Below are 57,671 nucleotides of genomic sequence, written 5' to 3'. Positions count from 1 at the left end.
TCACAGCATGGTATTTCAATACCCCACTCATGCCGCTCTGGGAGCTGCGGAGCTTGTATCGCACAAGTGACAGAAGGCGTCGTGACGATGAACCATCATGACGCGCTGAGTAAAGCGGAGATCGATGCAGGCTTAGTGTTAACTTGCCAAGCGCGCGCGCAAAGCCCATCAATAAGTCTTCGGGTCGCGCGGCAGGCAAGCAGCGAGCAGAAAGGCACTCAAGACATGCCTAAGCAGAAGAGCTTTAAACCCAATTAAGCCTTAGCAAGCGATGCAGAAAAATCCAGCATACGCTGCAACGGGCGGCGAGCATCTTCGATTAGGGCTTCATCAACCAGTACTTCACCTTCACCCGTTTCAAGTGCTGAGATGATGTTATCTAAGCCATTCATAGCCATCCAAGGGCAGTGAGCACAGCTACGGCACGTCGCGCCACTGCCGCCAGTTGGCGCTTCGATAAACTGTTTACCTGGTGCGGCTTGCTGCATTTTGTAGAAAATACCGCGATCTGTTGCCACGATCAGTTGTTCATTCGGTAGGTCGCTAGCTGCCTGAATAAGCTGCGTTGTGGAACCTACAGCATCAGCGATCTCGACTACAGAGTCTGGAGACTCAGGGTGCACCAGCACCGCAGCATCTGGGTAGACCTTCTTGAGATCTAAGATACCTTTGGCTTTGAACTCCTCGTGCACGATGCAAGCACCATCCCACATCAGCATCTCAATACCGGTTTGCTTTTGCACGTAACCGCCAAGATGCTTATCAGGCGCCCAGATAATTTTCTTACCTTGCTCTTCAAGATGCTCAGCAACCTTTAAAGCAATGCTGGACGTGACCACCCAATCAGCACGCGCTTTGACAGCGGCGGATGTATTGGCATAGACAACGACTTCGTGATCTGGATGAGCATCACAAAATGCAGAGAACTCTTCGATAGGGCAGCCAATATCGAGCGAACAGGTCGCTTCTAATGTCGGCATCAAGATGCGCTTTTCTGGGCTAAGAATCTTAGCGGTCTCACCCATAAAACGAACCCCAGCAACCACCAATGTTTGCTCTGGGCGTGTTGTGCCAAACCGGGCCATCTCCAGTGAGTCAGAGATACAGCCGCCTGTTTCTTCCGCAATCTCTTGAACAATCGCATCGGTGTAATAGTGCGCGACCAAGCAGGCATCTTTCTCTTTGAGAAGCTGTTTGATGCGTGCTTTGTACTGCTCAACCTGCTCTTGAGTCATCTCGCCTGGGAGGTGCTCTTTAGCAAAGTGTTCTTGCACGAGGATACGATCATTAATGTCTTGCTGGCTCAACATAACTCTGGACTTACGTAGTTCGAGGAAAGATAAGATTATACCATGACGCTCCAGCGGAGATCATGGTATTTGTGGCTAGGCGAAATAGCGAGTTGGATCAGGGACGCCGGCGTCTTCAAAGCCTTTAGCGCGCAATCGGCAGCTATCACATACACGGCATGCTTCGCCATTATCGTTAGCTTGATAACAAGAGACTGTATCCGCGTAATTAAGACCGAGGCGCTGCCCTTCACGGATAATATCCGACTTCGTCAAGCGCATCAGGGGCGTGTGAATCGCTACGCCTTGGCCTTCAACCCCTGCACGTGTGGCAAGGTTCGCCATCTTCTCGAACGCATCAATAAACTCAGGACGGCAGTCAGGGTAACCCGAATAGTCAACGGCATTCACACCGATGAAAATCGCACTGGCTTCTAACACTTCAGCCCAACCGAGCGCTAGGGACAAAAACACAGTGTTGCGCGCCGGAACGTAGGTAACGGGAATACCCTCTTCTTCCTGCTCAGGAACATCGATATCGTGATCGGTGAGTGCCGACCCTCCGAAGTCCTCCAAGTGTAAGCGTACAGTTCTATGCTCGCTTACACCGAGTTGTTCAACAACTTTACGCGCTGCATTTAGCTCAGTTAGTGAGCGTTGGCCGTAATCAAAGCTCAACACATAACAATCAAAGCCTTGGTCCTTTGCAATAGCCAAGGCGGTTGCCGAATCAAGGCCACCAGATAATAAAACGACAGCCTTAGGTGACGGCTTATTCATATAACACGATTTCCTAAAATTATTGACTCAATGCACTTTCGGCGAGTCGTGCAGCAGAGGTATCAGGATACATTTCTACGACCTTCGCCATATAGGCCGTGTATTTTTCTAGATTTCCCTGCTGTTTGTAAAGGATTCCGAGTTTATACATTGCATCGGGCGCTTTGCGAGAGTCGCCGAACTGTTCAACAACCTGCGTGAAAGCTTGTTCCGATGGCGCATGTTTACCCTGCGCTAGGTAGATCTCACCTAACCAATAGTGCGCATTGGGCAGACGCGGGCTGTCAGCATACGTGCTCAAGAACGACTCAAACTGCTGCGCAGCTTCGTTGAACTTACGCTCACGCACTAGCGCAAAGGCATCTTGATAAGCTTGTTTATCCGTTATCTGTGCAGCTTCGTTAGCCTCGCTCGCTTGGGGCTGCGAAGACGTAGGCGGCGTCGGCACTTCTGCTGCAACCGGTGCTGGCTGTTCAGTCTCAGGGGTTTGCAAAGGTGCTTGTACAGTATCATCAGATTCTGTTGGCGCTGCTGGCGCAAGCGTATCTAACTCGGCCTGCTGCTGTTTCATCTGTTCTTGTACAAGCAAACTGATACGCCGATCTAAATCGCGGTACCGTGTTTTTTGCTTGGCTTCCATTCGCTCCAGCTGATATTGCTGCGACTCCACTTGCCCTCGTAAACGGCGCACTTCATCTTGGAGCTGCTGAATCGTCCATAGAAGCTCGCTATTTTGCGAAGGAGCCCTGCCTTGAACAGCACTACCGTTACCCGTATTAACCTGAATAACAGGTACGTCCTGTGCAAATGCAGCCGCGGCGGGCAAGCCCACCGCTACGCAAACACAAGAGATTTTCTTTGCAATTGTTTTCATTAGCGTGAGGTATATTTGAGTTCAACGCGACGGTTTTGGCCCAAGGAGCCCTCATCGGAGCCCAACATAGCCGGCTTTTCTTCACCATAGCTGATCGTTTCAACGCGAGACATATCAACACCGTTAATCGCTAGAAAACGCTCTACAGCTTTCGCACGACGCTCACCCAGTGCCATATTGTACTCACGCGTGCCACGCTCATCAGCGTGACCTTCCAAGCGCACGACAGCCGCAGGGTTGGTCGCCAGATACTGCGCATGTGCTTCAAGATCAGCAAGACTATCGCTGCGGACACTGAACTGATCGAAGTCAAAGTAGAACACTGTCTGTAGGTTTGCCACATCGACAGAACCACCAATTCCCGAACCAGAAATGCCGCCGCCAGTGTTAGCTCCCGTGCTGTTCGCACCGCCCGCCCCTGCTCCTGCGCCGCTACCAGTGGCATCAGTTACGTCCGGCGTTGTGCTAGGTGAGCTACAACCTGCTAGCCAAGCGACAGCGCAGGCTAGAGAAACCGCTTTTACAGTATTCGTTACGCGCATAAAAACTCCTGAATCCTTTGGTTTTGATATCTATTATTATATTAATTAATTACTTAAACACTATTGCAAGTAAGGCGACCAAGCAGGCTCTCGCACATCGCCAGAGCTACTTGGCATCGTGAAGCGTACATTGCCGTCCAATGATACGCCCGCCAATACGCCGCGACCGCCTTTCTTCGTCGCGTACAAGATAATACTGCCGTTCGGCGCGATCGTTGGCGACTCATCAAGGCGGCTATTGGTCAAAATATCAAGGCGACCATCTTTCAAGTCTTGGACAGCGATATGGAAACCCTCACTGTCTTGGTGAACCATCGTTAAGAAGCGTCCATCTTGAGTCATTCGACCACGGCTGTTAGAAACACCTTCAAACGTGAGGCGCTTTAAGTCACGCGACTGCAAATTCAGCGAGTAGATTTGCGGCCTTCCACCGCGGTCTGATGTAAAGACAAGTGACTGGCCATCAGGCGACCATGTTGGCTCTGTATCGATACCGTAGTGACGCGTCACACGGTCCAACTGCCCAGTAGCCAACGTCAATACATAGATCTCGGGGTTACCATCTTTTGACAAAACAACGGCAAGCTTATCGCCACTAGGTGACCATGCCGGAGCACCGTTCAGCCCCTTAAATGATTGAATTCGCTGACGCTGCCCGGTTGCAAGGTGTTGAATATAGATGGATGGGCGACCACTCTCGAATGATACATAAGCAAGCTTAGAGGCATCTCGCGACCACGATGGCGACAAGATTGGCTCTTTCGACTCTAAAATAGTACGCGGACGCGCACCGTCAGAGTCCGCCATCTGTAGGCGATAGCGGAAGCTTCCAGCACCCAGCGAGTCAGCCGTGACATAAACAATTCGCGTTGAAAATGCGCCCTTGATACCCGTCAGCTCTTCAAAAATCTGATCGGCCAAATAATGCGCCACATCACGCATATTTGCAGGCGTTCCGTTAACAACCTGCCCCCAGACGCGGCGCTCTTGCAGCACGTCAAACAGCTCAGCAGTCACACGAACTTGCCCGTCAGGCTGAGGCTCTAAACGCCCAATCACGAGGTAGTCGTTGCCGGAAATACGCCAATCACGGTAGAAGACCTGATCCTGACGGTAGGGATTGCTCAGCATATTTGCCCGCGGCATGGTTTTAAAAAAGCCGCTTCGCCCTAGATCATTGGAGATAATCTGCGCAACATCTTCGATCTCCGAGCCACCGTTCCACTCAAAAGGAACCACCGCAACCGGCGTCGGCTCAGTAACCCCTTGCGTGACCTCGACAACCAGTTCAGCTCTGGCAACGATTGCCACCAGCAGAAGCCAAGCGCCTAAAACAACTCTACTTACCATGACTCTTACCACCTTGCATCTTCTGGACGAAACTCAATCTTAATTCGTCGCAGCTCCCTTTCAAAAAAGATCGGATCAACTTCCGCTATCTTCGGGAAGCGTCCCACATTAACCACAGCCTGACGCGCTGACTTATCGAAGCTCGCGTCGCCGCTGCTGGAGACCACTGTAACATTGTCAACCTCACCGGAGGGAAACAAGTGTACTTGTAGCACCGTTTTCATACCCTTTCGCGCACTCGGAGGCCGACGCCACTTGCGCTGCAATAACCCTTGCATATAAGCCACAATCGATGCACGCATCTCGGCCGCTTGTTTCGCCGCAGCCTCAGCACGGCGTTTAGCTGCGGCTTTACGCTCAGCTTCGGCTTTTGCCGCGGCTTCTTGCGCCAAGCGCTGCTTCTCGGCGGCGGCTTTTTCAGCTTCGGCCTTACGCTTGGCCTCTTCAGCTTTGCGCTTTTTCTCAGCCGCTTGTTTGCGCTTACGCTCTTCCTCAGCCTTGCGCTTTTTTTCAGCGTCGGCTTTACGCTTTGCAGCTTCTGCGGCTTTGCGTTTATCTTCTTCTGCTTTACGCTTTTTCTCAGCCTCTGCCTTCGCCTTTAGCTCAGCCTTGCGCTTATCTTCTGCTGCTTTTTTTCGCTTAGCTTCTGCCTCAGCTTTACGCTTCTCCTCTTGCTGCTGACGCACCTTTTCTTGTTCGCGTTTTTGCTCTGCCTCGCGTTCACGTTGCGCTTGCTGTTCCGCCTCTTTCTGCGCAGCTAAGCGCTCGGCCTCCTGGCGCTGCTTTTCCGCCTGTAAACGCTGCTCTTCGGCTCTCTTTTTCTCTGCAGCTTCGCGCTTAGCAGCTTCTTCAGCTTGTAGCTTCTCAGCCTTCTTATTTGTGATCGCATCAAGGTCGATCATTTCCGCTTTGATATGGCGCGGCACCTTTTTGTACGGGTCCTCTTGCTGAAACCAGTGTGGAATCAGCAGTAAAACGAGCGCGCCATGTAGCAAGGTTGCCAGCAGAATAGGTACAAAATAACTCACGCAGCCGCCCTACTCGGTTACCAAGCCTAAAGACTCAGCACCAGCCCCTTTCAGTAGCGACATGAGCTGAATAACTCGGTCATAACTGACCTCTTTGTCACCACGCACCAACAGCAACTGCTTTGGATTACCTGCCAGCACTTTCTGGATCCGCTGCTCAAGTTCAGATTCAGCCACCGGCTCAAGAGGATCATCAGAGCCGATATCAATGTAAAACAGCCCCTCTTTATCAACGGTGACAACGATGGGTTCTTGGTTTTCAGTATCAACAGGTTCCGCAGACGCTTTGGGCAACTTAACATCAACGCCCTGAGTTAACATGGGTGCAGTGATCATAAAGATGACCAGTAGCACCATCATGACATCGATATAAGGAACAACATTGATATCTGCGTTGAGCTTACGCTTCTTCTTTTGCCGACGAATCATCTGGACTAACCTGGCGAGTGAATACGGCGATGCAGAATACTAGAGAACTCATCCGCGAACGTTTCGTAGTTGTTCATCAACCACTCAGTGCGAGCTGAGAAACGGTTATAGGCGATAACAGCCGGAATCGCGGCAAACAGGCCGATCGCTGTTGCAATCAGTGCCTCAGATATGCCCGGCGCAACAGATGCAAGCGTGGCTTGATGGACATTCGCAAGACCACGGAAGGAGTTCATAATCCCCCAGACGGTGCCGAACAAACCGATATAGGGGCTCGTCGAACCTACGGTTGCCAGAAACGGCAGGTGAGTTTCTAGCTTCTCCTCTTCGCGCGCCAATGCAACACGCATACTACGTTGCACACCATCCATCACGGCATCTGGATCAACATTCTTTTGCTGTGTTAAGCGCGTAAACTCTTTGATCCCTGCCACAAAAATGCTCTCGGCGCCTGATAACGTTCGCCCAGAGTCGTTGATATCGCGGTAGAGCTGGCCTAAATCCACACCAGACCAAAAGGTCTCTTCGAAACTGCGCAAAGCACTGCGCGCTTTCCGGTATACAGCAAACCGCTGAAAGATCATTACCCAAGAGATGAAAGAAGCTAATACCAAGATCAGCATAACGGCTTGTACAACGATGCTGGCGTTAAGTACCAAGCTCCAGATAGATAGGTCTTCGCCCACTTGTGGTTCTCCGAGATCAATCAGTAAACCCGTCAATTTGTGGTTTACCTAAAAATTTGGACATGCGACAAAGCAGGGAATACATTTGACGCCATCGTGAGATAACTGACACTGCAAAAAGTTCAGATCATAGATAGCGTAAGACGTTGCTGCGCTCGCTAGAGCGAGCACAATAGCAGGGATCTAGCAGGATAAAAAGGGCCACTTCCGCGGTAACTACAGGTTTTTAAACACCTTCTCAATGTCGTTAGATGGCCTGTTTCGCTACAACGACGAGACCTTCGCAACAGGATAATCACTCTCCAATTGCGCTTGGCAAGATAAGCAACGGGGCGACACCGGATTAGCCGCTAAACGGTTGAGCTCTACCTCCTCACCGCAGTCAACACAGATGCCATAGGTACCGTTTTCAAGTCTGGACAATGCCGCTTGGCACTCCCGAACCTCTTTTAGGTGTCGCGAGACATGGGCAAGATTTATGCCGGTTTCAAGGTCGGCAGCGGCCTCCTCGCCGTGATCATGCACTGATTGCCCCCAGTGCGCTGTGCGGGCATCAACCAGCTCGCTGCCGATTTCATCACGCAAGCTAGATAGCAATGACAGAATTTCAGCCTTAACTGCTTGTTTCTTCTGCGGGGTAAGTTTAATCGACATGACCTGACACTCGTGGTTGTGTTTTGAGTCATGCTAGACCGCCAATGGTGGGAGGGCTATGACAAACATCAGCGTCTCCCATCAATTCAGCGAATAGATCAATGTTTATTGATCTTTATCAGGCGCTGGTAAGCCAAAGTGCGTATATGCATGGTCTGTTACCACTCGCCCACGAGGGGTGCGCATAATAAAGCCTTGCTGTATTAGATAAGGCTCCAATACATCTTCGATGGTATCCCGCTCCTCACTGATGGCCGCCGAAAGGTTATCGATGCCAACTGGGCCGCCTCCGAACTTCTCTATCATGGCCAGCAGTAAACGGCGGTCCATATGATCGAAGCCGCGCACATCCACATTCAACATGTTGAGCGCCTTATCAGCGACCTCTTCAGTGATGTTACCATCGCCTTTTACCTCAGCATAATCTCGAGCACGGCGCAGCAGCCGGTTGGCGATCCTTGGCGTGCCACGGCTACGCTTAGCCACTTCACGCGCGCCAGTAGGTTCAATACTAGTGCCAGATAAACGCGCGGAGCGGATGACGATATCGGTAAGATCATCCACATTGTAAAACTCTAACCGCTGCACAATACCGAAACGATCTCTCAGTGGTGAGGTGAGTGAGCCTGCGCGCGTTGTCGCACCCACCAGCGTAAACGGGGGAAGGTCGAGTTTGATTGATCGCGCGGCAGGGCCCTCACCGATCATAATATCGAGCTGATAATCCTCCATCGCTGGATACAGCACCTCCTCAACATTCGGGCTTAAGCGATGGATTTCGTCGATAAACAGGATATCGCCTGCTTCAAGATTCGTGAGCAGTGCGGCTAAATCACCTGCTTTCTCAAGGGTTGGGCCTGAGGTGGTTTTGATGTCGCCTTCCATCTCATTGGCGATGATATTGGCCAGTGTTGTCTTACCAAGACCGGGGGGACCAAAGATTAATGTGTGATCAAGCGCTTCTCGGCGCGCTCTAGCAGCATGGATAAAGATCTCCATCTGCTCTTTAACGCTATCTTGACCCGTGTAATCCGCTAACGTCTTAGGGCGAATGGCGCGGTCTTGTTGCTCTTCAACCGGAGACGCCGCTGGGGCCACAAAACGATCTTGCTCTATCATCTATCAACCTGCCAACATCGCTTTTAATGCTGCTCGAATCAGCGCTTCGCTATCGCGCGCATCACCTAACTCACGCTCGGCACTCGCCACCGCTTTGCTTGCCTGCGCAGGTTTATAGCCCAGTGCAAGCAACGCGCTTTCTGCATCCTCACGCGCTTGCTTTTGATCATCTTGTGAAACAGGTAACGATTCACCAGAAAGCTGAAAATCTAGTGGATCTTCTGTCAACTCTTCCGCTGCTTGCAACTTGTCACGCAGCTCAACAATTAAGCGCTCCGCCGTTTTCTTGCCAACCCCCGGAATACGGGTCAGCGCGACGACGTCTTCTCTTTGCATACAGCTGGCCAGCTCCGAGGGCGTCATTCCAGAGAGGATCGCGAGCGCCATCTTCGGGCCAACGCCATTGACTTTAACTAGCAGGCGAAAAACAGAGCGCTCATATTTATCGGCAAAACCGTACAACAGCTGAGCGTCTTCACGAACGATAAATTGAGTGTAGATGGTGACTGGCGCACCTACGGGGGGTAGCTTGAAAAAGGTGCTCATGGAAACTTCGACTTCATAGCCCACCCCGTGAACGTCTACAACGAGTTGGGGTGGAGCTTTTTCTACAAGCTCCCCTTTTATGCGACTAATCAACAGACCACCTCATTCATGCTTAAGAAGATATGTATAAATATACAGCACAAATGAGGCGATACCTAATTAATTAGTCTCTTCATCGAACAGCGCCTCAACAAACTCCTGCGCTTGGAACGGCCGAAGGTCATCAACCTGCTCCCCCACGCCGATGAAGCGGATCGGCAAACCTAACTGTTTTGCGATAGCGAAGATGATGCCGCCTTTTGCTGTGCCGTCTAGCTTGGTTAGGGTGATCCCCGTGACGCCGACTGCATCGCCAAAAATCTTGGCCTGGCTCATCGCGTTCTGGCCCGTACCCGCGTCGAGTACCAGCATGACCTCGTGAGGCGCACTTGCGTCGATTTTACGCATCACGCGCACAACCTTCTCTAGTTCTTGCATCAGGTGGTCTTTGTTCTGCAAACGCCCCGCGGTATCTGCGATTAACACATCAACTTGCTTCGATTTAGCTGAGTTCAGTGCATCGAAAAGGACAGAGGCCGAGTCGGCACCGGTATGCTGGGCCACAACTGGCACGTTATTGCGTTCGCCCCAAACTTGCAGCTGCTCAACTGCTGCGGCACGGAACGTGTCACCTGCAGCCAGCATGACCGACTTACCTTCGCGCTGGAAACGCTTAGTTAATTTGCCAATCGTCGTGGTCTTACCAACACCATTAACACCCACCATCAAAATTACATATGGCGTGTGAGCCGTATCAATCTCAAGCGGCTGCTCCACGTTGTAAAGCAGCTCAGCTAATTCAGCCTTGAGCGCTTGGTGCAACGCTTGCGCATCAGCTAGCTGGTTGCGCTCAACTTTATCGGTTAAGCGCGAAACGATCTCGGTTGTTGCTTCAACACCCACGTCAGCGGTCAGCAACAAGGTTTCAATATCTTCGAGCAGTTCTTCATCAATCTCTTTCTTGCCTAAAAAGAGGTTACCCAACTGCTCTGTTAAATTGGCTTTAGTGCGCGTTAGACCCGCCTTTATACGCGCAAACATCCCCTTTTTGGGCGCTTCCGGCTCAGGCTCCGCAGTTGGTTGCGCAGGCGCTTCCACAACCTCGGGCTCTGCTGCAGGTTCTGACGATTCTAGCTCTTTGGCAACGCTAACCTCAGGGGCCGTGTCATCTTGAGCGGGGGCAGGCTCTGCTACAGGTTCTGCAACTGAGGCAGCTTGCTCAGCTTCTTGGGGAGCCTGTTCCGGTTGCGACACATCTTTTTGCGCATCATCGGAGGAGAAAATAGACTTGAGCTTCTTAAACATTCAGAACCCTAATACATTGTTTTGCATTATTTTATTAATGATCGCATGAAATAATATTCACGCCTATGCTTACAAACGCGATATCTTACCATAGTGTGTAACCCAACCAACCTGATGATGCCGAATCAATAATACAAATGGACTTTATCTGGATTTTATTTGCTTTCGTTTGTGGTTTGCTTGTTAAGCTGATCGCTCTACCACCATTAATAGGTTTCCTGATTGCAGGCTTCCTACTGCACTTTATTGGCGTAACGCCAGAAGCAAGCTTAGAAACCCTTGCTGACCTCGGCATTACTTTGATGCTCTTTACAATCGGCCTCAAGCTACATGTCAAAGACCTACTGAAAACCGAAGTCTGGGCCAGTACCCTATCTCATATGGGGCTTTGGACGCTGATATTTGGCTCAATTGCCATGATGGCGGCAACGCTCGCGGTGCCCTATTTCAGCGGCCTAGATCTGGTGACATCGGCTATTGTCGCGTTTGCACTGAGCTTTAGTAGCACCGTATGCATTATTAAACTGCTCGAAGAGAGCGGTGAGATGAAAACACGTCATGGGCAAATAGCGATCGGCGTGCTGGTGATGCAAGATATTGCGGCGGTTATTTTTCTCGCTTTCGCAACCGGAAAAGTCCCGTCCATCTGGGCGCTAGGTTTGTTTGGTCTGTTCCTCCTACGCCCATTCCTTGAAGCACTACTGAGCCGCACCGGCCACGGGGAGATGCTTCCTCTGTCCGGGTTCTTCCTAGCCCTTGGGGGTTATGAGCTGTTCTCTTTGGTGGGCGTAAAAGGCGATTTAGGCGCACTGATCTTTGGCGTATTACTCAGCAGCCACCCTAAAGCGACTGAGTTGAGTAAATCGCTAATGAGCTTTAAAGATATTTTCCTTATCGGCTTCTTTCTCTCCATCGGTTTCACCGCCCTGCCCACATGGTCGATGCTAGGCACAGCAGCACTTATTTGCGGCCTGATTCTGCTGAAGTTTGTTATGTTCTTCTTCATCTTTACACGGCTAAAACTGAGGGGGCGTACCGCCTTTCTCTCCTCGTTAGCTCTCAGTAATTTTAGCGAGTTTGGTCTCATTGTTGCCGCACTGAGTGTCGACTCCGGCTGGTTAGCGAAAGAGTGGCTAGTTATTCTGGCGCTCGCGGTATCCCTATCCTTTGTTTTAACGAGCGTGTTATACCGCTCGGCGCATACTCTTTACAAGTCAAATAGCCGCACAATTAAACGCTATGAACTACCAGTGCGCCTTAAGGAAGACATTTTTGTCCACCCCCCGAACGCAGATATTTTAGTTATCGGGCTAGGACGTGTGGGTAAGGGTGCCTTCAAAGCACTGCAAAACATGGTTGACCAGCGCGTTGCTGGCATGGATGCCAGCCGCCAACGCATTGTCGACTATCGCGCCAAAGGGATGAATGTATTTTTTGGCGATGGTGAAGATGCCGATCTTTGGGAAGCTCTCGACACCACTGATATCAAGCTTGTGCTATTAGCGCTACCGGCTATTGATGACTGCCGCAACATCACCCATCAGTTGCGGGACTCTGGCTATAACGGGCAAATTGCCGCAATCGCGCGCTACGCCGATGATCGCCAACGGCTACTCGATGCAGGTATCGATAATGTGTTTAACTTCTATGCTGAGGCAGGCCTTGGTTTTGCTGAGGAGAGTTTACTGCTCATCGGTGAAAAACCCCACTCACACGGATAAGCTCAGCATAAAAAACCCCGCCAGATGGCGGGGTGAAAAGAAGTAGCAATAGATTCTTCCTGATAGGTAGTTGAATCTACCACATCCCTACTTCGAACCTTCTAAGAGGGTAGACAGGTCGTTAAAATGTATCGCCGGGAATGCGAACATTACCTTCCATAATGACGCGCGCACTGCGGCTCATCACAGCTTTCTTAGCCGTCCAGTCGCCGTTAACTTCTTCAGCAGCAGCACCAACACGCAATGTGCCAGAAGGATGACCAAAGGTTACCGCTTCACGCTCACCACCACCGGCAGCTAGATTAACCAGCGTGCCAGGTACCGCAGCTGCCGTGGCGATGGCAACCGATGCAGTACCCATCATTGCATGGTGCAGTTTGCCCATAGACAATGCGCGCACACAGACATCGATATCGCCGGCCGAAATTTGCTTACCGCTAGACGCTTCGTAGTCAGTAGCAGGCGCAACAAACGCAATTTTTGGTGTGTGTTGGCGTGCTGCAGCTTCAGAGATATCGCTGATCAGCCCCATCTGAACGGCACCGTGCGCGCGCATCGTTTCGAAACGCGCTAACTCATCGGCATTCCCATTAATATCTTTCTGTAACTCAGTGCCTTTGTAGCCGATATCTTCAGCATTCACGAAGATCGTCGGGATGCCTGCATTGATGAATGTCGCTTTAAAGGTCCCAACGCCCGGTACTTCCAGATCATCAACGAGATTTCCTGTTGGGAACATGGAGCCTTCACCATCAGCAGGATCCATAAACTCAATGACCACTTCCGCCGCAGGGAAGGTCACGCCATCCAACTCAAAGTCACCGGTTTCCTGTACTTCACCGTTGGTGATTGGCACATGGGCAATGATGGTTTTCTTAATGTTTTTCTGCCAGATACGCACCGTGCAGATGCCGTTTTCTGGAATACGTGACGGGTCAACCAAACCACCGCTGATCGCAAAGGCACCAACCGCTGCTGTCAGGTTGCCGCAGTTACCGGACCAATCTACAAAAGCTTTATTAATCGCAACCTGACCGAACAGATAATCAACATCATGATCAGGCTCTGAGCTTTTATCTAAGATCACCGTTTTCGAAGTACTAGATGTTGCGCCACCCATACCGTCGATCTGTTGACCATAAGGATCTGGACTACCAATCACACGTAGTAAAATTTTATCGCGCGCCTCACCCGGCTGCTGCGCAGCTTCAGGTAGGTCTTGGCGACGAAAGAAAACCCCTTTACTGGTTCCACCACGAATGTAAGTTGCTGGAATTTTTATCTGTGGTACGTGTGACATTTTATTCACCCTGTATTGCTCGTGCAGTGCTTCGAAACCCTGCACACGATTCAGAACATACTTAACGAGAACCTCTTAGTGGTTATCCCAAAAGAGGTTCTGAGTAAGCATCTTCAATGCTTAAACTTAGCAGGCTCTGCGATTACGCAGCACCTTCTAAGAAATCTTTGGCGAAGCGCTGCAACACGCCACCTGCTTTGTACACATGTACTTCAGCAGCAGTATCAAGACGGCAAGTAACCGGTACTTCAACGCGCTCACCGTTGGCACGGTTGATGATCAATGTTAGATCTGCGCGCGGCGCCAGCTCACCCTCGATATCGAACGTTTCAGTGCCGTCGATACCGTAAGTGTGGCGGGTATCGCCCTCTTTAAACTGCACAGGCAGTACACCCATACCCACCAAGTTAGTGCGGTGGATACGCTCGAAGCCTTCCGCCACGATGGTCTCAACACCCGCCAGGCGAACACCTTTCGCCGCCCAGTCACGGGATGAGCCCTGACCGTAGTCAGCACCGGCAACGATGATCAGGTTCTGCTTACGCTCCATGTAGGTTTCAATCGCTTCCCACATGCGGCTTTCAGTACCTTCCGGCTCGATACGCGCCAGCGAGCCCTGCTTGATTTCACCGTTTTCATCACGGCACATTTCGTTCAACAGTTTCGGGTTAGCGAACGTTGCACGCTGTGCTGTCAGGTGGTCACCACGGTGTGTCGCGTAAGAGTTGAAGTCTTCTTCTGGAAGACCCATTTTCGCGCAGTATTCGCCGGCTGCAGAGCTTGCCTGAATCGCGTTAGATGGCGACAGGTGGTCTGTCGTGATGTTGTCACCCAGTACCGCCAGTGGGCGCATACCTTTCATGGTACGTTCACCCGCTAGAGCACCTTCCCAGTATGGAGGACGACGGATGTAGGTAGACATTGGACGCCAGTCGTACAGCGGGCTTTCAGCGCGCTCTACGTCACCCAGATCGAACATTGGGATGTAGATCTGGTTGAACTGCTCAGGCTTAACCGCCTTCGCTACGATTGCATCAATCTCTTCGTCCGATGGCCACAGGTCTTTCAGGGTGATCTCTTTACCATCAACAACCGCCAACACATCTTGCTCAATATCAAAACGCACCGTACCCGCAATCGCGTATGCAACAACGAGAGGTGGTGAAGCAAGAAATGCCTGTTTAGCATGCGGGTGAATACGGCCATCGAAGTTACGGTTACCAGACAGTACCGCAGTCGCGTACAGGTCACGCTCAACCACTTCTTTCTCGATCACAGGATCCAGCGCACCGGACATACCGTTACACGTCGTACATGCGTACGCAACGATACCGAAGCCTAGTTTTTCAAGTTCTGGCAGAAGACCTGCTTCTTCCAAGTACAGCTTCGCAACTTTAGAACCCGGCGCAAAAGACGTTTTAACCCAAGGCTTACGAACCAAGCCCAGCTCGTTGGCTTTCTTAGCTACAAGACCAGCCGCTACAACGTTACGTGGGTTAGATGTATTAGTACAAGACGTGATCGCAGCGATAATAACTGCGCCATCTGGCATCAGGCCTTGCTCTTCTTCAGCTTTCGCAGCAGCCAACATCTCATCGCTTGCAATACCACGCTCATTCAGCGCAGTCGTTGGCAAGCGACGGTGTGGGTTAGAAGGACCCGCCATGTTACGAACAACAGTAGATAGATCAAACTCAAGTACGCGCTCGTACTCGACGTTCTCCAGATCATCTGCCCAAAGACCGGTTAGTTTCGCGTACTGCTCAACTAGTTCAACTTGCTCTGGCTCACGGCCTGTCAGCTTCAGGTAATCGATTGTCTGTTCGTCGATGTAGAACATACCCGCTGATGCGCCGTATTCAGGCGTCATGTTGGATAGCGTCGCACGGTCACCGATAGAGAGGGTCGCAGCACCTGGGCCGAAGAACTCAAGGTAAGAAGAAACGACTTTCTCGTTACGTAGGAACTCAGTCATCGCCAAAGCGATATCGGTTGCAGTGATGCCAGGCTGGCGTTCGCCAACAATTTTCACACCTACAATATCAGGTAGGCGCATCATAGATGGCAAGCCAAGCATAACGGTTTCAGCTTCTAGGCCACCTACACCAATCGCGATAACACCGAGTGCATCAACGTGCGGAGTGTGGGAGTCAGTACCTACACAGGTGTCTGGGTACGCAACACCGTCACGCGCCTGAATCACTGGAGACATCTTCTCCAAGTTGATTTGGTGCATGATGCCGTTACCGGCCGGGATCACGTCAACATTATCAAATGCCGTTTTACACCAGTCGATGAAATGGAAGCGGTCATCGTTACGGCGATCTTCAATCGCACGGTTCTTCTCGAACGCGTCTGGATCAAAACCTGGCGCTTCTACAGCCAGAGAGTGGTCAACGATCAGCTGTGTAGGCACAACTGGGTTTACCTTGGATGGATCACCGCCTTGATCGGCAATTGCATCACGTAAACCTGCCAGGTCAACCAATGCCGTTTGGCCAAGGATATCATGACATACCACACGCGCAGGATACCAAGGGAAATCCAACGTGCGTTTTGTTTCGATCAATTGCTTTAGCGAATCTGTCAGCGCTTCAGGCTCACAGCGGCGTACAAGCTGCTCAGCGAGTACGCGTGAAGTGTACGGTAACTTGTCGTAGGAACCAGGCTGGATATCTTCGATCGCTTGACGCGTATCGTAATAGTCCAGCTGAGTACCTGGTAAAGGTTTGCGATAGTTAGTATTCATGCCACAACCTGTCCAGTTTTATAGTATTCAAAATCAAAACAGCGACTGGTTTGCAGTCGCTGTTGTAAACGTTTTATGCGCGATCTGCGATATCAACCCACTCAGCCGTTTCTGGGCCGGTGTAGTCTGCAGAAGGACGAATGATGCGGTTATTCGCACGCTGCTCCATGACGTGAGCGGTCCAGCCAGCTACGCGTGAACATACGAAGATTGGCGTAAACAACTTCGTTGGAATACCCATGAAGTTGTATGCCGATGCGTGGAAGAAGTCAGCGTTACAGAACAGTTTCTTCTCGCGCCACATAACGGCTTCAACACGCTCAGAAACGGCGTATAGGTGCTTATCACCTACCTGCTCAGACAGTTTTGCTGACCACTCTTTGATAATCGCGTTACGTGGGTCAGACTCACGGTAGATCGCATGACCAAAGCCCATGATCTTGTCTTTGCGTGCCAACATACCCATGATCGCTTCTTCAGCTTCATCCGCAGACTTCCACTGCTCAATCATGTCCATCGCCGCTTCGTTTGCACCACCGTGCAAAGGACCACGAAGAGAACCGATCGCGCCTGTTACACAGCTGTGGATATCAGACAACGTAGATGCACAAACACGCGCCGTGAATGTTGATGCGTTAAACTCGTGCTCAGCGTAAAGAATAAGAGACGCGTGCATTACTTGAACATGCAGAGGCTCTGGCTTTTTGTCATGCAGTGTCCATAAGAACTGCTCTGCGATAGAGTCAGCATCGGTTTCAACGTTGACACGAACACCCTTGTGGCTGAAGTTGTACCAGTAGTTGATCAAGCCTGGGAATACCGCCAACATGCGATCGATATGGTCGTTCTGCTCAGAGAAGTCTTGTTCAGTCTCAAGGTTACCTAGCATTGAGCAGCCGGTACGCATCACGTCCATTGGGTGCGCATCTGCTGGAATTTGTTCAAGAACGGTTTTCAGTGCCTCTGGCAGTGCACGCATACCTTTCAGCTTCGCTTTGTATGCATCCAACTCTGCTTGGTTAGGTAGTTTTCCGTAAAGCAGAAGGTACGCCACCTCTTCAAACTGCGCCTTATCAGCCAGCTCTTTGATGTCGTAACCGCGGTACGTAAGACCCGCGCCAGTTTTACCTACCGTACACAGCGCTGTTTCACCTGCTGATTGTCCGCGTAGACCTGCGCCACCTAGTTTCTTTGGCTCTGCCATACTGTTATCTCCTTCTTCTGCTGCAGAAGGCTTTCACCTCCTGCATTACTTATTATTTGACTAACGAGAAACGACTACTTGTTCTTACCTTCAGCAAACAATGCATCTAGCTTTTGCTCAAAGTCGTGGTAGTTAAGGAAGTCGTAAAGATCCATACGTGTTTGCATCGTATCGACAACAGCTTTCTGATCACCATCACGTAGAATCGCTTCAAATACATTCAACGCTGCTAGGTTAGCTGCACGGAAAGCAGACAGCGGGTACAGCACCATCGTTGCGCCGTTCTCTGCTAGCTCTTCTTTATTGAACAATGGCGTTGCACCGAACTCAGTAATGTTCGCCAATAGGTGTGCACCGTTGATACCGTTAGAGAACGCTTTGTAGTCATCTAACGTGTGAACCGCTTCAGCAAAGATGCCATCAGCACCCGCTTCAAGACACGCTTGCGCACGCTCAACTGCTGCGTTAAGACCTTCCATTTGGAATGCGTCGGTACGGGCGATAATGAAGAAATCATCATCTGTTTTCGCGTCAACGGCTGCTTTCACACGATCAACCATCTCTTCTAGCGTGACGATCTCTTTGTTTGGACGGTGACCACAACGCTTTTGTGCGACCTGATCTTCGATATGGCAGCCGGCTGCGCCGAACTTCGTCATCTCTTTAACGGTACGAGCGATGTTGAACGCACCACCCCAACCCGTATCGATATCAACGATAAGCGGCGTTTCAACAGCGCTTGTGATGCGAGCAACGTCAGCTAGCACGTCATTCATTGATGTCATGCCAAGATCCGGCAGACCGTAAGAGTGGTTTGCGACACCACCACCAGACAGGTAGATAGCCTTATGGCCAACACGCTCCGCCATCATGGCGTGATAAGCGTTCGTTGTACCAACGATTTGAAGTGGTTTTGTCTCTTCTAGCGCTTTGCGGAAACGACCGCCTGCAGTCAATTTAGCCATGTTTACCCTCTCTGTGTGGTGCTACGTCTAATTTCGCTTCAATGTTCTTTCTTGCAGCACTGATATGACGACGCATCAGCATCTCTGCTAGCTCAGGATCACGAGCTTCGATCGCATCCACAATCTGGCGATGCTCTTTAAGTGCGCGCTTGGGCCGAGAACTTGAAACACTAAATTGGTAACGGTACATGCGTACCAAGTGATAAAGGTCGCTGCCCAGTAGCTCAAGTAACTTCTCGTTCTTGCTGCCCTGAACAATACGGTAGTGAAAATCCAGATCGCCCTCTTTTTGGAAGTAGGAGCGGCCATCCAACTGTTCGACACTGCGCTCATGCTCGTCGAGCAAGGTGCGTAACGCATCGATCTCTTGCTCGGTCATAAACTCAGCAGCCATACGACACGCCATGCCTTCAAGTGCTTCACGCACTCGGTAGATCTCGATGAGTTCCTTGATACTAAGTTTGACGACACGCGCGCCCACATGGGGTTTGCGTTCAATCAACCGTAGTCCCTCTAGGCGGCGCATCGCTTCGCGAAGCGGCCCCCGGCTAATGCCGTAGGTACGTGCCAATTCGGGCTCGCTGATCTTTTGGCCGGGCGGAATATCACCAACGACGATGGCAGTGACAATTTGCTCACAAACCTTATCTGCAAGTGTTCGGCTTTCTATTGGACTTTCACTCATAACCTTAACGAACCTCTTTCAAGATTGTCGACAATCTTGAGTTAAACAAACCATACAGCTGATAAAATAGCGCGTCAACAAAGCAAAGGTATAAAGTTGTCTACACTATACAAAAGTTTAAGGGTATATACGGATCAGTTTTTGCTGGCCACCTCACGATACCGAAGCACCTCTTGGTCCATCACTTTTGCCACCTGTCGGGGCTTTTGAAATGGCAAAGAGTGATCCGTCCCCGGCACCAAAAAGTAGTGCCAATTGGGCAACCCTTCAGCTATATCACGATGATATTGGTGCATCGGCTCAACACTTAACCCACCAATAAAGCTACTGACATCTCCTTGAGCCGCGACTAGCGCTTCTCTGTTGATGTGGTGAATCGCTTGCGATACGCAATCAAGCGCGTTGGCGAAACCCTCAGGGCGCAGCGCTAAACGCGAGATAGCCAGCTCCTCAGCTTGCGCCGCCGTTTTGCGATTTGGAGAGATCGTATCAAGGAAGTTACGAATGCCCTCTCGGCTGCTCGGGGTACGCAACAGCTCCGCGGTTTGGGCATATCGTTGGCGTAGCGTGACCGTCTCTTGCCAGCTCGGTCTATCAAGCAGTGCAGGCTCGAGTAAAAACTGCTTCGCCACCCGGTCCGAGCGCTGTTGCTTGAATAGCATCGCAACCATCCCTCCCAACGAATAGCCGCCTAGATCAAACGACCACCAACTAAGATGATCGGCTAACGCTGATAGGTCAGCCACCAAAGTATCCGCCGTAAACGCCACCTCAGCGCCGTCTGGTGAAACCGTCTCACCCATCCCGCGCAGATCTGGCACAAGAATCTCTTGCCATTGATCTAAGCAGTTGATGAGCGCCCCCCACGTGTCGACACCCGCCACACCCGCACCATGCAGCAAAACCAAGCGCTGGCCGTTAGTTTGCGTTGGATGGCGGTAGAGATGATAGCTAATGACTTGATCAGGCAAGCGAAGCGTTCGCTTCTCTGCGGTGTAACGTGACCTCATGGATCGAAGTTCCTTATTAGATTGTCGACACATTATTATACGTTGATTCACGAGCAAAGGTCTGGACTCGCTTAACGCCGCAAGGATGCGTAAAATGCGCCTCTTTATAGATCAAAGGTCTTAGGTGACGTGCGCAAGTTTTCGATCGCTTACTCTGTAACGACTACCGAATATTTTGAGAGGCTTCGCCCCTTGGGTGGTGCCATCTTGCTCGATAGCGGCAAACCTTCTAGTGAGCGAGGCCGCTTTGATATCCTCGTTGCGGCCCCGATGGCTTCCCTAGTCTATTCACGCGGTAAGCTGCGTGGCGTGAACCTACCGGTCGACTGGAAACAGGATGAGCCACCTTTTCAACTGTTAGAGCGCTGCTATACAAAGCTACAGCAGACCTTGGATACGTTGGGTGAACTCCCCTTTGGCGCCGGATTTGTCGGCCATTTCAGTTATGACCTTGGCCGCACTGTTGAATCGTTGCCTAGCCACGCCTTAGACGACAACCTCCTTCCTGAGATGCAGATTGGGTTGTACGGCTGGTCTGTTGTGATTGACCATGAGGCGTCACAAGCATGGCTACTGGTTAGCGACCTTGTATCACCCAATGATGTGGCGATGCTAAAGCAGCAAGTGGCAACGGCAACGACAACCGAGCGGCACGCTTTTACTCTAACCCAGCCCTTTAAAAGCAATGTGTCTGAGGCCGAGTACCACCAGAAGCTTGCCGCAATTGACGAATACATCCGCGCGGGCGATTGTTATCAAGTTAACTTTGCTCAGCGCCATACTGCAAGTTTCGAGGGCGATCCTTGGGAGGCGTACAAAGCGCTGCGAGAAAAAGCACCAACCCACTACGCAGCATATTTTGATACGGAACACGGAGCAGTGCTTTCACTGTCACCTGAGCGCTTCTTGACCGTCAACAAACAGCAACAGGTTATCACTCAACCGATTAAGGGCACCCGGCCGCGCGATCCAGATCCACAGCAAGACCAAGCGATGATCGACGATCTCACCTCAGCCGAGAAAGACCGCGCAGAGAATGTCATGATTGTCGACCTACTACGCAACGACATCAGTAAAAGCTGCGCGCTGAATAGTGTCAAAGTGCCGAAGTTATTTGCCGTAGAGAGCTACCGTAATGTCCATCATCTTGTCAGTACCGTAACGGGCACGTTAGCTGAGGGAAAAACGCCTGTTGCCTTGCTCGAAGGCGCCTTTCCAGGCGGCTCGATTACAGGCGCGCCGAAAATTCGCGCCATGGAGATCATCGACGAGCTAGAGCCCCATCGCCGCGCCATCTATTGCGGCAGTATTGGCTATATCAGCTTGTCAGGAGAGATGGATACCAGTATCACGATCCGCACCTTGCTGGCCGAGAACAACACCATCCATTGCTGGGGCGGGGGCGGAATCGTTGCGGATTCCAACTCACACGCCGAGTATCAAGAGACGTACGATAAGGTCAATAATTTGCTCAAAACACTGGAAGGCCTAAGCGAGCGCTAGGCCTCTAACTGCTCAACCAAATAGTTGCGTAGTAACGTTAAATCTTTAATCACTTTGATCTCAGCAAACAGCGCCTCAGCCTCCTCACGCTGTGGGCGCATCATATTGATCCACTGTTTGATACGGCCGTGTACATAACGCGCTGGAAGCTTCGCCTCAACATGATCAAAGTAGCGCAGCAACAGCTTGAGTACTTCGTGCCACGCCGCAGCGGTGGCTTGTTCGCCAATGCGATCCGCTTTAATCATCAGTCCGAGTTCCGGTCTGGCGATAAGACCTCGACCAATCATGACATCCTCGCATCCGCTGATATCACGACAGCGCCGATAGTCATCGCAGGTCCACACTTCGCCATTTGCCACAATGGGCAAGTTCACCTGCTCTTTAATACGTGCAATCCACTCCCAGTGTGCCGGTGGCTTGTATCCTTCGACTTTTGTTCGCGCATGAATAGCTAACCCATTCGCACCGGCCTCTTCGATAGCTACCGCATTTTCAAAAGCCAGAGTTTTGTCTTTGTTACCTAAGCGCATCTTTGCAGTGACTGGCACCTTATCGGGCACCGCTGCGCGAACGGTTTTGACAATATCATGAATCAAGTTTGGCTCATCTAACAGTACGGCCCCACCGCGAGACTTGTTCACCGTTTTAGAAGGGCAGCCAAAATTGAGATCGACGCTAGGAGCACCCATCCGCGCAGCGCGAATCGCATTCATCGCAAGTGCCTCAGGATCGCTGCCGAGCAACTGCACAGCTACCGGAATCGCTGCGGATGTCCGCCCACCTTCGTAAAGCTCCGGCGCGTGCTTTAAAAACTCTTTTCGCGGCAACAACTGCTCTGTCACGCGGATAAATTCGGTCACGCACAGGTCAACGCCGCCAAGCTCAGTTACAAGCTTACGCATGGTGTAATCAACCACACCTTCCATCGGTGCCAGAATGATTTTACCTTGGTCCACGATTAACTCTCTTTACTGGATCTGTTCAGAGGGAAGCTGTGAAGACACTCGCATGGCCGCATTAGCCAACCATATAAGCGATCATGTCACGTACTTGTGCTAACCGAGTAGGGTTCGCCGCGTATACCGACTCAACCGATGCAACTGTCGTTGTATCCGCGACTTTATCCAAAAAGAAGATGCCATCTAAATGATCAATTTCATGCTGAGCGAGTGCGGCAGCATCGCCAGATAATCTGAGCTGCTGCGGGTGCCCTACCACATCGGTGTAATCCACCCATACCTGTGCAGCTCGCTCAACCACACCACGCAACTGATAGAAGCTGAAGCACTCCTCATAAGAGTCGATCGTGTCTTCAGACGCCCACGAGATAGCCGGGTTCACTAAAGTCACAAACTGCCCTTCAATGCGTAACACAATAAGGCGCTTACTCAATCCAACTTGAGGTGCTGCTATGGCGTTCCCATTTTCTGGCGAGATCGCTTGAATACCGTCGAGGATGTTTTGCATCTCGGTGATAGCGTCATTGATTTCGACTGACGATAACTCATCTTGGGTAACGGCAAGCGCCGTCTCCCGCAGAACAGATTCACCTAATTGTTTAACTCGCATAAATACAGAGACTCCCACTACTTATTGGAACGCCCAAAAACAAAGCGACCGGCTCATCTAAGATAAGCCGGCCAACTTGAGTTCGATAGTAAAACGTGGACTAAAGCGCCGCTAGCCCCAGCGCCATATCGGCTTGGATATCTTCAAGCGCTTCGATACCCACGGAAAGACGGATTAAATTGTCTTTAATGCCCGCTTGCGCACGTGCTTCAACCGACATACGCCCATGAGTTGTTGTCGCAGGATGCGTGATGGTTGTTTTAACATCGCCCAGATTGCCCGTGATCGACACCATTTTTGTCGCATCGATAAAGCGCCAAGCCGCCTCTTTCCCACCGGCAACTTCAAACGCTAGCACACCACCAAACCCTGATTGCTGACGCTTAGCAAGCGCGTGCTGCGGGTGGTCTGCCAAACCTGAATAGTGAACTTTTTCGATTCCAGGCTGCGCCTTTAACCAACTAGCCATCGCCAGCGCGTTGCTCGCGTGGGCTTCCATACGAATCTTGAGAGTTTCCAGACCCTTCTGGAATGTCCATGCGTTGAAGGGGCTCATACAAGCACCACCGGTGCGGATAAACCCAAACACCTCTTCCATCAACTTGTCGCTGCCGAGGCACACACCACCAACACAACGACCTTGGCCATCTAAATACTTGGTGGCTGAGTGGATTACGATATCAGCACCTAATGCCAGCGGCTGCTGGAAAATAGGCGTCAGAAAGCAGTTGTCCACTGCGAGCAACGCATCATGGTTGTGAGCAAGCTCGGCCACCGCTTCGATATCTGTCAGTTCAGCCAGCGGATTAGATGGTGTTTCTAAGAACAGTAAACGCGTATTTGGCTGGATTGCAGCCTTCCAAGCACTCAGGTCTTTGGGATCAACAAACGTTGTCGCGATACCCGCGCGACTAAGGTACTTCTCAAACAGAGAGACTGTTGAGCCGAAAACACTGCGTGAGCAAACAACATGATCGCCCTGCTGAAGCAACGACAAGCCAATGCTCAAGATGGCAGCCATACCAGACGATGTCGCAACGGCACGCTCAGCGCCTTCTAATGCTGCGATACGTCGCTCAAAAGCATTAACTGTCGGGTTAGTAAAACGCGAATAGATATTGCCCGGCTCATCACCGCCAAAACGCGCAGCCGCTTCGGCTGCACTTGAGTAGACAAAGCTCGAGGTCGGAAAAATTGGATCGCTATGCTCACCCTCTGTCGTGCGTAACTGCCCTGCACGCACAGCGAGGGTTGCTAGCTCCGCATCCTCGCTCGTGAACTGAATCCGCTCTTGATGTTCAAAATTAGGCTTTGTCATTAACCATGCCGCCTTACTGTATTTTGTTGTGGAGATCAGCGGGGGCGCCATCTTCCGTATCTGCTGAATCTGGCGTTAGCTTGGCTGCATCATTACGTTTCTGGTCTAGACGCGCCAAGTAATCCGCATCGATATCACCAGTTACGTAATACCCATCGAACACTGACGAGTCAAAGTCAGCAAAGCGGTGATTCACACAGCTATTCACCGTTTCTTTCAGGTCTTCAAGATCTTGATAGAGCATCCAATCCGCGCCAATCGCTTCACCAATCTCGTCTTCAGTACGATTATGAGCAATAAACTCTTCTGGCGATGGCATATCAATACCATATACATTCGGATAGCGCACTGGTGGCGCAGCAGACGCAAAGTACACTTTGCGCGCACCCGCATCACGCGCCATTTGGACGATCTGCTTAGATGTTGTGCCGCGCACGATAGAATCATCGACCAACATGACCACCTTATCTTTAAACTCCATCTCGATAGGATTGAGTTTGCGGCGCACGGATTTCTTACGCTGGGTCTGCCCCGGCATAATAAAAGTACGACCAATATAGCGATTCTTGATAAAGCCTTCACGGAACGTAACGTTCAGGTGTTTAGCCATCTCTAGCGCTGATGTACGGCTGGTATCTGGAATCGGAATGATCACATCGATATCGTGCTCAGGGCGCTCTTTCATGACTTTTTCCGCCAGCTTGATACCCATCTGCATGCGCGCTGTATGAACATTCACATCATCAATGATGGAGTCAGGGCGAGCCAAGTAGACATACTCGAACAAGCATGGCGCAAGCTTGGTGTTTTCAGCACACTGACGCGTGAACACGTTACCTTCCATATCGATGAAGATCGCTTCGCCCGGTTCAATGTCGCGTACTAGGCTAAAGCCGGAAATATCTAGCGCCACGCTTTCAGATGCCACCATGCACTCCTCGCCTGCTGGCGTAGAGCGTGTGCCATATACCAACGGGCGAATACCATTGGGATCTCGAAATGCGAGCACGCCATAGCCTGTGATCACAGCTACAACCGCGTAACCACCTTTAACACGTTTGTGTACAGCAGAAACAGCCGCAAAAATATCATCAGGCTCAGGCTTCAGTTTGCCCTGCGCTTGTAGCTCATGCGCGAAAACGTTGAGCAACACTTCAGAGTCAGATGTTGTATTAATGTGGCGCAGGTCAGCACGGAACATCTCATCTGCGAGATCTTCAGCATTCGTTAGGTTGCCGTTATGTGCTAGGGCAATACCATAAGGCGAGTTAACATAAAAAGGTTGCGCTTCCGCTGCACTGGAGCTGCCCGCGGTCGGATAACGCACATGACCGATACCCACGTTTCCGGTTAAGCGCTTCATATGACGCGTGCGAAACACTTCGTTAACTAAGCCGTTGTCCTTACGTAAGAAGAAACGATTCCCTTCACACGTCACCATACCAGCAGCGTCCTGCCCACGATGCTGAAGTACGGTCAACGCATCAAAAATAGTCTGGTTAACATAGGATTTGGCCACTAGGCCGACGATACCGCACATGTTGAACTACCTCGAAGGATCTTAAAAACGTTTAAACAACAAGAATATCTAACAACTGCTCAGCTAACGCCCAGCCTGCCAGATCATCTGGCCAATTTCTGTCGCAACTTGCCGGGTCCAACTTTCCATCAAAGCGAAGTGAGGGATAAGTTGGGAGTCCTGCCACCATTGATCACGCACCGCAGGTGTTTCACCGAGCAAGGCAACAATCACAACCACAATCAAACCACCTCGAATGACACCAAAACCCATTCCCAGCATACGATCAGTTCCACTTAGGCCGGTGGCTTCCACCAGCACGCCGATAAGGTTACTAATCAGGGCACCACAAATAAGGGTTAAGATAAATAATAGGCCGAAGGCCGCGACAATTCGGAACGAAGGGGTTTGGATATAGTCGGTCAATACGACTGCAAGTGAATTGGTAAATAAACGCGCAACAATAAAAGCAGCCACCCAGGTTACCAGAGACAATGCCTCTTTAACGAAGCCGCGCCGGATACTAAACAATCCCGAGATTAAGACTATTGCTAAGATTGCCCAATCGGCCCAGTTCATTGTTGCCATCTACTCTTCTCAAATTGCGCGCATTTTAACAAAGGGTTAACAATAACCCAATCATTGGGTTGTGAATCGGATGATAATTCCTTCCAAGCCAAAATCACTTTGTAGTCTTGCTTGCAGTTGGGTCAAGCGCTCTTTATTAAAGTCGGGCCCGACATAGACTTTGTAAAGATCTGCACCTTGACGGGTATACACTTTATGGCCGTTGCCAACCAACTGCTTGCGCAGCGCTTTCGCGTTCCCTTCATCTTTAAAGCTTGCAAGCTGTAGTGTCCAAGCAACCGGAACACCTTGTTCATCAAGTGCTGGGGCGGGCTCATCTACAGTTGGCTTTTTCACAGGGCGCTTATCAGCTTCTGCAACGGGCTTAGCAGGCACCGCAGGCGCAGGATCAACCACACTGACAACGACCTCCTCTTGTGGGGGTGGGTAATCGCTGGTATCCGGTAACTCTTCCGACTGCGGCTCCAAAATTGCGACTTGCGGCATTGCCGGTGTTGCTGGGATACGACTTTCTAGTTGGCGCTCCCGATAGCCATCACCTTGCAGAAACAGCGGTAATAGCACTGCGAGCGTGATAGCGATAAGCGCAAAGCCCAATAGCCGCTTTTTCATTGTGCTATCCATTTGCTTCCCCCTCAATCAGTCGGTAAGCATCCGCTACAGTGAAGAAGGAGCCTACAACGAGTAGCTGCTCCTTATCAGAGGCAAGCTGCTTAATAGCATCGCCAACAGAGGCGTGCTGATAGACGGCCTGATCGGTACTAGCGGGTAGCATCGTCGCCAGCGACTCCGCAGTCTGGCCACGGGGTACATCGAGCGTAACCAGATGCCACTGCGACACAATAGGTGCAAGCGCCGCCATCACCGCCGTGCAATCTTTGTCAGCTAACATGCCTAAGACCACTTTGAACTGCTTACCTTCTAACCGTTTCGCCAAATAGCTCGCTGCCTGTGGGTTGTGAGCCACATCTAGCAAAAGTGGGCAGCCTCTATACGTTTGCGCATCTAACCGGCCTCGCACACGTGCATGAGCAAAGCCTTGACTCAAAGCCTCGTGCGATACCTCTACCCCCAGCAACAGCAGCGCTTGCATGACCGTCGCGGCGTTTTGTAGCGGCAGCTGAGGGACTGGCAACGACTCAATAGCAACTTCTTGGTGCTGGCTATCCAGCCCCTTAAATGACCACTGGCCCCCATCTTCATGAAGTTGATAGGAGAAATCATTACTTGCCTGAAACAGCTTTGCTCCCACCTCGTTAGCATGATGCGCAATCGATAGTGGTGGTTCGAGGTCACCGCAAACTGCAGGCCGACCTTCACGAAAGATACCCGCTTTTTCCCAGCCGATAACTTCACGATCATCGCCAAGCCAATCAACATGATCGACCCCAACCGTTGCAATCACAGCAACATCGGCATCCATGAGATTCACGACATCTAAACGGCCACCTAGGCCAACCTCTAACAAAGCGACATCGGGTTGCTCTTGAGCAACAATCCAAAGTGCAGCTAGGGTGCCAATCTCAAAATAGGATAGTGAAATCCCTACCTGCTCACGTGCCGCATCGATCGCACAAAAGGCAGCTACCAGTTGCGCATCACTGCACATCTCACCATCAATAACCACGCGCTCGTTATAAACTTCAAGGTGAGGAGAGGTATAACAAAGCGTTCGATAACCCGCAGCACGCAACACAGCGTCAAACATAGCGACGCTGGAGCCTTTACCGTTTGTACCACCCACCGTGACGATTTTCGTGCTGCCAAAATCGAGCGCCATGGCATCGAATACCGTTTGGCAACGCGTGAGTCCCATATCAATCGCAGAGGTATGGGCCTGCTCCATCCAAGAGAGCCACTGCTGAAGAGTGAAGGATGCTTTGTTCATCTTGCTGTTATTCACTTCCGATAAAAAGGCCGGAAAACCGGCCTTAAAAGTAGTTACTGCTTCGCTTCTTGTTGCTCGGGGTCGGTGTCAGGGGCGATCGCCTCAGCAACATCAGCGTCAACCACGCCCTCTGCTGTACCTTCAGTACTCACCTCTGCCACAACCGGCGCGGCAAACTGATGCATGAAAATAGCCAGTGCAGAGTACAAACGGTCACGTAGCTCAAGACGCGGCACAATCATATCCACTTGACCATGCTCCAACAGAAACTCAGAGCGCTGGAAACCTTCAGGTAGTTTTTCACGTACCGTTTGCTCGATAACACGAGGACCGGCAAAGCCAATCAATGCGCGCGGCTCAGCAACGTTTAAATCACCCAGCATCGCCAAACTTGCCGAAACACCACCATAAACAGGGTCCGTTAACACGGAAACGTAAGGCAAACCCGCCTCGCGCATTTTCTGTAGTGCAGCACTGGTCTTTGCCATCTGCATCAGTGAGAACAGAGCTTCTTGCATCCGGGCACCGCCTGATGCTGAAAAGCAGATCATCGGTACTTTTGTCGCCAGCGCCTCGTTGACAGCACGTACAAATCGCTCACCAACTACTGCGCCCATCGAACCACCCATAAACTGAAAGTCGAAAGCCACTGCGACAACAGGCATACCTTTTAAAGTACCTTTCATCGCAATCAGAGCGTCTTTTTCGCCTGTCGATTTCTGTGCTGCTGATAGACGATCCTTGTACTTTTTAGAGTCTTTAAATTTCAGGCGATCAACAGGCTCTACCTCAGTTGCCAACTCAGTAAAGGAGTCTTTATCAAGAAACGTCTCTAAACGCATACGCGCTGTTAGGCGCATGTGGTGACCACACTTAGTACACACGTTTAGATTTTTCTCTAGCTCTGGGCGATAAAGTACTGACTCACACTTCACGCACTTATGCCAGAGACCCTCTGGAACACTTGATTTGCGTGTTTCGGAGCGAACAAGCGATGGGACAATTTTGTCTAACCAGTTACTCATCTTTTATCTAAATCCAGTTTTAAATTATAAATTCATGCATCCATCGCAGAGCGCATCTGCGTCAGGATTGCTGATACATTCGTTTTAATCGCGTCTGGGTTTTCGGCATGCTCAGCTATCTGATTAACGAGCACACTGCCAACAATAACACCATCTGCAACTTCACCAACTGCCGCTGCAGACGCGCCATCACGGATACCAAAACCAACACCTACCGGCATGTCCGTGTGACGGCGAACAACTTCCAACTTGCGCGAGACCTCATCAACATCGAGCGCCGCTGACCCTGTGACACCTTTAACCGAAACATAATACACATAGCCTGAACCGTAACGACATACCGCTTCGATGCGCGACTCTTCCGTCGTTGGAGCCAATAGATAAATGACATCAATGGCATTGGCTTTCATGGCTGCAACAAACGCTTCAGACTCTTCTGGTGGCAGATCCACCGTCAGTACGCCGTCGACGCCTGCACGCGCAGCCTGCTCAGCGAAAGCTTCATAGCCCATCATCTCAACTGGATTCAGGTACCCCATGAGTACGACTGGCGTTTCATTGTTTGTCTCCCGAAACTGAGCAACCATCGCTAGCACATCAACAAGCCGCGTATTGTGTGCTAATGCACGTTCACACGCGAGCTGAATCACTGGGCCATCCGCCATCGGATCAGAAAAAGGAACCCCTAGTTCGATGATATCAGCACCTGCCTCAACCATCGCGTGCATCAGACCAACAGTAACACCGGGTTGAGGGTCACCAGCAGTAACATAAGGAATCAACGCCTTACGATTTTGCGACTTTAAGGATGTAAAACAAGCTTCAATTCGGTTCATCTGATACCTCTAATTCCTTAAAGTTCGATACCATCAATACCCGCAACGGTATGAATATCTTTATCACCACGGCCGGATAGATTAACCACCACAATCTGATCCGGTGACATCTCTTTAGCAACTTTAACAGCATGCGCAATCGCATGGCTGGATTCGAGTGCCGGCATAATGCCTTCAACACGGGTCAGCATACGGAAAGCCGCGAGCGCTTCATCATCATTGACAGCCACATACTCAGCACGACCACAGTCTTTCAACCAAGAGTGCTCAGGGCCAACACCGGGGTAGTCTAAACCGGCTGATACCGAATGCGTACCTTGAATCTGACCCGCATCGTCCGCCATTAAATACGTACGATTACCGTGCAAAACACCTGGGCGACCCGCACATAAGGGTGCAGCGTGATCACCGGTTTCCACACCATAACCGCCCGCTTCTACGCCGATCATACGGACCGACTCATCTGCAATAAACGGGTGGAACAAACCGATGGCATTAGAACCGCCACCCACACAAGCCACCAAAGCATCTGGTAAGCGGCCCTCTTGCGTTAAACACTGCTCACGCGCTTCGCGCCCGATAATGCACTGAAAGTCACGTACTAGCTTGGGATACGGGTGCGGCCCTGCCGCTGTGCCGATGATGTAGAACGTTGAATCAACATTTGTAACCCAGTCGCGCATCGCTTCATTCATGGCATCTTTCAGCGTCCGCGTGCCGGATTCAACGGCTACCACCTCGGCACCGAGTAGCTTCATGCGATACACATTAAGTGCTTGGCGCTTAACATCATCGATGCCCATGTAAACTTTACACTCTAGCCCAAGGCGCGCAGCGACCGTCGCCGATGCCACACCATGCTGGCCAGCACCTGTTTCTGCGATAATACGTGGTTTGCCCATATACTTCGCAAGCAACGCCTGACCAATCGTGTTATTGACCTTGTGCGCACCGGTATGGTTTAAGTCTTCGCGCTTTAAATAGATTTTAGCGCCGCCAACTTCGCGAGTAAGGCGCTCAGCAAAGTAAAGTGGTGAAGGCCTGCCAACGTAATGGGCAAGATCGCGATCAAACTCTTCCCGGAAGCTTGGATCATTTGCAACTTTTTCATACAGAGCTTCCAGTTCCTGAAGCGCCCCCATTAGTGTTTCAGAGACAAACCGGCCACCATACGGACCAAAATGGCCTCGCTCATCAGGGGCCTGCAACAAAGAGTCGATGTTATCTATTTTCGGCACGTGCTACCTCTTGGAAAAATCGCGCTAGTTTGTTGGGGTCTTTCACCCCTTTACTGGCTTCAACGCCGCCACTTACATCTACTGCGTAGGGCGCTACTTGTTTAATAGCCTGAGATATATTTTCAGGCGTCAGCCCACCGGCCAAAATAATGTTGTGGCGAAGCTCTAATGGAATCTCATCCCAATTGAAAGCCTCACCCGTGCCGCCTGGCACACCCGGCTTATAGGCATCTAATAGTAAGGCTCGCGCGCTTGAAAATGCTTCTGTCTCTGCAAGCAGATCCGCATTGGGGCGCATTCGAATAGCCTTGATATAAGGACGGTCAAAGGCGCCGCAAAACGCTGCCGATTCGTCGCCATGAAACTGCAACAGATCCACCTGCGTCTGCTCGGCTATCACCGCCACAGCGTCAGCTGATTCGTTAACAAAGAGTGCGGTAGTCGTGACGAAAGGCGGCAAACTCTCGATGATTTTCGCCGCTTGTGCAGGGGCAATGTAACGAGGACTCGGCTCATAAAACACAAAGCCTAACGCCGCCGCGCCCTCTCTCACTGCCACTTGAGCATCTTCTAAACGGGTGATACCACACACTTTGACCCGAACCGGCATACAGCAAGACCTACGTAACTATTAAAGTCAGAAATTCTATCAGATAAGCGGGCATCACGTTAGTGATCACCGGGTAAGAAATAGGGTCCTATCTCTGATGGCGGTAGCTGGTACTTTTCTGGGTACTTAACATCGACAAAGTAGAGCCCAAACGGTGGCGCCGTCACTCCTCCAGCACGCCGATCACGAGCCTCTAAGACGTCTTTAGCCCAAACCGGTTCAGCCTCACCCGCTCCTATTTTCATCAACACACCGGCAAAATTACGAATCATGTGATGTAGAAACGCGTTAGCGCGGACATCAATGACTATCAAACGGCCTTGCTGCGTAATGGTAAGCTCACGCACCTCACGTACCGGGCTTTTGGCTTGGCAGCCCACAGCTCGATAAGATGTAAAATCATGCTGACCAATTAAGTATTGAGCCGCCTCCTGCATCTTGCCGATATCAAGCGTTTTATAGGTCCAAGTAACACCACGACCAAGCACCGCCGGCATCACCTCTTGCGACAGTATCAGGTATCGATAGCGGCGCTCTAGCGCACCAAAGCGTGCGTGAAAGTCAGGCTCAACCTGCTTTGCCCACTTGATCGCAATATCCTCTGGCAAATTGGTGTTCGCACCCATCACCCAAGCCCGGTCCGGCCTTAGAACCGAAGCATCAAAATGGATAATCTGATAGGTCCCACTCACCCCAGCATCTGTCCGCCCGGCACATATCACCGAAACAGGTTCGTTCGCGATTTTAGAAAGTGCTGCTTCAACATGTTGCTGAATTGTGGGCACAGAGCCATCTTTCTGCGACTGCCAGCCTTTGTACTTGGCACCCGCGTATTCTACACATGCTGCATAACGATAAGGGGCGATCGAAATCGCCCCTTGTTGTTGTGCCGAGTCTGTATCAGATCTCGTCAACTCAAGCCCTCCATCAAGCTATTTGCTTCAGCCTTCTGTGCGTCGGATCCTTCATCGGCAATCTCTTTGAGTATTTCACGAGCACCATCCACGTCATCCATGTCAATGTAGGCACGCGCCAAGTCGAGTTTAGTCTCAACTTCATCCGCATTATCGAGGAAGCTAACAGCAGATACCGGATCTGAAACCTCTTCAGAGCTAACCTCTTCCAAAGCAATATCGTTATCGGTGCTATTAAGCAGCGCTTCTAGCTCGGCATCCAATTCCGCATCCAGATCATGCTCAATATTGGACGTTAACTCCTCAGTGACGGCTTCATCAGTCGGGGTATTCGGCAACAACTCTTCCGCATCAAGCTCAACGCCTGCCGTGTCCAAGTCCCCCATTGCAGCATCTGCCGGCGCCTCATCGTCCAGATCAACAGGATCACTCAACAGGTCCGCCACCTCTGGGTGCAAATCTGCCGTTGAATCAAAGTCCAACGCTTCTCCGCTATCCTCAGGGTCAGCAACCTCAGCTGCTTCAGGCTCAGCCAAATCCGCCATATCTAGGTCGTCGAGATTAAAATCAAGCCCATCATCAGCATCATCTGTTGCAGCTTCCGCTTGCGGCTCTGCCTCTAGAGAAGCTAAATCACCTTCGAGCTCAGCGTCCAAGCTATCCAGATCAAAGTCTAGATCGCCCATCTCATCAGACGCCTCAGTAGGTGTATCTGTCGAGAGGTCTTCACTTTCAGCGAGCAAGTTGTCTAGGTCAGCCGAGAGTTCACTATCCAAGCCGCTTTCAACGCCGTTGCTGTCACCAAGACCATCAACATCAAGGTCGAGATCTTCAAGATCCCCGCCTATCAAGTCATCAAGGTCATCTAGCGAGTCTTCCGTTTCAGCCTCAGAAGAATCTACTTCAGCAACGGTTTCATCTAAGTCTAAGCCTTCAAGCTCATCCTCAAGATCAATGCCTAACGACTCTAGTGTTTCGTCGTCATCATCCACATCAGCTAAAGGCTCGATCTTGTCTAGGCCCGAGTTTTGTAGCTCGTCATCCATGTCGTCCATACCGAGCAGCTCGTCAAGACCATCTTCACTTTCGTTTAGAAGGTCGTCGAGTGCGGTATCAACATCTTCAACATTATCTGAATCATCAAGTTCAGCAGCCGTATCCACCAGGGCGTCTGCCTCACTAAGCTCTTTCTCTAGATCGTCCAGACCCAGATCGAACTCGTCGTCTTGCACTGTCTCGTCAAGATCATCTGCCTCATCCAGAATATCGCCTAATAGATCTTCCTCTTCAGGATCCAACTGCGGCGCGGCTTCGGCCTCCTCTGACTCATCTAATGCTAGAGCATCAAGATCACTATCAAGAGACTCGTCAAGATCCAGGTCCATATCCAAATCTAGATCTTCTAGGTCATCTAAATCATCCAGATCGTCAAGGTCAGACAGGCCGTCAAGTTCCGCCTCTAAGTTGCCATCTGCATCACTAGCAGTTACTTCATCGAGTGCATCAGCTGGTGCATCGCCATCTGCAGCAGCTAATTCATCAGCTGCCGCTTCCAGAGCAGCCATCTCTTCAGCAGTTTCATCATCAAGCTCAACTTTTGGCGCCTGCCCTGAGTTGCTAATCGGCTCTAATTCGTCATCAGCATCATCAGATTTTTTCTTACGCAGGAAGAAGAACAATCCAGCGAACAGCGCTAGCAAACCACCCGCTATACCGGCTAAGTACTCTGGCGCAGCCATCAGTTTGTCTAGCAAACTTTCTTCAGGCGGCGGTGGTGGGGGCGCCTGTTTAGCTTTGGCTAACTCATTTTGTAACGTCGCAACTTGCTCGTCTTTTAATTCAACTAAACGCGTTAGAGAGTCTAACTGCTCTTGAATTTTGGACAGCGTCTCTTTTAACTCTGCGTTATCGCGCTCGAGCCGATCAATCGACTCCTGAGACACCGATAGTTGATCTTCTAACGCCTTGTTCTTCTGCTCGAGATCGCCTTCACTTGCTTCTTGTGAATCACTGAGTGCCGCATCCTTTTGGTCAGTCGCATCGCCAGGGGCTACGACTTTAAGCTGCCCTTTCTCTGGGCCAGAAGCAGTATCAGCTTCTTTTGCTTCACTCTTTACGTCCTTTTTTGTTGCATCCACAGGCGCTTTATTCGGCGCAGAGGATTTTGTTCCGCTCTTCCAAGCACTCGTTTGACGACGCACTTCGCTGGCAGCAGCCTTCGAAGACATCGCTCGCGCTTCAGCTTCAGTTGGTAAATCAATCACGACCCCTGCTTTGAGGTTGTTGATATTACCGTTTGGAAAAGCGTGCGGGTTCTTTTTGTAAAGCGCCATCATCATCTGATAAGAGGAGATATCAGGTGCCGCCCGGTGACGGATCGCGATTTCCCACAACGTATCTTTGACATCAACATATGCTTGTGAAGCCTTATCCATACGTGTACGGATATTCGACACATCCGCTTTGCGTGGCGACGGCTGCGCAACAACAGGGGCAACAGGTGCTGCTGCACTCGATATCGCAGGTGCGATTGGGCGTGGTGTAGGGGTTGGATCAAAAACAGGAGGATCAAGTAATACCGTATATTCTCTTATCAATCGGCCGCTTGGCCAGTTCACTTCAACTAAGAAGTTGAGAAACGGCTCACGAACCGGCTCATTAGAGGTCAGAAAAATGGTTCCGCTTCCATTGGGGTTTACACGCACTTGGAAACGAACATTAGACAAGATCCTTGGCTGACTTAACCCCGCAAGGTCAAACTCATCGGCCGTGGCCATTCGTGGCCTAATTTGCAGCGGATTCAAGTCTCTGACTTGATTGAGCTGAATTTCAGCATTGAGCGGTTCGTTCAGTGCTGATTTTATACGGATATCACCTAGCCCTAATGCGTTTGCCTGCGAAGATGCGATTACACCTGCAACAGCGAGACTCAAAGCAAGTTTGCGCAGCATTTTTTGTTTTCCTTAATTTACTCGCGGATATCGACGCCGATAGCCGACGAGTTGCCGGTCCGATACATGAATAAAGTATTATGAAAAACACCTACTGGGTCAAGAAACTAACTGATTAACCATTGATTTACAGTCAGTTTCCCGCCTTTTAGTGTTTTTTGTCATAGAAATTGGGTAGCAAGCTGCTCTGCCAGCAACACAGCATTCTTTGCTGTCGTTACCCGAATGTTATCAGCGGTCACCCAAAAGCTTAGCTTCTGATACCCTGCCGCATCTTCCCGAACACGGCTAACGAAGACGTTTTCGGAACCAACCGTATCCGTTACTGGGGTTGCATAATCCATCTGTGCAACAGCATCAACCAGCTCTACATCGGTACTTTGGCGCCAGATATCACACGCCTCTTCAGCACCGATATAGGCCTGTGTTTCAACGGTCACTTGTGCACTGTCGCCATGAAATACAGGAACAACAACGCAGCTTGGTGTGACGGCAACGCTGGTATCATCCAGCAAACGATGGGTTTCCCATAACAAACTCATCTCATCTTGGGTGAAGCCATTGTCAAGCAATGCGCCAGATTCTGGCAAGACATTGAAGGCGATCTGCTTGCGATACGTGTCTGAGGTGATTTGACGTGCATTCAAGAGCTGCGCCGTTTGCTTCGCTAGCTCGTCAACACCCGCCTTACCTTTACCCGATACGGATTGCAGTGCAGTGATGGTAACAGCTTCAATACCAACCGCTCGATGTATCGCCATGGCAGCAGACCAAACCATCGTCGATGTAGCACTCGGCAAGCTGATGATATTTCGAATCATATAATCAGCTAAACGGTCATCATTGATACCCGCAATAACCATGGGCACATCCGGCTCAAAGCGGAATGCTCCACAAACATCAATCACGATACAGCCTGCATCAGCAGCTAGTGGCACGTATTGCTCGGCCAGTTCTTTCGGGCCTGCAAAAAAGGCGATCTGTGCTTGGCTGAAGTCAAAAGCTTCTATCGCTTGCGGCGCAACAGACTTGTCTTTGAAGCGAACACTATCAACTTCACTCTCCCCGTGTTGTAGCACATACAGAGAGCCAACTGGAAAGTGCCGCTCCTCTAACAAATTCAGAACGCTTTCACCAACTAAGCCTTCTACCCCAACCACTGCAATATCTAATTCTCTTTCCACGCGTGTTCTCTTTACTACAAACTGATACAAAATAGCCCGGGCAAAGCCGGGCTATTCAAAAAGACCTAATCAATTATAGCGCGTCTCGCGCAAAGGGTTAGCCTTCGATCAAAATACGCAGCATTCTGCGCAGAGGCTCTGCAGCACCCCAAAGTAGCTGATCACCTACGCTGAACGCATTCAGGTACTGATTACCCAAGTTCATTTTACGCAAACGACCAACCGGCACACTCAATGTACCTGTTACTTTAGCTGGCGTTAGCTCTGCCGCAGTAACATCACGCTCATTCGGAATCACCTTAACCCATGGGTTAGCTTCAGCAATCATGGATTCGATCTCATCCATTGGCAGATTGTCTTTCAGCTTAATAGTGAAGGCTTGGCTATGGCAACGCATTGCACCAATGCGCACACACGTGCCGTCGATTGGGATTGGTGATTCACCACGCCCCAAGATTTTGTTGGTTTCAACAAAGCCTTTCCACTCTTCACGGCTCTGACCATTCTCTAGCGCAGAGTCGATCCATGGGATCAAGCTGCCTGCTAGCGGCACACCAAAGTTATCGACAGGCATATCAGACGAGCGAATAGTTTCGGCAACACGCTTATCAACTTCCAAAATGGCGCTAGAGGCATCCAGCTGATCCGCTACTGAGCCGTGAATAATCCCCATTTGAGAGATCAGTTCACGCATGTGGCGCGCACCGCCACCCGATGCCGCTTGGTAAGTCATTGACGTAAGCCACTCAATGTGACCACCTTTAAACAGGCCGCCAAGCCCCATCAGCATCAGCGACACTGTACAGTTACCGCCCACAAAGTTCTTCACGCCAGCCGACAAACCTTTGTCGATAACGTTGCGGTTGACTGGATCAAGAATGATGATGCTGTCATCGTCCATACGCAGCGTTGACGCCGCATCAATCCAATAGCCGTTCCAGCCAGACTCACGTAGTTTTGCGAATACCTCTTTCGTGTAGTCCCCACCTTGGCAAGAGATAATCGCGTCCATCGTTTTCAGCTCATCAATGTTGCGAGCGTCCTTCAATGGTGGAATCTCTTTGCCAATATCTGGGCCGGCTTCACCTACCTGAGAGGTAGTAAAGAAGACCGGTTCTTCGATGTAATCGAAATCGCGCTCTTCACGCATGCGTTGCATCAGCACAGAACCAACCATTCCGCGCCAACCGACAAAACCTACACGTTTCATTGGTATCCCCAATATTAAAAAATCAAATCAATGTATAAACAAAGCGGCCAGCACCTATTTCAGGAGCCAGCCACGGGATATTGTTGCGTATTTCTATAAAGGTGTTAATTAGCCTTTCAGGGCAGCAACAACAGCATCACCCATTTCAGAGGTACTCACCTCTTGCATACCCTCAGACATAATGTCTGCGGTACGCAAATTCTGATCAAGCACTTGGCTCACAGCCGCCTCAATTTTATCGGCGGCCTCACCTGCGTCCAATGAGTAACGTAGCATCATGGCAGCTGAAAGAATCGTTGCCAATGGGTTTGCTTTACCTTGCCCAGCGATATCTGGCGCAGAGCCATGGCATGGTTCATACATACCTTTACCATCAACATCGAGTGATGCAGATGGCAACATGCCGATGGATCCTGTCAACATTGCTGCTGCATCGGACAAAATATCACCAAACATGTTACCCGTTACCATAACATCAAACTGCTTCGGAGCGCGAACCAGCTGCATCGCTGCGTTATCCACATACATATGGCTGAGTTCTACGTCCGGATAGTCTTTGGCAAGCTCTTCCATGATTTCGCGCCACAGCACAGTCACTTCAAGAACGTTGGCTTTATCAACCGAGCAAAGCTTCTTGTTACGCGCACGAGCGGCTTCAAACGCAACACGACCGATACGGCGAATTTCGTTTTCGTCGTATACGTAGGTGTTGTAGCCCTCACGGATACCACACTCTTTTTCACGCACGCCGCGTGGCTGACCGAAGTAAATACCGCCCGTTAACTCACGTACAATCAGGATATCCAAACCGGATACCACTTCAGGCTTCAGCGTCGAAGCGTGCGCCAGTTGAGGGTACAAGATCGCAGGGCGTAAGTTACCGAATAGACCCAAGTTCGAACGGATGCCCAACAAACCCTTTTCAGGTCGGATTTGGAAATCTGGATTCGTGTCCCATTTTGGGCCACCAACCGCGCCTAACAAGATAGCATCCGCCGCTTTCGCCGCTTCTAGCGTTGCCTCAGGTAGCGGTACACCATCATTATCGATGGCTGCACCGCCCACCAGCGCTTCGTTGAATGTTAAATCCAACGAGAACTGATCGTTTACCAGAGTCAAAACACGCTTGGCTTGCGCTACGATTTCAGGGCCGATACCGTCACCCGGTAAGATAAGTACGTTCTTCGCCATGATCCTTAATTCCTTAAATATCTATTATCTGTTACTTGATCGCATCGAATAGCCAAGGCGCTTCTTGGCGGCGGCGAGTTTCATAAGCCTTAATATCGTCAGCCTGCTGAAGCGTTAAACCGATATCATCTAACCCGTTTAGCAAACAATGTTTACGGAATGCATCCACGTCAAACGCGAACTCAGTACCTGATGGCGTAACCACCACCTGACGCTCTAGATCCACCGTTAGCTGATACCCCTGCTCAGCTTCAACTTCCTTAAATAGCTGATCGACTTGCGCTTCGTCTAAGACGATCGGCAAAAGACCATTCTTAAAGCAGTTATTGTAGAAAATATCAGCAAAGCTTGGCGCGATAACACAACGGATACCAAAGTCATCCAACGCCCATGGCGCGTGCTCACGGCTTGAACCACAACCAAAGTTCTCGCGCGCCAACATAATGCTTGCACCTTGATAGCGTGCTTGGTTAAGCACGAAATCTGGGTTGAGAGGACGGCCAGAGCAATCTTGATCGGGCTGCCCTTCGTCCATGTAGCGCAGTTCATCAAACAAGTTGGGGCCAAACCCCGAACGCTTGATCGATTTCAAAAACTGCTTTGGAATAATCATATCCGTATCAACATTTGCGCGATCTAATGGCGCGGTGATACCTGTGTGACTCGTAAATTTTTTCATTTGACCGCTCCTTACTCTGCTACCAACTCACGCACATCCACGAAGTGCCCCGTCACGGCTGCCGCAGCCGCCATCGCGGGGCTCACAAGATGCGTACGCCCACCAAAGCCCTGACGGCCCTCGAAGTTACGGTTAGACGTTGAAGCACAGTGCTCACCATTACCCAACTTATCTGGGTTCATCGCCAAGCACATAGAACAGCCCGGCTCACGCCATTCAAGCCCCGCTTCGATGAAGATCTTATCAAGACCTTCCTCTTCCGCTTGCGCTTTCACCAAGCCCGAGCCCGGCACAACCAACGCTTGCTTAACGTTATCAGCCACTTTACGGCCTTTCACGACCGCAGCCGCCGCACGCATATCTTCGATACGTGAATTAGTGCATGAGCCAATAAATACACGATCTAACGCTATATCAGTAATCTTTTGATTCGCAGATAAGCCCATGTAGCTCAATGCTCGACGAATCCCGTCAGCTTTGACCGGATCTGCTTCTTTGTCTGGATCAGGCACGGTTGACTTCACATCAACCACCATCTCTGGTGACGTACCCCACGTCACTTGCGGGATGATATCTTCAGCTTTGATCTCAACCACTTTATCAAACTGGGCATCATCATCAGAAACCAGCTCACGCCAAGCAGCAACAGCAGCATCCCATTGCGCTTCAGATGGTGAGAACGGACGGCCTTTAAAATAGTCGATTGTTGCTTCATCCACCGCAACCAAACCAACGCGCGCGCCCGCTTCGATCGCCATGTTGCAGATCGTCATACGGCCTTCCATTGTGATGCTACGCATCGCAGAGCCGCCAAACTCGATGGCATAACCGGTACCACCTGCGGTACCAATGACACCGATAATATGCAGCACAACATCTTTTGCCGTTACACCTGCGCCCAACTCACCATCAACACGCACAAGCATGTTTTTCATCTTTTTGGCGATCAAACATTGAGTCGCCAAAACATGCTCCACCTCAGAGGTGCCAATACCATGCGCCAGCGCACCAAATGCACCGTGTGTTGAGGTGTGTGAATCACCACAAACTACTGTTGTACCCGGCAAAGTCATACCTTGCTCAGGCCCAACCACGTGCACGATACCTTGGCGTGTATCGTTCATTTTGAACTCAACAATATCGAAATCATCGCAGTTTTGGTCAAGCGTCTTAACCTGAATACGTGAAACAGGGTCGACAATTTCATCAACGCCGCCACTACGGGCCGTGGTCGGAACGTTATGGTCTGGCGTTGCCAAATTGGCATCGATCCGCCAAGGCTGGCGTCCGGCAAGGCGCAGGCCTTCGAAAGCTTGGGGCGAGGTCACCTCATGCAGGATCTGACGATCAATGTAAATTAATGAACTGCCATCTTCGTTCTGTCGAACAAGATGCTGATCCCACAACTTATCGTAAAGCGTCTTACCAGCCATCGGAGTGCTCCTTTCGTAATTGCTCTATTACGGCTCTAGTCTTTCTTGTCTTATACAGCTTATTAAGCTTTGTTAGACGCTATCCTATGCAACTCATTCAAATTATACAAATTCATAATTTTACTAATAGTCATTCCATAGAGGAATAAATAGCGGTGAGCGGTGAGCGGTGAGCGGTGAGCGGTGAGCGGTGAGCGGTGAGCGGTGAGCGGTGAGCGGTGAGCGGTGAGCGGTGAGCGGTGAGCGGTGAGCGGTGAGCGGTGAGCGGTGAGCGGTGAGCGGTGAATAGTCTAACGAATCCGCGCTTGCCAAGCACAAGCGCGGAATATAAGAAGGGCGTTAACCAGCGGAGTGTTGTTGATTCCAGTCTAAGCACTCCTCTAACGTCACGCCGTTGCCACCAAAAATATCTAACGCACTGCCAATCGTTAAATCAACGCGCCCGCTCGATAAGGCATCAACCTGTTTCAGATCCTCTAAAGATCGAGCACCACCGGCGTATGTCACAGGGATACTTGTATGCTCTCCCAAGAAGCTAACCAGCTCTTGATCGATACCGCCCTGCAGCCCCTCAACATCGGCCGCATGAATCAAAAACTCAGCACAGTGCTGTTCGAGTTGCGCCAGCGTTTGTTCTGTAATCGACAACTGAGTTACGGTTTGCCACCGGTTGGTTGCGATATTCCAACCATTCTCAGTACGTCGACAGCTGAGGTCCAGGACAAGCTTGTCGGCGCCGACGGCTGCTTTCATGCGCTCAAGCCGCTCAAAAGAGAAGGTATCGCCCTCGAAAAGATACGAAGTGACGATGACATGGGATGCACCTGCATCAAGATACTCCGCAGCGTTGTCTGGGTTAACACCGCCGCCAAACTGCAATCCGCCGGGCCATGCCGATAATGCTAACAACGCCTGCTCTTTATTCCCCGGGCCAAGTGCTATCACGTGTCCACCTGTGAGCTGATGCTGACGATAAAGGCCGGCGTAGAACGCAGCATCGTTGTCGCTAACGAAATTCGTTTTTGCACCATCGTCATTTAGGCTACCGCCTACAATCTGCTTAACTTTTCCTTGGTGTAGATCGATACAGGGGCGAAACAGTGTCACGGGGTGGCTCTCCTCATTAATAGGAGGCAAATAGTAGCGGATATTGACCTTGGATATAAGCCATCACAATGCGACCGGGCTCTCTTTGCGCCCTGTGCAGATATCAAATACGCGCTGCTGCGCCAGCAAACGACGAAACGCCTCTGGACTAACGGGAGGGCTGAAATAGTAGCCCTGAATCTCATCACAAGCGAGCTCGCGCAGCATATCCAACTGAACCTGAGTCTCTACCCCTTCGGCTACCACGCGAAGCCCTAGGTCGTGGGACATATGGATCACGTTTCTCACTAAATCATAGGTTTCTGAGCTACGCTCCAAATCGACGATAAAAGAGCGATCAATCTTCAACGTATCGATGGGTAAACGATGCAGATAGTTAAGCGAGGAATAGCCTGTTCCAAAGTCGTCAATGGCCAGCCGAACTCCCAAAGCTTTGATCTCTTCCAGTAGTATCAAGCTCTGGGAGATGTCCTGCATCAGAAACGTTTCGGTCACCTCTAGCTCTAACTGCTCTGGATCTAGTCCGGTGTTATCCAAGACAAAGCGCACGCGCTCCACCAAGCTTCCCATCTGGAGCTGACGCCCCGACAAATTGACCGATACCAGAAATGGCGGCAGTCCCTCTTCATGCCATGCGCGGCTCTGGCTGCTTGCCGACGCTAGCACCCACTCGCCAATCGACTCAATCAAACCGCTCGACTCCGCTAGGGGAATAAACTCGGCGGGAGAAACCGCTCCGTGCTCTTCATGCTGCCAACGCAATAGAGCTTCAGCACCGACGATATTGCCACTCTGAAGACATACTTTGGGCTGATAAACCACCGAGAACTGCTCGCACTCCAGCGCACGATAGAGATCGCTTTGCAAACGTACCAAATCTCGCCGACGTTCATTCATCGCTTGATGATAGCGCGGATAAAAGCTCCGCCCGCGTGACTTAGCATAAATGCAAGCGGCTTGCGCGTTTTGTAAGAGCACCTCAGAGTTAGCTCCATCCTCCGGTCCGATCGCAAACCCAGCATTGAAGCTGATATGCAGATCACGACCGTCAAAAGGGATCAAGCGTTCAAACGGTTGCAGTAGCTCACGGATTAGATTGATCCCCTGTTGCATATCCCCGATATCTGCGGCGAGCATCACAAACTCATCACCGCCCATACGACCGATGATGCTATGCAAGGGTTTATTCGCAACCAATAACTCAGCCACCCGAGATAAGATACGGTCAGCTTCACTGTAGCCAAGGTAGTCGTTAAAGTTTCTAAACCCACTCAAGTCGAGATAGGCCACCATAACCGAGGGCTGCTCGGCAGCCATCACTGAATCAAGGTGCGAGATCACCTCGGACCGGTCCAACAATTGCCGTACACCTAAAACGGCAGTGCGGTTGTGGGCTTCGATACTCAAAATCCAGCGCTGGTTACACGCAGGCTTACTGCGCAGATGGAGAGCACGCTCTTGGTCAAGATCAACCAGTTCAATATGACCACCACGTAAACTAAAGAGTAGGTCAAACTGCTCCTTTCTCATCAAGGGTAGGAACTGAATAACCGAGTGCCCCATCGCACTGCTCTGTTCAATACTAAGCTGCTGACACGCCGCAGGGTTGATTGCATAGATCATGCCATTATGATCTACCTCAACCAATGCGAGGCTTTCCGCCCCAAGGCGTGTCAGCCCTGCTCGCTTTTGCAAATCCTCCCAATGCAGATAAGCCTGTTCCACCTCTTCCACTAGCGCTGCATCGTCCCAAGGTTTCTCGAGGAACTTGTATACCGCGCCGCTATTGAGCGCGAGTAGTACAGACTGCAGGTCGGCATAGCCGCTTAGAATCATACAGACCGTATCCGGGAAACGAGCTTGCACCTCGGCAACAAGCTCACCACCGGTCATATGAGGCATCCGAAAATCTGTCATTACGACATGAAAGTCCTCATGCTCCATCAATGCCAGCGCTTCTTTACCAGACTCTGCTATTTGCACAGCGAAACCAGCTCGTTTAAAAAGCCGCCGTAACGCTTTGAGAATGGCTACTTCGTCATCAACCAGCAGTAGTTTCTTCTGCATGCTGTTGCTCCTCAGTAACATCAACGTGTGGTGGTTTTAGCGGTAGGCGCACAGTAAAGGTTGTGCCCTCACCCACTTGACTCTCGACTGAAATAACCCCTCCATGCTTCTCGACAATGCCATGACTGATCGATAGCCCAAGCCCGGTACCCTTGCCGGCAGGCTTTGTAGTAAAGAACGGATTAAACAGGCTCTTCTTGGTGCGCTCATCCATACCGCTACCGGTATCACGCACTTTGATCACAACGCAGCTATCTTCGGACTGGGTAGAAATAAAGATATCTCCAGAGCCTTGTATAGCTTGTGAAGCATTGACGATTAAATTCATGAAAACCTGATTCAATTGGCCAATGTTACAGATCACCTGCGGTAGCTGATCGTAACTCTCATGCACAGTGCAATGGTACTTCAGCTCGTTCCAAACAACCTTAAGCGTACTGCGCACACCTTCGTTGATATCAGCAGCCTCAAACGCCCCGGAGTCCACCCGCGCAAAGTCTTTTAGTCCGGCCACAATGCCAGAAACGCGCTGGATACCCTCCATCGATTCACTTAATAACGGCTCAATATCTTCAATGAGAAAATCGATATCGTGTTGCTCTTTCAACGCATTTAATTGATCTTTTAACGCAGCAATCTCGTTTGAATGCGCAACCGCACTGTCCACATCCCGAACATAAGCCTCGAGTGAGCCGGCATAATTTTGTAGTGAGCCCAAGTTACTTTTCACAAACCCAATAGGGTTGTTGATCTCGTGTGCAACACCGGCTGCCATCGTGCCAAGACCCGCCATTTTCTCTGACTGCACAAGATACTTTTGGCTTCGCTGCAGCTCATCATTCGCCTCAACTAAGCGATCATGACTGTGCTTTAACTCTTTCTCACGTTTTAAGAGCGTGTCATACATCTCATTGATACTGCGCGCCATCTGCGCGGTTTCGTACCAACTGTGATTCTCCTTGAGGCGCGAAATCTTGCCACTCCACAACAACTTAACGCCTTGGCTCAGTTCGCTAATCGGCTCAGCGAGCTGCTTCTTACTCCAGAAAAAAGCAATGCCAGTGATAATCAACGACATCAAAACGATGAGCACAACCAAGCTGGTAATAAGTGCGGCGCCCTCCTCTCTGACAACGCGATCGTCGACGACAAAAGAGAACTCCAAACCCGCTTTTGGCCACGGCACTCGAATCAGATCGCCTGTTACACGGCTCCCTAACTGAGCCACAGCAACGTTATTTTTCAGAATGTCCAACGCAATACCATCCCACACGGCAGCCCACTCTTTTGACTGACGAAGCTCGTCAAAGGGAATTTCAGTTATCAGCGCGCCGGCTGGTTTATCTAAGGAGAATACTGGCAGGGCGATACGCCAGTAGAGGTTTCCAGCAACCGCATTAAGCGATATATGAGCAGGCTGTTTAGCAGTAGGCTGACTGCCGGCAATAAACGTGGTTAACCAATCGGCACCCTTGTAGTGGATTGACGGGTGCTCCTGCGTCGTGGATATGGTTTTACCCAAAGGGTCTACAAGTGTTTCTTTATATTGCCGACCCAGCACTTGAAAGCCATACATGAAATCACTGACATAACCTGCCATTGAGTCTGGCTGGATAACACCATGCGCTAGTACAGAGAACTCGGCATGGTCACGCAAAATGGTTACTCGGTCATCAATAAAACGGTCAAAGCGCGCGACGATTAGAGCAATCTCTTTCTCAATCCGCTGCTGTTCAGACGCCTCCATGAAACTACCTACTCGGTATGCCACAAGTACCGCTAACAGGCTCCCAAGTAGTAGCGTGCTGATCGCGGTTAGCCTGACAATGCCTGTTGCTAGACGTGACCTATTCATGCCTTCACCATCGTTATGCACCCAATATCGTGGCGTTCGATCATCGTTACTACGCCTGCATTATTGATCGAACATCCCAACACTAAAAGCCGCAAGAAGACTGCGTCAAACACAATACAACAGCCTAAATATCAAACAGTAAAACAAGATTTCACGATTACATTCGCGTTCATAAAAATCTCGCTTACACTTAAAACATAGTCTTTTCTTGTAAAAGTGCGCAGTTTTCATGGGCAAAACAGTTAACTTCATCGGAGCCTATGAGTAACACTTAAGTTATTAATAATAATGAGGTTGTTTATGCCAGATACCACAGCCGGCATTGCGCAAAGCCCTGCTACTCCTGAAGCACCGCTCACGTGGAACATCCTATGCGTCGATGATGAAGAGAGCGTTGTTAAAGCACTTCGCCGCCTGCTGCGACAGGGTCCCTATAAAGTGTTTCCAGCATTAAGCGGAGCAGAAGGGCTCAAGATTATGGCCGAGCAAAACATCGATCTTGTTATCTCAGATATGCGTATGCCCGAGATGTCTGGCGCAGACTTTTTAACTGAGGTCGCAACGCAACACCCCAACTGCATTCGCATCCTGTTGACCGGCTATTCGGACATGGACTCGACGATCAAAGCGGTCAACGATGGACAGATCCATCGCTACATCCAAAAACCGTGGAACAATGAGGATCTGCTCTTGATACTTGAGCAGTCCTTAGAGCGCGTCAGATTAGAGCGAGAGAACAAGCGTTTGCTAGTGCAAGTGGAAGCACAAAACAAACAGCTGCAAGGCATGAATGAACAGCTCGAAGAGAAGGTAAATCAGCGCACCGAGCAGATTCGGATGGCACTGGCGAAGCTCGAGAAAGCCAACCTACAAGTTAGAGACAACCTCAACTCTACGATTCGTACATTCTACAACTTAATCAGCTTGAACCCCCATTTAGGCGGCAGCGCTGCAGTTAAAACGGGTGAGCTGTGTAAGCTGTTTTGCTTAAAGCTCGGTGTGGACAAAGCTAAAATCCGCGAAATTCAGCTCGCTGGGCTATTAGCGGAACTGGGACTCCTTGGCCAGCCTGCCGAGCTGTTAAGCAAACCTATCGAGTTGATGACACCGGAGGAGTTGACCAGGTTCAAATCTCACCCCATCTCTGCCCACGTCGCGCTGGCGCCTGCAACAGGACTGAGCGGTGTAGCCGAAATTATTCGCCATCAATACGAGCAGTTAGACGGTAGCGGCTTTCCCGACAAGCTCACTAAAGAGCAGATACCACTAGGCTCAAAAATTCTCGCGGTATCCAGAGACTACATCTACGCGGTTGAGGGCAAACTCAAAAAGACCCGAACCAGCTCACAAGGTGCTATAGAGCTACTCATCATGGGGGCTGGTAGAGCTTATGATGGCGAGCTGGTCGACCTGCTACCGGCTCTCGTTTCCCGTTTAACATCAGAGCAAGCACTTAGCGACAATGAGCATATTATTTCGCTAGAAAAGCTGGTCCCGGGCATGTTGCTCACACGCAGCTTACTGAATCAAAACGAGATCATGCTGCTTCCAGAAGGGCATGTTTTTACCGAAGAAACGATCAAACGTCTCAAAGCATTTGAGGAGACCGAACGCACACCGCTGGAGTTGTACGTCATTGACCGCTCCAAAGCGCCCTAGAACAAGGCTCACGCAACAAGGGAGTTGCAAGTGAGCCACAAATAAAAGCGAGGCCACCTATGAAAGGTATCGTATTCAATATACTCGAAGAGATGGTCATAGAAAAGTGTGGTATGGCCGCTTGGAATGAGCTGTTAGAAACCGCTTTACCCGATGAAGATGGCGCTTTCACCGCCGGCAAGAGCTATCCAGACGAGAACTTGTTCGCCCTCGTACACGCAGCTAGCGCCAAGCTCGAAACGCCAGCAGAGCAAATTATTAGTGGGTTAGGTGAATATATGTTTGGCGAACTTGCGAAGCGTTATCCTATTTTTATAGAGCAGGCACCAGACCTAAAGACTTTTCTTCTCAGTGTCGATCAAGTGATACACACCGAAGTCCGCAAACTATATGACGACCCTAACCTTCCCTCGTTCGAGTACACCCAGCTCGACAGTGGTGCGCTGCTCATGGAGTACCGCTCGCCGCGTAAACTCTGCATACTGGCCGAGGGATTAATTCGCGGCGCCGCTCACCACTACCAAACGCCTATCACACTCAGCCACCCAACGTGCATGCACACCGGTTCAGACCACTGCGACTTAATCGTGGAGTTTGGTGATGAGCAATGATGATAACCCCTATATCAAAGCTTATGAGCGGGAAAAGCGCGCTCGCCTAGAGGCCGAGCGCCAACTCGAAGATTCCAGCCGGATCATTTATAAGAAAAACCAAGCGCTTGAAGACAGTTACGAAAAGCTCAAGTCACAACAAGCGCTGATGCTAAAGCAGGAAAAGTTAGCAACGCTTGGCACACTATCCGCCGGTGTTGCACATGAAATTAACAACCCCTTGGCATTTGTCGCCAGCAATGTGTCCACGCTACAAAGCTACCTTCAGTTATACCAACACGTACAAACGCTTCTGGAAACTCATTACCCGAGGGAGACGATGGTGCCCGCTTTAAGGAGCTACCTTGAGGCTAATGATTTTGAATACATCAATGAAGATGCCGAGGAGTTACTCGAAGACACACTTGAAGGCTTAAAACGAGTTGCCAACATTGTGCAGAGCTTAAAAAACTTCGCCTATGACCAACCTGCCAAGCGACAAAGCGCTGATATTAACGAAGGAATAGAGAGCACACTCAAGTTGCTGAAACTGCCGCTTGAGCATATTGAAGTGGAAAAACACCTCGCACCGCTACCCAACATCGACTGTAATCCTAGCGAGCTCAATCAGGTCATTCTAAACCTACTGACGAATGCAGCTGATGCCCTCGATGGCCGTTCCCAACCGAAGATCAGCATCAAAACTTACCTCAACGGGAGTGAGATCCTCATTACTATTAGCGACAACGGCTGCGGTATGCCAGAAAGCGTGGTGAGTAATATTTTTGTTCCGTTTTTCACCACCAAAGACGTGGGCAAGGGAACAGGGATGGGTATGTCTATCTCTTACGGCATTGTCGAAAGCCACGGTGGCAGTATTGAAGTGATCAGCGAGGAGGATAAAGGGAGCGAATTTACGATCCGACTTCCCGTTACATAGCAAAAAGCTCCAGCATCTTAACGATACGGGAGCTTTGTTTGCTAAACGCGCTGAAATTTAGAGCATTTCAACAGCAACCGCCGTTGCCTCGCCCCCGCCGATGCATAGAGACGCAACGCCTTTTGACTTGCCCGCATTCTTAAGTGCATACAGCAGCGTAACCAAGATGCGCGAGCCACTTGAACCAATTGGATGACCCAACGCACAAGCGCCGCCGTTAACATTGACCTTATCGGCATCTAATCCTAGCTCAGAGATTGCCAACATGCTCACAACCGCGAATGCTTCGTTGATCTCATAAAGATCAACATCATCTTTGCTCCACCCTGCGCGAGCGAGGACTTTCTCAATCGCTCCAATCGGCGCAATCGTGAATTCAGCAGGGAGTTGTGCGTGAGTAGAGTGAGCAGCGATACGCGCTAGTGGCTGCAAACCACGCGCTTTTGCCTCAGACTCTTTCATCAATACCAATGCTGAACCACCATCGGAGATAGAGCTTGAGTTTGCCGCAGTAACCGTACCGTCCTTTTTAAAGGCAGGCTTTAGTTGACGAATCTTATCAATGCGCGCATTACCCGGCTGCTCATCGATAGCAACTTCAACGTCCCCTTTACGCGATTTCACAGTTACCGGCGTAATTTCGTCTTTGAATGCACCTGTCTCGATCGCTTTAAGTGCTTTCTCGAGTGAGCTGATGGCAAAATCATCCATCGCTTCACGAGTGACGGCATAATCGTCAGCTGACTTTTGTGCATATGTGCCCATCAAGCCGCCTTCGTAGGCGTCTTCAAGACCATCAAAAAACATATGGTCAATAACCTGGCCATGGCCCATTCGCATACCACCACGAGCCTTTGGCAAAATGTAAGGTGACTGACTCATGTTTTCCATACCGCCTGCAACCATAACATCCACCTGGCCAGCCATAATCTGATCATGCGCTAACATGACAGCTTTCATACCAGAGCCACACATTTTGTTAATTGTTGTCGCGCCCGCTGCATCAGGGATACCAGCTGCACGAGAAGCCTGACGTGCCGGTGCTTGGCCCAAACCTGCAGGCAGCACACATCCCATCACGACTTCATCAACATCAGAACCCTCGATACCCGCACGCTCAATCGCTGCCTTGATCGCCGTAGCACATAAATCTGGGGCACGCACATCGCTCAATGCTCCCATCATGCCACCCATTGGTGTGCGTGCGGCACTAACAATAACTACAGAATCCTGACTCATTACCTTATTCCTCAGTTTACGTAAACGTTAACTACAGCGTAACAAAAAAGCCCCTATAGCGACATAGGGGCTGGGGATGACTAATTAACTAAAGTTACGCTTAATAACTTTCTGAATTTCACCAACGATACCGCTACGGAACGCTAGTACACATACGATGAAGATAATACCCATGATGATATGGATATAGTTGCCAAGCTCACCACCCGATAGGAAGTTTTGGATGCTGACAATCGTTGCAGCGCCAACGAACGGGCCAAAAATTGTACCCATACCACCTAACAATGTCATAAGCACGACCTCGCCCGACATGTGCCAGTGAACATCCGTCAGTGATGCCAACTGGAAGACGAGCGTCTTGGTAGAACCTGCCATACCAGCTAACGCAGCCGAGATAACAAACGCAACCCATTTATAGTCGTTGACGTTGTAACCCAATGAAGTAGCACGCGCTTCGTTTTCGCGAATCGCCTTTAACACCTGCCCGAAAGGTGAATGCACCGTGCGGTTAATCAACCAAAAGCCCGCTAGGAAAATCGCGAATACGAAGTAGTACATATTCATGTTGTCAGACAGGTCGATGAAGCCAAACAGCTCTCCGCGTGGAACACCCTGTAGCCCATCTTCACCGCCGGTAAAAGGCGCCTGGAGGTAAACGAAGAACATCAGCTGCGCAAGCGCCAAGGTCACCATCGCAAAATAGATACCCTCGCGCTTTACCGCAAGCTTACCGTAAACCGCACCCAGAATAGCCGCAGCAGCCGTACCTGCCAAAATACCAAGTTCTGGCGTGATACCGGTGTTCATCATTAGGTAACCAGTAATGTAACCACCGGTACCTAAGAACACGGCGTGTCCGAAAGATAGCAAGCCAACAAAACCGAGCAGCAGGTTAAATGCGGAAGCAAATAGTGCAAAGCACAGTACTTTCATTAAGAAGACAGGGTACAGAACCAAAGGTGCAACCAGACCGAGCCCAACTAATGCGATATTAAACTTAGAGATCTTCATGCTGTACTCCTTACGCCTCTTTACCAAATAAACCAGCTGGCTTGAGCAGCAGCACAATAACCATTACGAAGAAAATAACCGTCGTAGACGCTTCTGGGTAGAAGTACTTAGTCAAGCCTTCAACCACACCCATCGCCAAGCCGGTTAAGATCGCGCCGCCAATCGAACCCATACCGCCGATAACTACGATTGCAAACACGACAATAAGGATATTAGATCCCATCTCTGGAGATACGGAATAAACAGGTGCGGCCATAACACCAGCAAAGCCGGCAAGCGCAACACCAAAGCCGAACGTCAGTGTCACCATTAGCGGAACGTTAATACCAAACGCCTGCATCAGCGCTGGGTTTTCAGTACCCGCACGCAAATATGCACCGAGTTTAGTTTTTTCGATCATCCACCAAGTGCCGACACAGACAATCAGTGACGCAACGATAATCCAAGCGCGATAGTTTGGCAGATACATGAATGGCAGACGTGTACCACCCTTGAGCTCATCTGGGATCGCGTAAGGGAGACCTGAAGAACCAAACCAATGAGTAAACAGCCCTTGCAAAACCAGCGCAAAACCAAATGTCAGCAAGAGTGAATATAGGTGATCTTCGTTTGCGATAGGGCGAATCAAGAAGCGCTCCATCAAGATGCCCACCGCCCCGACGGCTAATGGAACGAAGATTAATGCAAACCAGTAATTCATACCGAGGTATTGAAGCGCTAGGAACGCTGCAAACGCACCCAGCATGTACATCGCACCCTGAGCAAAGTTGATAATCTTAAGCAGACCAAAGATGATCGCCAAGCCCAAACTCAGTAATGCGTAGAAAGAACCATTGATTAAGCCAACCAGCAGCTGCCCAGATAGAGCAAATAGGTTGATCCCTAGAAACGTCGCCATAGTTTTACCCCAAAAATTCGCTCCCACCTAAGTAAGAGGCGAACAATGCCCGCCCTGAGCCACCTCTGCGGGCGGCTCAAGGGTCAGATACTCAGTAACTGAACGGGCTAGTTTTTATTATTTGAACTCACACTCAGGCAGCATTGGTGCGAATGCTTGGTCGCCTGGGATAACTTTTTCGATATTGAAAATATTATCGCTAGTCTTACGCTCAGACTCTTTTGTGATGTTCACTAGGTACATGTCGTGAACCATACGGCCATCGGCACGTAGGTAAGCGTTCTTAGCGAAGAAGTCATTTGGCTTGTTAGCCTTCATTACCTTCATTACAGCGTCAGAATCGTCAGTACCTGCTTCTTTTACAGAGTTCAGGTAGTGCATCGTTGCCGAGTAAGCACCAGCGTGAGGCATTGCTGGAATTTTACCGTGACGCTCTTTAAAGCGAGCACTCCATTCGCGCGCTTCCGCATCGCGATCCCAGTAGAAACCCGTTGTTGTTTTCATGCCACCAGCGATAGCTGGATCAAGCGCTTGAGCGTTTGGTGTAAACACGAGCAAGCCGGCAACATCCATCATCTCAGTAAGACCGAACTCAGCCGCAGTTTTCAGGGAGTTGACGAAATCAGCACCCGCATTTGCTAGGCCAACAACATCAGCACCAGATGCTTGCGCCTGTAGGATGTAAGAGGAGAAGTCAGTTGTACCTAACGGTGCTCGAACCGCACCTACCACTTCACCACCTTCAGATTTGATAACCTTAGATGCAACGCCCTCTAGTGCATGACCGAAAGCGTAATCAGCTGTGATAAAGAACCACTTTTTCTTACCTGATTGCACCATTGGCTTAACCGTACCGTTAGCCAATGCAACTACGTTGTAAGTCCAGTGAGCGTTGTATGGAGAACATGCTTTCGTCGTAAACGCGTTACTTGCAGATGCAGCAATTAGCGCGATCTTTTTGTTGTCGGTTGTAACTTTAGTTACAGCACCTGTCACTGACGACGCAACCAAACCTGTTACAACGTCAACGCCTTGGCTTTCAACCCACTCACGAACCTTAGCCGAACCAACATCTGGTTTGTTTTGGTCGTCGGCAGAAACGATCTCAATTGGCTTGCCTAGTACTTTGCCACCGAAATCTTCAACGGCCATTTCAACAGCTGTCACACAGCCTGGGCCACATACATCAGCGTAAACACCACCCATGTCCGCAAGGACACCAATTTTTACTTTGTCGTCAGATACATTTGCGTGCGCTACAGACGTAGTCATTGCAACAGCCATTGCAGCAGACAGCAGGGTTTTGTTCATAGATTTCATCGTCACTCTCCTGGATTCGAGATTTTTATTTTTATACTTCAAGGAAGACATCTGAACTGCTCAGACGCCCAGATAGGTATTCAGCAACTCTGTTTTCTCTTTGAGTTCATGTGCATGAACTTCTTCGACAATATGGCCGTGCTCCATCACATAATGTCGATCAGCAATTGGCGCCGCAAAACGGAAGTTCTGCTCCACCAGCAAAATGGTTAACCCACGCTCTTTGAGCTTCATGAGTACTTCGCCCAGTTTCTGGACGATAACGGGTGCCAAGCCTTCGGTAATTTCATCTAATAGCAAGATATTGGCACCCGTGCGAAGAATGCGCGCTAACGCAAGCATCTGCTGCTCACCGCCAGACAAACGAGTCCCCTGACTCATGCGGCGCTCGTACAAGTTTGGAAACATCTCATAGATCTCTTCCACGCTCATACCATCAGAACGAACCGATGGCGGCAGCATCAGGTTTTCCTCAACATTTAAGCTTGAGAAAATACCGCGCTCCTCCGGGCAGAAACCCATACCAAGATGAGCGATACGGTGTGCAGGCATATCAATCGTTTCATTACCGTTGATTACGATGGAACCTGTACGGCGCCCCACCATATTCATGATCGCCTTCAGCGTTGTAGAACGACCCGCACCGTTACGGCCCAGTAGCGTTACCAGCTCGCCTTGCTGGATGGTCATATCGATGCCATGCAAGATGTGCGATTCGCCGTAAAATGCATGTAGATCGCTGATGCGGACCTTTTCACCTGTTGAACTCATGCCGCTTCCTCCGACTCATCTGCAGCAACACCGAGATATGCCTCTTTAACACGTGGGTCAGCCGAAACTTTTTCGTATGTTCCCTCGGTCAAGATAGCGCCACGCTGCAACACGGTAATCTGGTCAGCTAACTTAGATACGACGTGCAAGTTGTGCTCTACCATCAAGATCGTGCGATCCTTGGATACCTTCTTGATAAGGTTCGCTACGACATCAACATCTTCGTGCCCCATACCCTGAGTCGGCTCGTCGAGAAGCATCAGTTCAGGCTCAAGTGCCAATGTTGTAGCAATCTCCAGAGCGCGCTTGCGCCCGTACGAAAGGTCAACCGTTGTCGCGTCTGCAAAATCAGCCAGACCAACTGAGTCAAGCAACTCCACCGCACGATCATTCAGGTTGTCTAATACACTTTCATGACGCCAGAAATGGAAGCTATTCCCTTCTTTACGCTGCAAAGCGACACGAACATTCTCCAAAACACTGAGGTGTGGAAACACAGCAGAGATCTGGAAAGAACGCACCACGCCTTTGCGGGCGATGGCAGCTGACTTCATCGACGTAATATCGTCGCCGTTATAGAGAATTCGGCCCGACGTAGGCGTCAAAAATTTGGTCAACAGGTTGAATACGGTGGTTTTGCCCGCGCCGTTTGGCCCAATAAGCGCATGGATATGACCACGCTGAACCTTCAGATTGACATCATCGACGGCGGTAAAACCCTTAAACTCTTTAATCAGGTTCTGGGTTTCCAGAACATAATCTGAACTATCTGCACTCATTGCGGATACTAAGCCTCTTTTGTTCTTATTGTGCAGTTGCACTGTTGTGTGCGTGGCTGCGTGGCTTCCTGCTTACGTTCGCGTAAGCCGTGATCCAAAATTAGCAATTTCCCTTACTGAAAGCCAAGTACTACTTTGGTATTACTACCCTGCATTAACCACCAACAACCCCAAAAAAACTGTTAAAAAACAGTGAGATGACAATAAAAAAACCTTTTATGGTAGACTTTAGACACACCCTTTTCTTGCTTTACGTTTACGTAAACTTCCGATACATTGTGAAATAAAAAATAAGTAAATAAATATGGAAAAACAGGCTACCTATTCAATCAGTGAGTTGGCGAGCGAGTTCGACGTAACAACGCGCAGTATCCGTTTTTATGAAGACCAAGGATTACTCTCACCACGCCGCCGCGGCCAGACGCGCATCTACAGCCGCCAAGACCGTGTGCGACTCAAACTGATCCTCCGTGGGAAGCGTTTAGGCTTCTCACTGGCAGAAACCCGTGAACTGTTCGACCTTTGGGACGAAACACTCTCGGGCAGTGAAAAGCAGTTAAAACTGCTACTGGACAAGATTCACCAGCGCCGCAGCGCGCTGGAGCAACAACTTAACGATATCGCGATGGTTCAACTGGAGCTGGATAGCGCTGAGGCGCGCTGTCAAGAAGCACTAGAAGAGCTGGCGAGCAAAAAACAACAAAAAGCAAACTCCGCCTGAGCTAATCAAGGCGCGAGAAAGATAACCAAGGGTAAGGGTGTCACTATGATCTCACAATACACTGAACTGAACTTCGGTCTGGGCGAAACTATCGACATGCTTCGTGAGCAGGTCAATAGCTTTGCGGCGCAGGAGATTGCGCCACGTGCAGAACAAATTGACCAAGAGAACGAGTTCCCGAACGACCTGTGGCGCAAGTTTGGCGACATGGGCCTGCTCGGTATTACAGTTGATGAAGCTTACGGTGGCGTTGGTATGGGCTACCTTGCTCATATCATCGCGATGGAAGAGATCAGCCGTGCGTCTGCCTCTGTTGGCCTATCATACGGTGCGCACTCCAACCTCTGCGTTAACCAGATTCACCGTAACGGCACCGAAGAGCAAAAGCAGAAATACCTGCCTAAGCTTGTCAGCGGTGAGCACATCGGTGCATTGGCGATGTCTGAGCCAAATGCAGGTTCGGACGTGGTATCTATGAAGCTAACGGCGCGCGATAACGGTGACCACTACCTACTCAATGGCAACAAGATGTGGATCACTAACGGTCCTGATGCCAACACCTATGTTATCTACGCTAAAACTGATATCACTGCTGGCCCACGTGGCATTACAGCTTTTATCGTTGAGCGTGACTTCCCAGGGTTCAGCCGCCACCAGAAACTCGACAAGCTGGGTATGCGCGGATCAAACACCTGTGAGCTAGTGTTCCAAGATTGCCCGGTTCCTAAAGAGAACATCCTGGGCGAACTCAACGGTGGCGTAAAAGTATTGATGAGCGGC

53 protein-coding genes (2 of these 53 only partly in view) are annotated in these 57,671 nt (G+C 50.4%); 8 read left to right on the top strand and 45 right to left on the bottom strand.

What is annotated here, in order from left to right; all coding sequences use genetic code 11:
- On the top strand, positions 1-258 hold the final stretch of the coding sequence (locus EOE65_RS01555) for a ferredoxin--NADP reductase (RefSeq protein WP_127692533.1). The gene continues 861 nt to the left of window position 1, outside the view; 258 of the gene's 1,119 nt are visible here — the last part of the coding sequence; its start codon lies beyond the left edge, outside the window; the stop codon is at positions 256-258.
- On the opposite strand, the gene nadA is transcribed toward EOE65_RS01555, so the two are convergent.
- From nadA to ftsY, 12 genes are all read right to left on the bottom strand, one after another.
- Entirely contained in the window at positions 255-1,310 is a 1,056-nt protein-coding gene (nadA, locus tag EOE65_RS01550; protein ID WP_127692532.1) for a quinolinate synthase NadA, read from the bottom strand. The genes EOE65_RS01555 and nadA overlap by 4 nt on opposite strands.
- Before the next feature lie 75 nt (positions 1,311-1,385).
- Complete coding sequence (gene queC, locus EOE65_RS01545) at positions 1,386-2,069, bottom strand: 7-cyano-7-deazaguanine synthase QueC (protein ID WP_127692531.1); 684 nt, start codon at positions 2,067-2,069, stop codon at positions 1,386-1,388.
- Between the two features lie 19 nt (positions 2,070-2,088).
- On the bottom strand, positions 2,089-2,943 hold the full coding sequence (ybgF, locus tag EOE65_RS01540) for a tol-pal system protein YbgF (protein WP_127692530.1): 855 nt from the start codon (positions 2,941-2,943) through the stop codon (positions 2,089-2,091).
- Positions 2,943-3,485 (bottom strand): peptidoglycan-associated lipoprotein Pal, encoded by a 543-nt coding sequence (gene pal / locus EOE65_RS01535; protein WP_127692529.1) that lies wholly within the window; start codon positions 3,483-3,485, stop codon positions 2,943-2,945. Before pal ends, ybgF begins: the two co-directional genes overlap by 1 nt.
- Before the next feature lie 60 nt (positions 3,486-3,545).
- On the bottom strand, positions 3,546-4,835 hold the full coding sequence (gene tolB, locus EOE65_RS01530; RefSeq protein ID WP_127692528.1) for a Tol-Pal system beta propeller repeat protein TolB: 1,290 nt from the start codon (positions 4,833-4,835) through the stop codon (positions 3,546-3,548).
- A gap of 5 nt (positions 4,836-4,840) precedes the next feature.
- Positions 4,841-5,863 (bottom strand): cell envelope integrity protein TolA, encoded by a 1,023-nt coding sequence (gene tolA / locus EOE65_RS01525; protein ID WP_127692527.1) that lies wholly within the window; start codon positions 5,861-5,863, stop codon positions 4,841-4,843.
- Between the two features lie 9 nt (positions 5,864-5,872).
- Entirely contained in the window at positions 5,873-6,292 is a 420-nt protein-coding gene (tolR, locus tag EOE65_RS01520) for a protein TolR (RefSeq protein ID WP_127692526.1), read from the bottom strand.
- Between the two features lie 5 nt (positions 6,293-6,297).
- Entirely contained in the window at positions 6,298-6,978 is a 681-nt protein-coding gene (tolQ, locus tag EOE65_RS01515; RefSeq protein ID WP_127693134.1) for a protein TolQ, read from the bottom strand.
- 264 nt (positions 6,979-7,242) lie between these two features.
- Complete coding sequence (locus EOE65_RS01510) at positions 7,243-7,632, bottom strand: TraR/DksA family transcriptional regulator (RefSeq protein WP_127692525.1); 390 nt, start codon at positions 7,630-7,632, stop codon at positions 7,243-7,245.
- Positions 7,633-7,737: 105 nt separating this feature from the next.
- Positions 7,738-8,751, bottom strand: coding sequence for a Holliday junction branch migration DNA helicase RuvB (gene ruvB / locus EOE65_RS01505; RefSeq protein WP_127692524.1), 1,014 nt, complete (start codon positions 8,749-8,751; stop codon positions 7,738-7,740).
- 3 nt (positions 8,752-8,754) lie between these two features.
- The gene (gene ruvA, locus EOE65_RS01500) at positions 8,755-9,390 is read right to left on the bottom strand and encodes a Holliday junction branch migration protein RuvA (RefSeq protein WP_127692523.1); all 636 of its coding nucleotides are present in this window, start codon (positions 9,388-9,390) and stop codon (positions 8,755-8,757) included.
- 66 nt (positions 9,391-9,456) lie between these two features.
- Positions 9,457-10,641, bottom strand: a complete 1,185-nt coding sequence (gene ftsY / locus EOE65_RS01495) for a signal recognition particle-docking protein FtsY (RefSeq protein WP_127692522.1) — start codon at positions 10,639-10,641, stop codon at positions 9,457-9,459.
- 137 nt (positions 10,642-10,778) lie between these two features.
- Here ftsY and EOE65_RS01490 point away from each other — a divergent pair, with 137 nt between their 5' ends.
- Entirely contained in the window at positions 10,779-12,362 is a 1,584-nt protein-coding gene (locus tag EOE65_RS01490) for a cation:proton antiporter family protein (protein WP_127692521.1), read from the top strand.
- A 121-nt stretch (positions 12,363-12,483) separates the two neighbouring features.
- Here EOE65_RS01490 and prpF read toward each other — a convergent pair whose 3' ends face one another.
- The 6 genes from prpF to EOE65_RS01460 all read right to left on the bottom strand — a co-directional run bounded on the left by prpF (position 12,484) and on the right by EOE65_RS01460 (position 20,275).
- Complete coding sequence (prpF, locus tag EOE65_RS01485; protein ID WP_127692520.1) at positions 12,484-13,662, bottom strand: 2-methylaconitate cis-trans isomerase PrpF; 1,179 nt, start codon at positions 13,660-13,662, stop codon at positions 12,484-12,486.
- A 142-nt stretch (positions 13,663-13,804) separates the two neighbouring features.
- Complete coding sequence (gene acnD, locus EOE65_RS01480; RefSeq protein ID WP_127692519.1) at positions 13,805-16,411, bottom strand: Fe/S-dependent 2-methylisocitrate dehydratase AcnD; 2,607 nt, start codon at positions 16,409-16,411, stop codon at positions 13,805-13,807.
- Between the two features lie 73 nt (positions 16,412-16,484).
- Positions 16,485-17,615, bottom strand: a complete 1,131-nt coding sequence (prpC, locus tag EOE65_RS01475) for a bifunctional 2-methylcitrate synthase/citrate synthase (protein WP_127692518.1) — start codon at positions 17,613-17,615, stop codon at positions 16,485-16,487.
- 74 nt (positions 17,616-17,689) lie between these two features.
- A complete protein-coding gene (gene prpB / locus EOE65_RS01470) occupies positions 17,690-18,580 on the bottom strand; it encodes a methylisocitrate lyase (RefSeq protein ID WP_127692517.1) in 891 nt (296 codons plus the stop codon).
- Positions 18,573-19,265, bottom strand: a complete 693-nt coding sequence (locus EOE65_RS01465; RefSeq protein ID WP_127692516.1) for a GntR family transcriptional regulator — start codon at positions 19,263-19,265, stop codon at positions 18,573-18,575. The genes prpB and EOE65_RS01465 overlap by 8 nt, the downstream gene beginning before the upstream one ends.
- A gap of 134 nt (positions 19,266-19,399) precedes the next feature.
- Positions 19,400-20,275, bottom strand: a complete 876-nt coding sequence (locus tag EOE65_RS01460; RefSeq protein WP_127692515.1) for an alpha/beta fold hydrolase — start codon at positions 20,273-20,275, stop codon at positions 19,400-19,402.
- 129 nt (positions 20,276-20,404) lie between these two features.
- Here EOE65_RS01460 and pabB point away from each other — a divergent pair, with 129 nt between their 5' ends.
- Complete coding sequence (gene pabB, locus EOE65_RS01455) at positions 20,405-21,778, top strand: aminodeoxychorismate synthase component I (protein WP_127692514.1); 1,374 nt, start codon at positions 20,405-20,407, stop codon at positions 21,776-21,778.
- On the opposite strand, the gene EOE65_RS01450 is transcribed toward pabB, so the two are convergent.
- From EOE65_RS01450 to EOE65_RS01350, 21 genes are all read right to left on the bottom strand, one after another.
- The gene (locus EOE65_RS01450; RefSeq protein WP_240656893.1) at positions 21,775-22,737 is read right to left on the bottom strand and encodes a tRNA dihydrouridine synthase; all 963 of its coding nucleotides are present in this window, start codon (positions 22,735-22,737) and stop codon (positions 21,775-21,777) included. The two genes, pabB and EOE65_RS01450, sit on opposite strands and share 4 nt — an antisense overlap.
- A 61-nt stretch (positions 22,738-22,798) precedes the next feature.
- Positions 22,799-23,350 carry a peptide deformylase gene (locus tag EOE65_RS01445; RefSeq protein WP_127692513.1) on the bottom strand — a complete coding sequence of 184 codons (552 nt, stop codon included), beginning with the start codon at positions 23,348-23,350 and terminating at the stop codon, positions 22,799-22,801.
- A 100-nt stretch (positions 23,351-23,450) separates the two neighbouring features.
- The gene (locus EOE65_RS01440) at positions 23,451-24,668 is read right to left on the bottom strand and encodes an O-succinylhomoserine sulfhydrylase (RefSeq protein WP_127692512.1); all 1,218 of its coding nucleotides are present in this window, start codon (positions 24,666-24,668) and stop codon (positions 23,451-23,453) included.
- A 13-nt stretch (positions 24,669-24,681) separates the two neighbouring features.
- Positions 24,682-26,208 (bottom strand): amidophosphoribosyltransferase, encoded by a 1,527-nt coding sequence (gene purF, locus EOE65_RS01435; RefSeq protein WP_127692511.1) that lies wholly within the window; start codon positions 26,206-26,208, stop codon positions 24,682-24,684.
- 63 nt (positions 26,209-26,271) lie between these two features.
- Entirely contained in the window at positions 26,272-26,766 is a 495-nt protein-coding gene (locus EOE65_RS01430) for a CvpA family protein (protein ID WP_127693132.1), read from the bottom strand.
- Between the two features lie 60 nt (positions 26,767-26,826).
- Entirely contained in the window at positions 26,827-27,387 is a 561-nt protein-coding gene (locus EOE65_RS01425) for an SPOR domain-containing protein (protein ID WP_240656892.1), read from the bottom strand.
- A gap of 4 nt (positions 27,388-27,391) precedes the next feature.
- On the bottom strand, positions 27,392-28,663 hold the full coding sequence (folC, locus tag EOE65_RS01420) for a bifunctional tetrahydrofolate synthase/dihydrofolate synthase (RefSeq protein ID WP_127692509.1): 1,272 nt from the start codon (positions 28,661-28,663) through the stop codon (positions 27,392-27,394).
- Between the two features lie 53 nt (positions 28,664-28,716).
- Positions 28,717-29,688 carry an acetyl-CoA carboxylase, carboxyltransferase subunit beta gene (gene accD / locus EOE65_RS01415; protein ID WP_127692508.1) on the bottom strand — a complete coding sequence of 324 codons (972 nt, stop codon included), beginning with the start codon at positions 29,686-29,688 and terminating at the stop codon, positions 28,717-28,719.
- A 32-nt stretch (positions 29,689-29,720) separates the two neighbouring features.
- A complete protein-coding gene (trpA, locus tag EOE65_RS01410; protein WP_127692507.1) occupies positions 29,721-30,524 on the bottom strand; it encodes a tryptophan synthase subunit alpha in 804 nt (267 codons plus the stop codon).
- A 17-nt stretch (positions 30,525-30,541) separates the two neighbouring features.
- Positions 30,542-31,753 (bottom strand): tryptophan synthase subunit beta, encoded by a 1,212-nt coding sequence (trpB, locus tag EOE65_RS01405; protein WP_420846519.1) that lies wholly within the window; start codon positions 31,751-31,753, stop codon positions 30,542-30,544.
- A complete protein-coding gene (locus EOE65_RS01400) occupies positions 31,746-32,372 on the bottom strand; it encodes a phosphoribosylanthranilate isomerase (RefSeq protein WP_127692505.1) in 627 nt (208 codons plus the stop codon). The genes trpB and EOE65_RS01400 overlap by 8 nt, the downstream gene beginning before the upstream one ends.
- A gap of 59 nt (positions 32,373-32,431) precedes the next feature.
- Positions 32,432-33,286 carry a tRNA pseudouridine(38-40) synthase TruA gene (gene truA, locus EOE65_RS01395; RefSeq protein WP_127692504.1) on the bottom strand — a complete coding sequence of 285 codons (855 nt, stop codon included), beginning with the start codon at positions 33,284-33,286 and terminating at the stop codon, positions 32,432-32,434.
- Complete coding sequence (locus EOE65_RS01390) at positions 33,283-36,237, bottom strand: FimV/HubP family polar landmark protein (RefSeq protein ID WP_127692503.1); 2,955 nt, start codon at positions 36,235-36,237, stop codon at positions 33,283-33,285. Before EOE65_RS01390 ends, truA begins: the two co-directional genes overlap by 4 nt.
- Positions 36,238-36,398: 161 nt before the next feature.
- On the bottom strand, positions 36,399-37,421 hold the full coding sequence (locus EOE65_RS01385; RefSeq protein ID WP_164846988.1) for an aspartate-semialdehyde dehydrogenase: 1,023 nt from the start codon (positions 37,419-37,421) through the stop codon (positions 36,399-36,401).
- A 97-nt stretch (positions 37,422-37,518) separates the two neighbouring features.
- Complete coding sequence (asd, locus tag EOE65_RS01380; protein WP_127692501.1) at positions 37,519-38,631, bottom strand: aspartate-semialdehyde dehydrogenase; 1,113 nt, start codon at positions 38,629-38,631, stop codon at positions 37,519-37,521.
- 108 nt (positions 38,632-38,739) lie between these two features.
- A complete protein-coding gene (gene leuB / locus EOE65_RS01375) occupies positions 38,740-39,822 on the bottom strand; it encodes a 3-isopropylmalate dehydrogenase (protein ID WP_127692500.1) in 1,083 nt (360 codons plus the stop codon).
- A 31-nt stretch (positions 39,823-39,853) separates the two neighbouring features.
- A complete protein-coding gene (leuD, locus tag EOE65_RS01370; RefSeq protein WP_127692499.1) occupies positions 39,854-40,501 on the bottom strand; it encodes a 3-isopropylmalate dehydratase small subunit in 648 nt (215 codons plus the stop codon).
- Between the two features lie 11 nt (positions 40,502-40,512).
- Positions 40,513-41,934 (bottom strand): 3-isopropylmalate dehydratase large subunit, encoded by a 1,422-nt coding sequence (leuC, locus tag EOE65_RS01365; RefSeq protein ID WP_127692498.1) that lies wholly within the window; start codon positions 41,932-41,934, stop codon positions 40,513-40,515.
- Between the two features lie 339 nt (positions 41,935-42,273).
- Complete coding sequence (gene hisA, locus EOE65_RS01360) at positions 42,274-43,041, bottom strand: phosphoribosylformimino-5-aminoimidazole carboxamide ribotide isomerase (protein WP_127692497.1); 768 nt, start codon at positions 43,039-43,041, stop codon at positions 42,274-42,276.
- Between the two features lie 63 nt (positions 43,042-43,104).
- Entirely contained in the window at positions 43,105-45,108 is a 2,004-nt protein-coding gene (locus EOE65_RS01355) for a putative bifunctional diguanylate cyclase/phosphodiesterase (protein ID WP_164846987.1), read from the bottom strand.
- The gene (locus EOE65_RS01350) at positions 45,083-46,963 is read right to left on the bottom strand and encodes a sensor histidine kinase (protein WP_127692495.1); all 1,881 of its coding nucleotides are present in this window, start codon (positions 46,961-46,963) and stop codon (positions 45,083-45,085) included. The genes EOE65_RS01355 and EOE65_RS01350 overlap by 26 nt, the downstream gene beginning before the upstream one ends.
- 300 nt (positions 46,964-47,263) lie before the next feature.
- Between EOE65_RS01350 and nosR the strand changes: the two genes are divergently transcribed.
- From nosR to EOE65_RS01335, 3 genes are read left to right on the top strand one after another with little or no spacing between them, the layout of a single operon-like run.
- A complete protein-coding gene (gene nosR, locus EOE65_RS01345) occupies positions 47,264-48,622 on the top strand; it encodes a response regulator c-di-GMP phosphodiesterase, NosR family (protein WP_164846986.1) in 1,359 nt (452 codons plus the stop codon).
- A gap of 59 nt (positions 48,623-48,681) precedes the next feature.
- Entirely contained in the window at positions 48,682-49,233 is a 552-nt protein-coding gene (locus EOE65_RS01340; RefSeq protein ID WP_127692493.1) for a heme NO-binding domain-containing protein, read from the top strand.
- Entirely contained in the window at positions 49,223-50,152 is a 930-nt protein-coding gene (locus tag EOE65_RS01335; RefSeq protein WP_127692492.1) for a sensor histidine kinase, read from the top strand. Before EOE65_RS01340 ends, EOE65_RS01335 begins: the two co-directional genes overlap by 11 nt.
- A gap of 57 nt (positions 50,153-50,209) precedes the next feature.
- Here the strand turns inward: EOE65_RS01335 and EOE65_RS01330 are convergent, their stop codons facing one another.
- From EOE65_RS01330 to EOE65_RS01305, 6 genes are all read right to left on the bottom strand, one after another.
- Complete coding sequence (locus EOE65_RS01330) at positions 50,210-51,391, bottom strand: thiolase family protein (protein WP_127692491.1); 1,182 nt, start codon at positions 51,389-51,391, stop codon at positions 50,210-50,212.
- Between the two features lie 84 nt (positions 51,392-51,475).
- Complete coding sequence (locus EOE65_RS01325; RefSeq protein WP_127692490.1) at positions 51,476-52,402, bottom strand: branched-chain amino acid ABC transporter permease; 927 nt, start codon at positions 52,400-52,402, stop codon at positions 51,476-51,478.
- 10 nt (positions 52,403-52,412) lie between these two features.
- Positions 52,413-53,300 carry a branched-chain amino acid ABC transporter permease gene (locus tag EOE65_RS01320; protein WP_127692489.1) on the bottom strand — a complete coding sequence of 296 codons (888 nt, stop codon included), beginning with the start codon at positions 53,298-53,300 and terminating at the stop codon, positions 52,413-52,415.
- A gap of 117 nt (positions 53,301-53,417) precedes the next feature.
- Positions 53,418-54,620 carry an ABC transporter substrate-binding protein gene (locus EOE65_RS01315; RefSeq protein ID WP_127692488.1) on the bottom strand — a complete coding sequence of 401 codons (1,203 nt, stop codon included), beginning with the start codon at positions 54,618-54,620 and terminating at the stop codon, positions 53,418-53,420.
- 60 nt (positions 54,621-54,680) lie between these two features.
- The gene (locus tag EOE65_RS01310; protein ID WP_127692487.1) at positions 54,681-55,391 is read right to left on the bottom strand and encodes an ABC transporter ATP-binding protein; all 711 of its coding nucleotides are present in this window, start codon (positions 55,389-55,391) and stop codon (positions 54,681-54,683) included.
- On the bottom strand, positions 55,388-56,170 hold the full coding sequence (locus EOE65_RS01305; RefSeq protein ID WP_127692486.1) for an ABC transporter ATP-binding protein: 783 nt from the start codon (positions 56,168-56,170) through the stop codon (positions 55,388-55,390). Before EOE65_RS01305 ends, EOE65_RS01310 begins: the two co-directional genes overlap by 4 nt.
- Positions 56,171-56,474: 304 nt before the next feature.
- Here EOE65_RS01305 and EOE65_RS01300 point away from each other — a divergent pair, with 304 nt between their 5' ends.
- Together EOE65_RS01300 and EOE65_RS01295 are read left to right on the top strand one after the other, a co-directional pair.
- A complete protein-coding gene (locus EOE65_RS01300) occupies positions 56,475-56,891 on the top strand; it encodes a MerR family transcriptional regulator (protein ID WP_127692485.1) in 417 nt (138 codons plus the stop codon).
- A 45-nt stretch (positions 56,892-56,936) separates the two neighbouring features.
- A protein-coding gene (locus EOE65_RS01295; protein ID WP_127692484.1) for an isovaleryl-CoA dehydrogenase crosses the window boundary here: on the top strand, positions 56,937-57,671 show its 5' portion. 432 nt of this gene lie beyond the right edge of the window; the window shows 735 of its 1,167 coding nt (coding positions 1-735); its start codon is at positions 56,937-56,939; its stop codon lies off the right edge, out of view.

It is taken from the genome of Neptunomonas marina, from assembly GCF_004005935.1.
In the GTDB taxonomy this organism is placed as follows: domain Bacteria; phylum Pseudomonadota; class Gammaproteobacteria; order Pseudomonadales; family Balneatricaceae; genus Neptunomonas; species Neptunomonas marina.
Note: the sequence above shows the minus strand (reverse complement) of the source record. Positions and strands in the feature narration are given on the sequence as shown.

What these genes read in the sequence shown, in the direction of transcription:
- EOE65_RS01445 (WP_127692513.1), bottom strand. Translation starts at nt 23,350, where the DNA reads ATGCGAGTTAAACAATTAGGTGAATCTGTTCTGCGGGAGACGGCGCTT.
- EOE65_RS01325 (WP_127692490.1), bottom strand. Translation starts at nt 52,402, where the DNA reads ATGAAGATCTCTAAGTTTAATATCGCATTAGTTGGGCTCGGTCTGGTT.
- asd (WP_127692501.1), bottom strand. Translation starts at nt 38,631, where the DNA reads ATGAAACGTGTAGGTTTTGTCGGTTGGCGCGGAATGGTTGGTTCTGTG.
- queC (WP_127692531.1), bottom strand. Translation starts at nt 2,069, where the DNA reads ATGAATAAGCCGTCACCTAAGGCTGTCGTTTTATTATCTGGTGGCCTT.
- EOE65_RS01305 (WP_127692486.1), bottom strand. Translation starts at nt 56,170, where the DNA reads ATGAGTGCAGATAGTTCAGATTATGTTCTGGAAACCCAGAACCTGATT.
- ybgF (WP_127692530.1), bottom strand. Translation starts at nt 2,943, where the DNA reads ATGAAAACAATTGCAAAGAAAATCTCTTGTGTTTGCGTAGCGGTGGGC.
- folC (WP_127692509.1), bottom strand. Translation starts at nt 28,663, where the DNA reads ATGAACAAAGCATCCTTCACTCTTCAGCAGTGGCTCTCTTGGATGGAG.
- prpB (WP_127692517.1), bottom strand. Translation starts at nt 18,580, where the DNA reads ATGGCTAAATTGACTGCAGGCGGTCGTTTCCGCAAAGCGCTAGAAGAG.
- pal (WP_127692529.1), bottom strand. Translation starts at nt 3,485, where the DNA reads ATGCGCGTAACGAATACTGTAAAAGCGGTTTCTCTAGCCTGCGCTGTC.
- nadA (WP_127692532.1), bottom strand. Translation starts at nt 1,310, where the DNA reads ATGTTGAGCCAGCAAGACATTAATGATCGTATCCTCGTGCAAGAACAC.
- EOE65_RS01335 (WP_127692492.1), top strand. Translation starts at nt 49,223, where the DNA reads ATGAGCAATGATGATAACCCCTATATCAAAGCTTATGAGCGGGAAAAG.
- EOE65_RS01340 (WP_127692493.1), top strand. Translation starts at nt 48,682, where the DNA reads ATGAAAGGTATCGTATTCAATATACTCGAAGAGATGGTCATAGAAAAG.
- leuC (WP_127692498.1), bottom strand. Translation starts at nt 41,934, where the DNA reads ATGGCTGGTAAGACGCTTTACGATAAGTTGTGGGATCAGCATCTTGTT.
- acnD (WP_127692519.1), bottom strand. Translation starts at nt 16,411, where the DNA reads ATGAATACTAACTATCGCAAACCTTTACCAGGTACTCAGCTGGACTAT.
- trpA (WP_127692507.1), bottom strand. Translation starts at nt 30,524, where the DNA reads ATGAACCGAATTGAAGCTTGTTTTACATCCTTAAAGTCGCAAAATCGT.
- EOE65_RS01320 (WP_127692489.1), bottom strand. Translation starts at nt 53,300, where the DNA reads ATGGCGACGTTTCTAGGGATCAACCTATTTGCTCTATCTGGGCAGCTG.
- nosR (WP_164846986.1), top strand. Translation starts at nt 47,264, where the DNA reads ATGCCAGATACCACAGCCGGCATTGCGCAAAGCCCTGCTACTCCTGAA.
- EOE65_RS01440 (WP_127692512.1), bottom strand. Translation starts at nt 24,668, where the DNA reads ATGACAAAGCCTAATTTTGAACATCAAGAGCGGATTCAGTTCACGAGC.
- tolB (WP_127692528.1), bottom strand. Translation starts at nt 4,835, where the DNA reads ATGGTAAGTAGAGTTGTTTTAGGCGCTTGGCTTCTGCTGGTGGCAATC.
- leuB (WP_127692500.1), bottom strand. Translation starts at nt 39,822, where the DNA reads ATGGCGAAGAACGTACTTATCTTACCGGGTGACGGTATCGGCCCTGAA.
- ruvB (WP_127692524.1), bottom strand. Translation starts at nt 8,751, where the DNA reads ATGATAGAGCAAGATCGTTTTGTGGCCCCAGCGGCGTCTCCGGTTGAA.
- EOE65_RS01510 (WP_127692525.1), bottom strand. Translation starts at nt 7,632, where the DNA reads ATGTCGATTAAACTTACCCCGCAGAAGAAACAAGCAGTTAAGGCTGAA.
- EOE65_RS01460 (WP_127692515.1), bottom strand. Translation starts at nt 20,275, where the DNA reads ATGAGGTCACGTTACACCGCAGAGAAGCGAACGCTTCGCTTGCCTGAT.
- prpF (WP_127692520.1), bottom strand. Translation starts at nt 13,662, where the DNA reads ATGTCACACGTACCACAGATAAAAATTCCAGCAACTTACATTCGTGGT.
- tolR (WP_127692526.1), bottom strand. Translation starts at nt 6,292, where the DNA reads ATGATTCGTCGGCAAAAGAAGAAGCGTAAGCTCAACGCAGATATCAAT.
- EOE65_RS01300 (WP_127692485.1), top strand. Translation starts at nt 56,475, where the DNA reads ATGGAAAAACAGGCTACCTATTCAATCAGTGAGTTGGCGAGCGAGTTC.
- EOE65_RS01355 (WP_164846987.1), bottom strand. Translation starts at nt 45,108, where the DNA reads ATGCAGAAGAAACTACTGCTGGTTGATGACGAAGTAGCCATTCTCAAA.
- EOE65_RS01315 (WP_127692488.1), bottom strand. Translation starts at nt 54,620, where the DNA reads ATGAAATCTATGAACAAAACCCTGCTGTCTGCTGCAATGGCTGTTGCA.
- EOE65_RS01490 (WP_127692521.1), top strand. Translation starts at nt 10,779, where the DNA reads ATGGACTTTATCTGGATTTTATTTGCTTTCGTTTGTGGTTTGCTTGTT.
- EOE65_RS01400 (WP_127692505.1), bottom strand. Translation starts at nt 32,372, where the DNA reads ATGCCGGTTCGGGTCAAAGTGTGTGGTATCACCCGTTTAGAAGATGCT.
- EOE65_RS01310 (WP_127692487.1), bottom strand. Translation starts at nt 55,391, where the DNA reads ATGAGTTCAACAGGTGAAAAGGTCCGCATCAGCGATCTACATGCATTT.
- leuD (WP_127692499.1), bottom strand. Translation starts at nt 40,501, where the DNA reads ATGAAAAAATTTACGAGTCACACAGGTATCACCGCGCCATTAGATCGC.
- ftsY (WP_127692522.1), bottom strand. Translation starts at nt 10,641, where the DNA reads ATGTTTAAGAAGCTCAAGTCTATTTTCTCCTCCGATGATGCGCAAAAA.
- EOE65_RS01330 (WP_127692491.1), bottom strand. Translation starts at nt 51,391, where the DNA reads ATGAGTCAGGATTCTGTAGTTATTGTTAGTGCCGCACGCACACCAATG.
- EOE65_RS01425 (WP_240656892.1), bottom strand. Translation starts at nt 27,387, where the DNA reads ATGAAAAAGCGGCTATTGGGCTTTGCGCTTATCGCTATCACGCTCGCA.
- purF (WP_127692511.1), bottom strand. Translation starts at nt 26,208, where the DNA reads ATGTGCGGTATCGTCGGCCTAGTGGCCAAATCCTATGTTAACCAGACT.
- accD (WP_127692508.1), bottom strand. Translation starts at nt 29,688, where the DNA reads ATGAGTAACTGGTTAGACAAAATTGTCCCATCGCTTGTTCGCTCCGAA.
- prpC (WP_127692518.1), bottom strand. Translation starts at nt 17,615, where the DNA reads ATGGCAGAGCCAAAGAAACTAGGTGGCGCAGGTCTACGCGGACAATCA.
- EOE65_RS01430 (WP_127693132.1), bottom strand. Translation starts at nt 26,766, where the DNA reads ATGAACTGGGCCGATTGGGCAATCTTAGCAATAGTCTTAATCTCGGGA.
- EOE65_RS01350 (WP_127692495.1), bottom strand. Translation starts at nt 46,963, where the DNA reads ATGAATAGGTCACGTCTAGCAACAGGCATTGTCAGGCTAACCGCGATC.
- EOE65_RS01465 (WP_127692516.1), bottom strand. Translation starts at nt 19,265, where the DNA reads ATGAGTGAAAGTCCAATAGAAAGCCGAACACTTGCAGATAAGGTTTGT.
- EOE65_RS01390 (WP_127692503.1), bottom strand. Translation starts at nt 36,237, where the DNA reads ATGCTGCGCAAACTTGCTTTGAGTCTCGCTGTTGCAGGTGTAATCGCA.